Annotated in this window: 63 protein-coding genes and 3 pseudogenes (1 of these 66 only partly in view); 19 read left to right on the top strand and 47 right to left on the bottom strand. The window is 34.6% G+C overall.

What is annotated here, in order from left to right:
* Positions 1 to 101: 101 nt before the first annotated feature.
* Positions 102 to 500, bottom strand: a complete 399-nt coding sequence (locus tag DT250_RS20520) for a DUF3942 family protein (protein ID WP_002108594.1) — start codon at positions 498 to 500, stop codon at positions 102 to 104.
* Positions 501 to 990: 490 nt separating this feature from the next.
* Here DT250_RS20520 and DT250_RS20515 point away from each other — a divergent pair, with 490 nt between their 5' ends.
* On the top strand, positions 991 to 1,689 hold the full coding sequence (locus DT250_RS20515) for a peptidase E (protein WP_097889333.1): 699 nt from the start codon (positions 991 to 993) through the stop codon (positions 1,687 to 1,689).
* Positions 1,690 to 1,745: 56 nt separating this feature from the next.
* Here the strand turns inward: DT250_RS20515 and DT250_RS20510 are convergent, their stop codons facing one another.
* Together DT250_RS20510 and DT250_RS20505 are read right to left on the bottom strand one after the other, a co-directional pair.
* Entirely contained in the window at positions 1,746 to 3,155 is a 1,410-nt protein-coding gene (locus DT250_RS20510) for an MATE family efflux transporter (RefSeq protein ID WP_000804152.1), read from the bottom strand.
* Positions 3,156 to 3,254: 99 nt separating this feature from the next.
* Complete coding sequence (locus DT250_RS20505; protein WP_097889332.1) at positions 3,255 to 4,019, bottom strand: DUF2087 domain-containing protein; 765 nt, start codon at positions 4,017 to 4,019, stop codon at positions 3,255 to 3,257.
* 256 nt (positions 4,020 to 4,275) lie between these two features.
* On the opposite strand from DT250_RS20505, the pseudogene DT250_RS32335 reads away from it, so the two are divergent.
* Both DT250_RS32335 and DT250_RS20495 read left to right on the top strand, forming a co-directional pair.
* A pseudogene (locus DT250_RS32335) lies at positions 4,276 to 4,426 on the top strand (MBL fold metallo-hydrolase); the annotation flags it as partial.
* A 514-nt stretch (positions 4,427 to 4,940) separates the two neighbouring features.
* On the top strand, positions 4,941 to 5,363 hold the full coding sequence (locus DT250_RS20495; protein ID WP_149213640.1) for a PH domain-containing protein: 423 nt from the start codon (positions 4,941 to 4,943) through the stop codon (positions 5,361 to 5,363).
* A gap of 88 nt (positions 5,364 to 5,451) precedes the next feature.
* Here the strand turns inward: DT250_RS20495 and fumC are convergent, their stop codons facing one another.
* From fumC to DT250_RS20480, 3 genes are all read right to left on the bottom strand, one after another.
* Positions 5,452 to 6,840: a class II fumarate hydratase gene (gene fumC / locus DT250_RS20490; RefSeq protein WP_149213639.1), complete on the bottom strand. Its 1,389-nt coding sequence runs from the start codon at positions 6,838 to 6,840 to the stop codon at positions 5,452 to 5,454.
* 123 nt (positions 6,841 to 6,963) lie between these two features.
* The gene (nhaC, locus tag DT250_RS20485; RefSeq protein ID WP_149213638.1) at positions 6,964 to 8,367 is read right to left on the bottom strand and encodes a Na+/H+ antiporter NhaC; all 1,404 of its coding nucleotides are present in this window, start codon (positions 8,365 to 8,367) and stop codon (positions 6,964 to 6,966) included.
* 324 nt (positions 8,368 to 8,691) lie between these two features.
* Positions 8,692 to 9,351, bottom strand: coding sequence for a class I SAM-dependent methyltransferase (locus tag DT250_RS20480; protein ID WP_001104679.1), 660 nt, complete (start codon positions 9,349 to 9,351; stop codon positions 8,692 to 8,694).
* A gap of 255 nt (positions 9,352 to 9,606) precedes the next feature.
* Here DT250_RS20480 and DT250_RS20475 point away from each other — a divergent pair, with 255 nt between their 5' ends.
* Both DT250_RS20475 and DT250_RS20470 read left to right on the top strand, forming a co-directional pair.
* A complete protein-coding gene (locus tag DT250_RS20475) occupies positions 9,607 to 10,572 on the top strand; it encodes a DMT family transporter (RefSeq protein ID WP_149213637.1) in 966 nt (321 codons plus the stop codon).
* A 16-nt stretch (positions 10,573 to 10,588) separates the two neighbouring features.
* The gene (locus DT250_RS20470; protein WP_087983249.1) at positions 10,589 to 11,260 is read left to right on the top strand and encodes a GntR family transcriptional regulator; all 672 of its coding nucleotides are present in this window, start codon (positions 10,589 to 10,591) and stop codon (positions 11,258 to 11,260) included.
* A gap of 56 nt (positions 11,261 to 11,316) precedes the next feature.
* Here the strand turns inward: DT250_RS20470 and fbpA are convergent, their stop codons facing one another.
* Positions 11,317 to 11,487: a Fur-regulated basic protein FbpA gene (gene fbpA, locus DT250_RS20465; protein ID WP_087983147.1), complete on the bottom strand. Its 171-nt coding sequence runs from the start codon at positions 11,485 to 11,487 to the stop codon at positions 11,317 to 11,319.
* A gap of 193 nt (positions 11,488 to 11,680) precedes the next feature.
* Complete coding sequence (locus DT250_RS20460; protein WP_000510062.1) at positions 11,681 to 12,580, bottom strand: cation diffusion facilitator family transporter; 900 nt, start codon at positions 12,578 to 12,580, stop codon at positions 11,681 to 11,683.
* 212 nt (positions 12,581 to 12,792) lie between these two features.
* On the opposite strand from DT250_RS20460, the gene DT250_RS20455 reads away from it, so the two are divergent.
* Positions 12,793 to 13,866, top strand: coding sequence for a WD40/YVTN/BNR-like repeat-containing protein (locus tag DT250_RS20455; RefSeq protein WP_149213636.1), 1,074 nt, complete (start codon positions 12,793 to 12,795; stop codon positions 13,864 to 13,866).
* Between the two features lie 40 nt (positions 13,867 to 13,906).
* Here the strand turns inward: DT250_RS20455 and DT250_RS20450 are convergent, their stop codons facing one another.
* Positions 13,907 to 15,007, bottom strand: a complete 1,101-nt coding sequence (locus tag DT250_RS20450) for a DUF4179 domain-containing protein (RefSeq protein ID WP_149213635.1) — start codon at positions 15,005 to 15,007, stop codon at positions 13,907 to 13,909.
* Positions 15,004 to 15,570, bottom strand: a complete 567-nt coding sequence (locus tag DT250_RS20445) for a sigma-70 family RNA polymerase sigma factor (RefSeq protein WP_088062940.1) — start codon at positions 15,568 to 15,570, stop codon at positions 15,004 to 15,006. Before DT250_RS20445 ends, DT250_RS20450 begins: the two co-directional genes overlap by 4 nt.
* Positions 15,571 to 15,988: 418 nt before the next feature.
* Here DT250_RS20445 and asnB point away from each other — a divergent pair, with 418 nt between their 5' ends.
* Entirely contained in the window at positions 15,989 to 17,812 is a 1,824-nt protein-coding gene (gene asnB, locus DT250_RS20440; RefSeq protein ID WP_149213634.1) for an asparagine synthase (glutamine-hydrolyzing), read from the top strand.
* A 42-nt stretch (positions 17,813 to 17,854) separates the two neighbouring features.
* On the opposite strand, the gene DT250_RS20435 is transcribed toward asnB, so the two are convergent.
* Positions 17,855 to 18,682: a PP2C family serine/threonine-protein phosphatase gene (locus DT250_RS20435; RefSeq protein WP_088062938.1), complete on the bottom strand. Its 828-nt coding sequence runs from the start codon at positions 18,680 to 18,682 to the stop codon at positions 17,855 to 17,857.
* 124 nt (positions 18,683 to 18,806) lie between these two features.
* Here DT250_RS20435 and DT250_RS20430 point away from each other — a divergent pair, with 124 nt between their 5' ends.
* The 3 genes from DT250_RS20430 to DT250_RS20420 are packed head-to-tail and all read left to right on the top strand — an operon-like array spanning position 18,807 to position 20,427.
* Positions 18,807 to 19,217 (top strand): MarR family winged helix-turn-helix transcriptional regulator, encoded by a 411-nt coding sequence (locus DT250_RS20430; protein ID WP_000651933.1) that lies wholly within the window; start codon positions 18,807 to 18,809, stop codon positions 19,215 to 19,217.
* Positions 19,201 to 19,530: a DUF3147 family protein gene (locus tag DT250_RS20425; protein WP_000545644.1), complete on the top strand. Its 330-nt coding sequence runs from the start codon at positions 19,201 to 19,203 to the stop codon at positions 19,528 to 19,530. Before DT250_RS20430 ends, DT250_RS20425 begins: the two co-directional genes overlap by 17 nt.
* A gap of 36 nt (positions 19,531 to 19,566) precedes the next feature.
* Complete coding sequence (locus tag DT250_RS20420; protein ID WP_149213633.1) at positions 19,567 to 20,427, top strand: alpha/beta hydrolase; 861 nt, start codon at positions 19,567 to 19,569, stop codon at positions 20,425 to 20,427.
* 18 nt (positions 20,428 to 20,445) lie between these two features.
* On the opposite strand, the gene DT250_RS20415 is transcribed toward DT250_RS20420, so the two are convergent.
* From DT250_RS20415 to DT250_RS20385, 7 genes are all read right to left on the bottom strand, one after another.
* The gene (locus DT250_RS20415; RefSeq protein ID WP_046959012.1) at positions 20,446 to 20,817 is read right to left on the bottom strand and encodes a hypothetical protein; all 372 of its coding nucleotides are present in this window, start codon (positions 20,815 to 20,817) and stop codon (positions 20,446 to 20,448) included.
* A gap of 89 nt (positions 20,818 to 20,906) precedes the next feature.
* Positions 20,907 to 21,482 (bottom strand): histidine phosphatase family protein, encoded by a 576-nt coding sequence (locus DT250_RS20410; protein ID WP_149213632.1) that lies wholly within the window; start codon positions 21,480 to 21,482, stop codon positions 20,907 to 20,909.
* A gap of 157 nt (positions 21,483 to 21,639) precedes the next feature.
* On the bottom strand, positions 21,640 to 22,281 hold the full coding sequence (locus DT250_RS20405) for a DUF3885 domain-containing protein (protein WP_098222385.1): 642 nt from the start codon (positions 22,279 to 22,281) through the stop codon (positions 21,640 to 21,642).
* 50 nt (positions 22,282 to 22,331) lie between these two features.
* Positions 22,332 to 23,423, bottom strand: a complete 1,092-nt coding sequence (locus DT250_RS20400; RefSeq protein WP_149213631.1) for a serine hydrolase — start codon at positions 23,421 to 23,423, stop codon at positions 22,332 to 22,334.
* A 98-nt stretch (positions 23,424 to 23,521) separates the two neighbouring features.
* Positions 23,522 to 24,157 carry a cupin domain-containing protein gene (locus DT250_RS20395; protein WP_060489788.1) on the bottom strand — a complete coding sequence of 212 codons (636 nt, stop codon included), beginning with the start codon at positions 24,155 to 24,157 and terminating at the stop codon, positions 23,522 to 23,524.
* A gap of 161 nt (positions 24,158 to 24,318) precedes the next feature.
* Positions 24,319 to 24,480: a peptidase gene (locus DT250_RS20390; protein ID WP_087983163.1), complete on the bottom strand. Its 162-nt coding sequence runs from the start codon at positions 24,478 to 24,480 to the stop codon at positions 24,319 to 24,321.
* 65 nt (positions 24,481 to 24,545) lie between these two features.
* Positions 24,546 to 24,662 carry a hypothetical protein gene (locus DT250_RS20385; protein WP_002011946.1) on the bottom strand — a complete coding sequence of 39 codons (117 nt, stop codon included), beginning with the start codon at positions 24,660 to 24,662 and terminating at the stop codon, positions 24,546 to 24,548.
* 41 nt (positions 24,663 to 24,703) lie between these two features.
* On the opposite strand from DT250_RS20385, the gene DT250_RS20380 reads away from it, so the two are divergent.
* Positions 24,704 to 25,126, top strand: coding sequence for a YfmQ family protein (locus tag DT250_RS20380; RefSeq protein WP_073529983.1), 423 nt, complete (start codon positions 24,704 to 24,706; stop codon positions 25,124 to 25,126).
* A gap of 52 nt (positions 25,127 to 25,178) precedes the next feature.
* Here the strand turns inward: DT250_RS20380 and DT250_RS20375 are convergent, their stop codons facing one another.
* Genes DT250_RS20375 through DT250_RS20355 form a run of 5 tightly spaced genes read right to left on the bottom strand, consistent with a single transcriptional unit; the run spans position 25,179 to position 30,970 of the window.
* The gene (locus DT250_RS20375; RefSeq protein WP_000755323.1) at positions 25,179 to 26,012 is read right to left on the bottom strand and encodes a hypothetical protein; all 834 of its coding nucleotides are present in this window, start codon (positions 26,010 to 26,012) and stop codon (positions 25,179 to 25,181) included.
* A gap of 20 nt (positions 26,013 to 26,032) precedes the next feature.
* On the bottom strand, positions 26,033 to 27,295 hold the full coding sequence (locus DT250_RS20370) for an MBL fold metallo-hydrolase (RefSeq protein WP_142291710.1): 1,263 nt from the start codon (positions 27,293 to 27,295) through the stop codon (positions 26,033 to 26,035).
* Positions 27,292 to 28,962: an ABC transporter permease gene (locus DT250_RS20365; RefSeq protein WP_149213630.1), complete on the bottom strand. Its 1,671-nt coding sequence runs from the start codon at positions 28,960 to 28,962 to the stop codon at positions 27,292 to 27,294. The genes DT250_RS20370 and DT250_RS20365 overlap by 4 nt, the downstream gene beginning before the upstream one ends.
* A gap of 12 nt (positions 28,963 to 28,974) precedes the next feature.
* Positions 28,975 to 30,000: an ABC transporter substrate-binding protein gene (locus DT250_RS20360; protein WP_149213629.1), complete on the bottom strand. Its 1,026-nt coding sequence runs from the start codon at positions 29,998 to 30,000 to the stop codon at positions 28,975 to 28,977.
* Positions 29,978 to 30,970, bottom strand: a complete 993-nt coding sequence (locus tag DT250_RS20355) for an ABC transporter ATP-binding protein (RefSeq protein ID WP_149213628.1) — start codon at positions 30,968 to 30,970, stop codon at positions 29,978 to 29,980. The genes DT250_RS20360 and DT250_RS20355 overlap by 23 nt, the downstream gene beginning before the upstream one ends.
* A gap of 162 nt (positions 30,971 to 31,132) precedes the next feature.
* On the opposite strand from DT250_RS20355, the gene DT250_RS20350 reads away from it, so the two are divergent.
* The gene (locus DT250_RS20350) at positions 31,133 to 32,026 is read left to right on the top strand and encodes a LysR family transcriptional regulator (RefSeq protein ID WP_149213627.1); all 894 of its coding nucleotides are present in this window, start codon (positions 31,133 to 31,135) and stop codon (positions 32,024 to 32,026) included.
* A 40-nt stretch (positions 32,027 to 32,066) separates the two neighbouring features.
* Here the strand turns inward: DT250_RS20350 and DT250_RS20345 are convergent, their stop codons facing one another.
* Together DT250_RS20345 and DT250_RS20340 are read right to left on the bottom strand one after the other, a co-directional pair.
* Entirely contained in the window at positions 32,067 to 32,591 is a 525-nt protein-coding gene (locus DT250_RS20345; RefSeq protein ID WP_149213626.1) for a COG3014 family protein, read from the bottom strand.
* A 126-nt stretch (positions 32,592 to 32,717) separates the two neighbouring features.
* Positions 32,718 to 33,986, bottom strand: a complete 1,269-nt coding sequence (locus tag DT250_RS20340; RefSeq protein ID WP_088062926.1) for an MFS transporter — start codon at positions 33,984 to 33,986, stop codon at positions 32,718 to 32,720.
* A 118-nt stretch (positions 33,987 to 34,104) separates the two neighbouring features.
* Between DT250_RS20340 and DT250_RS20335 the strand changes: the two genes are divergently transcribed.
* From DT250_RS20335 to DT250_RS20315, 5 genes and pseudogenes are all read left to right on the top strand, one after another.
* The gene (locus DT250_RS20335) at positions 34,105 to 35,319 is read left to right on the top strand and encodes a helix-turn-helix domain-containing protein (RefSeq protein WP_088062925.1); all 1,215 of its coding nucleotides are present in this window, start codon (positions 34,105 to 34,107) and stop codon (positions 35,317 to 35,319) included.
* A 66-nt stretch (positions 35,320 to 35,385) separates the two neighbouring features.
* Complete coding sequence (locus DT250_RS20330) at positions 35,386 to 35,565, top strand: H-type small acid-soluble spore protein (protein WP_097889319.1); 180 nt, start codon at positions 35,386 to 35,388, stop codon at positions 35,563 to 35,565.
* Positions 35,566 to 35,741: 176 nt separating this feature from the next.
* Complete coding sequence (locus tag DT250_RS20325; protein ID WP_097889318.1) at positions 35,742 to 36,077, top strand: antibiotic biosynthesis monooxygenase family protein; 336 nt, start codon at positions 35,742 to 35,744, stop codon at positions 36,075 to 36,077.
* Positions 36,078 to 36,079: 2 nt separating this feature from the next.
* Positions 36,080 to 36,685 carry a dienelactone hydrolase family protein gene (locus DT250_RS20320; RefSeq protein ID WP_097889317.1) on the top strand — a complete coding sequence of 202 codons (606 nt, stop codon included), beginning with the start codon at positions 36,080 to 36,082 and terminating at the stop codon, positions 36,683 to 36,685.
* Positions 36,686 to 37,043: pseudogene (locus DT250_RS20315) on the top strand (hypothetical protein).
* Between the two features lie 27 nt (positions 37,044 to 37,070).
* Here DT250_RS20315 and DT250_RS20310 read toward each other — a convergent pair.
* The 19 genes and pseudogenes from DT250_RS20310 to DT250_RS20220 form a co-directional block, all read right to left on the bottom strand.
* Positions 37,071 to 37,469, bottom strand: coding sequence for a DUF5367 family protein (locus DT250_RS20310; RefSeq protein ID WP_141555527.1), 399 nt, complete (start codon positions 37,467 to 37,469; stop codon positions 37,071 to 37,073).
* Complete coding sequence (locus tag DT250_RS20305; protein ID WP_097889314.1) at positions 37,462 to 38,046, bottom strand: TetR/AcrR family transcriptional regulator; 585 nt, start codon at positions 38,044 to 38,046, stop codon at positions 37,462 to 37,464. Before DT250_RS20305 ends, DT250_RS20310 begins: the two co-directional genes overlap by 8 nt.
* Positions 38,047 to 38,133: 87 nt before the next feature.
* The gene (locus tag DT250_RS20300; RefSeq protein WP_060489754.1) at positions 38,134 to 38,304 is read right to left on the bottom strand and encodes a DUF3951 domain-containing protein; all 171 of its coding nucleotides are present in this window, start codon (positions 38,302 to 38,304) and stop codon (positions 38,134 to 38,136) included.
* A gap of 62 nt (positions 38,305 to 38,366) precedes the next feature.
* Positions 38,367 to 38,678 (bottom strand): AzlD domain-containing protein, encoded by a 312-nt coding sequence (locus DT250_RS20295; protein WP_000425942.1) that lies wholly within the window; start codon positions 38,676 to 38,678, stop codon positions 38,367 to 38,369.
* Positions 38,669 to 39,394: an AzlC family ABC transporter permease gene (locus DT250_RS20290; protein WP_075310279.1), complete on the bottom strand. Its 726-nt coding sequence runs from the start codon at positions 39,392 to 39,394 to the stop codon at positions 38,669 to 38,671. The genes DT250_RS20295 and DT250_RS20290 overlap by 10 nt, the downstream gene beginning before the upstream one ends.
* Positions 39,387 to 40,223, bottom strand: a complete 837-nt coding sequence (locus tag DT250_RS20285) for a TrmB family transcriptional regulator (RefSeq protein WP_149213625.1) — start codon at positions 40,221 to 40,223, stop codon at positions 39,387 to 39,389. Before DT250_RS20285 ends, DT250_RS20290 begins: the two co-directional genes overlap by 8 nt.
* Before the next feature lie 391 nt (positions 40,224 to 40,614).
* A pseudogene (locus DT250_RS20280) lies at positions 40,615 to 41,746 on the bottom strand (RNA-guided endonuclease InsQ/TnpB family protein).
* Positions 41,747 to 42,509: 763 nt separating this feature from the next.
* Positions 42,510 to 43,283, bottom strand: coding sequence for a flagellar basal-body rod protein FlgG (locus tag DT250_RS20275; protein WP_149213624.1), 774 nt, complete (start codon positions 43,281 to 43,283; stop codon positions 42,510 to 42,512).
* Positions 43,284 to 43,325: 42 nt separating this feature from the next.
* Entirely contained in the window at positions 43,326 to 44,645 is a 1,320-nt protein-coding gene (gene flhF / locus DT250_RS20270) for a flagellar biosynthesis GTPase FlhF (protein ID WP_149213623.1), read from the bottom strand.
* A 14-nt stretch (positions 44,646 to 44,659) separates the two neighbouring features.
* The gene (gene flhA / locus DT250_RS20265; RefSeq protein ID WP_064469660.1) at positions 44,660 to 46,726 is read right to left on the bottom strand and encodes a flagellar biosynthesis protein FlhA; all 2,067 of its coding nucleotides are present in this window, start codon (positions 46,724 to 46,726) and stop codon (positions 44,660 to 44,662) included.
* A gap of 24 nt (positions 46,727 to 46,750) precedes the next feature.
* Entirely contained in the window at positions 46,751 to 47,797 is a 1,047-nt protein-coding gene (flhB, locus tag DT250_RS20260; protein ID WP_098130836.1) for a flagellar type III secretion system protein FlhB, read from the bottom strand.
* Positions 47,798 to 47,807: 10 nt separating this feature from the next.
* Positions 47,808 to 48,569, bottom strand: coding sequence for a flagellar biosynthetic protein FliR (locus DT250_RS20255; RefSeq protein WP_149213622.1), 762 nt, complete (start codon positions 48,567 to 48,569; stop codon positions 47,808 to 47,810).
* A gap of 15 nt (positions 48,570 to 48,584) precedes the next feature.
* Positions 48,585 to 48,860, bottom strand: a complete 276-nt coding sequence (locus DT250_RS20250) for a flagellar biosynthetic protein FliQ (RefSeq protein ID WP_001098085.1) — start codon at positions 48,858 to 48,860, stop codon at positions 48,585 to 48,587.
* 33 nt (positions 48,861 to 48,893) lie between these two features.
* A complete protein-coding gene (locus DT250_RS20245; protein ID WP_001220582.1) occupies positions 48,894 to 49,652 on the bottom strand; it encodes a flagellar type III secretion system pore protein FliP in 759 nt (252 codons plus the stop codon).
* Complete coding sequence (locus tag DT250_RS20240) at positions 49,649 to 49,969, bottom strand: hypothetical protein (RefSeq protein WP_000121176.1); 321 nt, start codon at positions 49,967 to 49,969, stop codon at positions 49,649 to 49,651. Before DT250_RS20240 ends, DT250_RS20245 begins: the two co-directional genes overlap by 4 nt.
* Before the next feature lie 12 nt (positions 49,970 to 49,981).
* On the bottom strand, positions 49,982 to 50,341 hold the full coding sequence (gene fliN / locus DT250_RS20235; RefSeq protein WP_000680010.1) for a flagellar motor switch protein FliN: 360 nt from the start codon (positions 50,339 to 50,341) through the stop codon (positions 49,982 to 49,984).
* Positions 50,342 to 50,351: 10 nt separating this feature from the next.
* Entirely contained in the window at positions 50,352 to 51,338 is a 987-nt protein-coding gene (fliM, locus tag DT250_RS20230; protein WP_064459929.1) for a flagellar motor switch protein FliM, read from the bottom strand.
* Between the two features lie 14 nt (positions 51,339 to 51,352).
* On the bottom strand, positions 51,353 to 51,577 hold the full coding sequence (locus DT250_RS20225) for a flagellar motor switch protein FliN (RefSeq protein WP_000775712.1): 225 nt from the start codon (positions 51,575 to 51,577) through the stop codon (positions 51,353 to 51,355).
* Between the two features lie 62 nt (positions 51,578 to 51,639).
* Positions 51,640 to 52,425, bottom strand: a complete 786-nt coding sequence (locus DT250_RS20220; protein WP_149213621.1) for a lytic transglycosylase domain-containing protein — start codon at positions 52,423 to 52,425, stop codon at positions 51,640 to 51,642.
* 257 nt (positions 52,426 to 52,682) lie between these two features.
* Here DT250_RS20220 and DT250_RS20215 point away from each other — a divergent pair, with 257 nt between their 5' ends.
* Together DT250_RS20215 and DT250_RS20210 are read left to right on the top strand one after the other, a co-directional pair.
* Entirely contained in the window at positions 52,683 to 53,774 is a 1,092-nt protein-coding gene (locus DT250_RS20215; protein WP_088121775.1) for a flagellin N-terminal helical domain-containing protein, read from the top strand.
* A gap of 262 nt (positions 53,775 to 54,036) precedes the next feature.
* Complete coding sequence (locus DT250_RS20210; protein WP_149213620.1) at positions 54,037 to 54,837, top strand: flagellin N-terminal helical domain-containing protein; 801 nt, start codon at positions 54,037 to 54,039, stop codon at positions 54,835 to 54,837.
* 95 nt (positions 54,838 to 54,932) lie between these two features.
* On the opposite strand, the gene DT250_RS20205 is transcribed toward DT250_RS20210, so the two are convergent.
* From DT250_RS20205 to DT250_RS20195, 3 genes are all read right to left on the bottom strand, one after another.
* Entirely contained in the window at positions 54,933 to 55,880 is a 948-nt protein-coding gene (locus DT250_RS20205) for a DNA-binding domain-containing protein (RefSeq protein WP_149213662.1), read from the bottom strand.
* A gap of 637 nt (positions 55,881 to 56,517) precedes the next feature.
* Positions 56,518 to 57,426, bottom strand: a complete 909-nt coding sequence (locus tag DT250_RS20200) for a chemotaxis protein (protein ID WP_000075958.1) — start codon at positions 57,424 to 57,426, stop codon at positions 56,518 to 56,520.
* Positions 57,427 to 57,550: 124 nt separating this feature from the next.
* Positions 57,551 to 57,671: the final stretch of a LysR family transcriptional regulator gene (locus DT250_RS20195; protein WP_149213619.1), read on the bottom strand. 365 nt of this gene lie beyond the right edge of the window; only the last 121 of its 486 coding nucleotides appear in the window; its start codon lies beyond the right edge, outside the window — the gene reads right to left on this strand; it ends in the stop codon at positions 57,551 to 57,553.

Below are 57,671 nucleotides of genomic sequence, written 5' to 3'. Positions count from 1 at the left end.
GCTCCTTTCACACTACAAATTGTAGTACAAATTAAATGAAAGGTCAAACAAGAATGATATACACTAAAATTCACTACCTATAAATACGTAGGCCATTCCATTCATTTTAAACCTAATTTCTCTCCAAATGTCTCAAAGAGATACTGCTCTAATATTTGTACATTAAACTTCTCATTGCGCCCAAGTGCAAATAATTCCCGATCCTTTGCTACGATAGTATCTAAAGGAATAACGACATTATCCACTATTTTTGTAATTTCAATGATGTTACTTTTTACATTTACCTCTGTTTTAAATTCAACATTTTCTAATACGATATGTGAACGTCTTCCTGATGTAAAAAAAGTAAAATTAGGATTTTTCACAACGCCAATTTCAGCCTCTAACGCATATAAATAGTGAAAAATTATATCTCTATGTCCATCTTTTATTATTTTTTCATCCTTCTCATCATCTAAGTATTCTTTCACCTTCGCTGCAAACTCAAATCGAAAATCCACCTTTTTCACGCTCCCTCTTTGTATTTTTATATTAAATAAATATATTGAAATAATTTTACCATATTGTAATACAAGTTCCTATTAAAAGTAAAAAACGATTTGTGAAATCTCTATTATTTCCGATTCCTTTTTAAAATATAAACACTAATTCAATTTGAATTAATGCTTTGTTATATCCATTTAAACATATTGTTTCCATATTTTGAAACAATAGTATGAAATATTATATATCGATAAAGTGAAACTTTAATCAATGGGAGTTTCGTTCATCCCCCACTGATTATCAGCCCTCACCAATCAAGATTTTACGGGCAGCCCGCAAATAGCCGGTTAATTTGTTTCAAATTCATTTTTCTATATAGTTATCACTACCTTTACTATTTCGATATACTTAAACTATATTTTCTACTTATTCATTACATGAGAGAAGGAATGTTACTCTCTTCTATCGAATTTTTATATAACAAAAATGATTAGGTGGTGCTTTACTATGAAATTAGCTGTCATTGGTGGCGGTGATTTACAAGATTCAAATCACTCGCCTATTAATGAGCGACTTATAGAATTAACAAATAAACAGTATCCAAAAGTATTATTCATTCCTACAGCTAGTCATGATGATGAAAGCTATATAAAGCTATTTTTAGACACGTTCGAAAAACAATTACACTGTGAAGTACAAATTTTACGTACTATAGCTGATACACCTTCTAAATATGAAATAGACGAAATGATTCAGTCTGCTGATTTAATTTATCTCGGTGGCGGGAACTATATTCAAATGGTTACAGAATGGAAAGAACTTAGACTCGATGAAAAATTACTATTGGCTCTACAACAAGGAACGCTCATTGCGGGGTATAGCGCTGGTGCTATGTGTTGGTTCACATCTAGTATCCGATCAGATTATGAAGGTTCTGGTTATATAGAGTGTAACGGTTGGGGGATTGTTAACAAAAGGTTTTGTCCACATTATAATCAATTAAATAGAATGAACGCCTTCCATTCCTTTTTACAAAATCATCAAGGTAATATAGAAGGAATTGCACTAGAGGATAATTGCGCTTTATATATTACAGAAGAATCTTTTGAAATTATCGGTGAACCTGAAAAAGCGTGGGAGTTTTATATGAGCGATAACAAGCTCATTAGACAACATTTTGATATCACTTTAAAAAGCTATTTGTAAACATACACTTACAAAAAATGTCCCTAAGTATAATAGCTTAGGGACATTTGCATGATTTAACTCACTAGTCGTGTAATTCGTTTCTTCTGCCATGAAAGCTTATAATATGCATACTGTAATATTAAGCTGACAATAAATGCTGCTGGGTACCCAATCCATATCCCTTCTATGCCAAGACTTGTATGGTAAGAAAGGTAATACGCTACAGGTACTTCAACAAGCCAAATTGATACAACTCCGATAACAGTTGGCCATAATACTGTACCACTCGCTCGCATTGTCGCACTAATAATTTGCGCATGCCCGAAAATTAAATAACTCCATAACGTAATCATAACTAGGCTATGAGCAATTTCAATTGTAGTTTGACTCGTTAAAAATAGTGATAGAATGTCTCTTGAGAACAAGTAAATAAGAGATATTAGCACACCACCGATGACGTAGTTCATAATAATTCCAGCCTTCACAACTTTCTGCAATCTATCAAATTGATTCGCACCAATTGATTGTGCTGCAAAAATGGAAACTGTAATACCAAGGCTAACTGCTGGCATTTGTACATAACTTGCAACCTGGTTCACAACGCCATAAGCTGCTGTTGCATCCGAACCATAACGATTCACAAACGCGATTACCGCAATTTCAGATAATGAAACTAATATCATATTAATACTCGCTGGAATTCCGAGTCGTAACAATAGCTTCAATAACTCCCTATCCATGCGAAGATATTTCCTTACCGTACTATCTAATTGTAGTGGGTGATTTTTCTTCTTTAAATACACCAACATGACAATAAACGTAATAACTGTAGATATAACAGAAGCATAGGCTGCTCCATACACATCTAATTTCGGAGCTCCTAACCATCCAAAAATAAGAATCGGTAATAAGATCATATTTAGCGCTGTACTTACAATTAAAAAGTAAAATGGCGTTTTAGAATCTCCTGTACCTCTCATAAATGTTGTGTATGCAAAATATAAAAATAATACTGGCATCGATATAAATAAAATACGTGCATAATGAACACTTATATCAATAATATTTTCTGGTGTTCCCATTAGGCGCATAATATCCATCGCAAAAATACTACCTATTATCGCCAACACAACTCCAATAATAAATGTAAATGTCAGTGTCGTACCAACGATAGCTTTTAAACGATCTTCGTTTTTAGCACCAAACGCCTGACCAATTAAAATAGAACTCCCTGAACCAATACCAATTACAAATGAAACGAGTAAGAAAAATAGTGGAAAGAATGCTGATATAGCCGCTAAATCATTAACGCCAAGCCATCTTCCTACTACTACCATACCGAATAATTGTCCAATCGATTGTAATACATTACTTAATAGTAACGGTACTAAAAACATGGACATCGATTTCCAAATCGGTTTACTCTCACTTTCTAACTTATGTGACTCCGCACCTTCTTTATTATTATCTGTAGGTGGTTTCAAATTTCATTTCTCCTTTTATTAAAAATTTGTTTTTCAACTTCTATTTCTTTGTATAATTGTTATAATAATGTGCCTCTATTTATTTTCTTTTCCATATTATCATAACTTTACCCAATATTGGCTTCCATCTGCTGTTCTATCTAAAAACCCATATTCGATTAAATACCTTCTTAAAGTTACAAAATCCGGGTATACTCTTTCTATGATAGTATTTACTTCTTTTTCAGTGTACTTTTTATTACTATCAAACTTCGTCACTAAATGGCGTAATATAATTAATTTGCGCTTTTGCTTTTTCGGAAATGTAGAAAGTGGTCCATCTAATCCTTCTGTAAAATGCGCTTTTAATACTTCATCATTTTCTTCTTCCGTAATATTGTAGCGATCATCTACCATCGTTGCGGTTCTATGAATTGGTACAAATTTCGTTTGTACTTTTGATTTTTCTTCTGACAGTTCCATTAATGCTAAAAATACTTTCGCTTGCTTCATTTTCTCTCGAAGTGTAAATCGATGATTACGAATGGTTGATGTACTTCCGCCATCCATCTCTTTTACAATCTCTTTATCATTCAGCCCCATATGGAAAAACTGAACCATTTTCTTTTGCAAATCCGTTAAACCCGTATACTTTTTATCAAGGTTTAATAAATAATCAAACATAGACGTATGTTCATTTTGCACATGCAATTGCACAAACTTCTCTGCTTCATACAAAACTTGATTATCTTGATAAATAACCCCCTTAATAAACGCTTCTCCACAAGCTAAACAAATATACTCCTCTGCTTCCACTTCAAATACATACCCTTTCTTCAATTCTTCTACCGAAGCATCCCAAAACTTCTCTGAAATATCACTCATACTAAACACTCCTTTAAAATGTTTATCTAAAAACAGACGTTTCCCAATAACGTTTACTATCTCTTCATCATCTTAACATACAGTAAATAAACATTTCAACATTCCGTTTACCCATTTTACAAACTTTTATAAAAAACGTCTACTAAATAATTTTATAAAAAGAATTAAAGTAACAAAAAAGCGAATGTATTTAATACACTAATGAAGATAGGATGTGAAACAAAACATGACTATTCTGCAAGATCCTTGGTTTACTGTTAATCAAATTTACGGTTCACATCATACTCTTGGTCTCCCCTACTATACTGAAAGAACTAAAATACGCTATTCAATATTTGAGTGATAACAACCTCGTTCTACACGGAACTGGTATTCACTCATTCCAAAACTTCAGCATTCAATTTTAACTACAAAAAAGGTATTTCCATATATGGAAACACCTTTTATCCATTATATATTCTATTTATAACCTCGACTAAAGCCTTACTTACCTGTACAAATATATGCTTTCGATTTCCATCCTCAACAAATTTATTTGCACAACTACCCATGACCGTCATACAACTAATTATGAATAGCGCTAACTTTCTATTCTTGTAAGTCACTTCATACCTCTCCACTATTACAAAATTCCATTTAAATTTATCCCACTTTAATGGGCAGTAAGATCCCCACCTCAAAATTCAGCGAAAGCAAAGAAGTTAGGTGGGGGATCAACTGCCCATAAAAGTCCGATTGGTTTAACTAATAATCAGTGGGGGATGAAGAAAACCCCCCACTGATTAAAGTTTCACTTTATCCCATCAGGAAATTTTACATGAATAATAAAACGTGCGAATATGCAATTATGCATATATACACGTTTTATTACGATGTTGTGATTTAATTTAGTTAGAGTACACGTAAACCGAGGTGACTAACTTGAAATTCAAAGCGAAAAAGAATCCATTTCACGTCATTTTTATTACATTATTTATCACTATTTTTCTCGTTTCGCTATTCTTCCAAAATGAAAATTCTATTTTTTTCACTCTCATGATGCTGTTAAATATCGTGAATCTTTCTTCATTCTATTTCTCTCACTACGACGTAACGGAATCATCTCTTTTCGTAAAACATGGTTTCATACTGCGTACTGAAATTCCATTTGAAGATATTCGCCATATTACATACTCTGGCAAAACACTTCGCTCAGAAAAGTGGACTAGGCAGCAATTAGAAATCCATTACAATTTATTTGATTCTGTGACAACTTTCGTACCTCAAGAAGAAGAAAAGTTCATTTCACTCTTAAAAGAAAACTGTCCACAAATGAAAGTATTGAACATGCCTGCTAACAAATAATATATTTTGGCACTTGTAGTAATACAAATGGAAGTCATAAAAATAAATATCAAAAAAGCCAAGATTCTAAAGAATCTTGGCTTTTTTATTACTCTTTCGGAGCAATCATTTTTTTCGGATCGACAATTTCATTAAATTGTTCTTCTGTTAGTAGTCCAGATTGCAGTGCTGCTTCTTTTAACGTTAACCCTTCTTTATGAGCATGCTTCGCAATTTTCGCTGCATTTTCATATCCGATATGCGGGTTTAATGCTGTAACAAGCATTAATGAACGATTCACATTCTCTTTAATTACTTCTTCATCTGCTTCAATACCAACTGCACAATTATCATTAAATGAAACAATTGCATCCGCTAATAGATAAGCAGATTGTAAGAAGTTATATGCAATAACAGGTTTAAATACATTTAATTCAAAATTACCTTGGCTCGCTGCAAATCCGATTGTTGCGTCATTTCCCATTACTTGCGCTACAACCATCGTTAACGCTTCACTTTGCGTTGGATTTACTTTACCTGGCATAATAGAACTTCCTGGCTCATTTGCCGGAATAATAATTTCTCCTAGACCACTACGCGGACCACTTGCAAGCCAGCGCACATCGTTAGCGATTTTCATTAAATCAGCTGCTAATGCTTTTAATGCACCATGCGTATATACAACTTCATCATGACTTGTTAATGCGTGGAACTTATTTGGTGCAGTAATAAATTGCTTACCTGTAAATTGGCTAATTTCCTCTGACACCATCTCCCCAAACTTAGGATGAGCATTAATACCTGTTCCAACTGCAGTACCACCAATTGCAAGCTCTTTCATATATGTATTGCTCTCTGCAATCATACGCTCTGTTTTTTCAAGCATACGGTGCCATCCGCTAATTTCTTGCCCTAATGTTAACGGTGTTGCATCTTGTAAGTGTGTACGACCAATTTTTATAATATGTTCAAATGCAGTTACTTTTTCTGCTAGCGTTTCTTTTAATTTCGTAATTGCTGGTAATACGTGATTTTCCACTGCAATTACACATGCTACATGAAGCGCCGTTGGGAATGTATCATTTGAACTTTGAGACATGTTCACATCATCATTCGGATGAATATGCACGTCAGATCCCTTCTCTTTCAAAATTTGATTCCCACGATTTGCAATTACTTCATTCACATTCATATTTGACTGAGTACCGCTACCAGTTTGCCATACGACAAGTGGAAAATGTTCATTCCATTTCCCTGCGATTACTTCGTCAGCTGCTGCCACAATTGCTTCTGCTTTTTCTTCTGATAGCTTTCCTAATTTTTGATTACTAAGTGCTGCACTTTTCTTTAAAATGGCAAATGCTTTTACAATTTCAAGCGGCATTTGCTCTGTTCCAATCGGGAAGTTTTCTTTACTACGTTGTGTTTGTGCTGCCCATAATTTATCAGCTGGAACTTTTATTTCTCCTATTGTATCTTTTTCAATTCTGTACTCCATTTTTTCATCCCCTTGAAAATAAAATACCTACATTTCTCATTTTAACAGACTTTCACCCAAATGATAAGAATTCTCACTCTTATATATAAAAAAATACCTCCTGCCATCGCAGAAGGTATTTTTTTATGATGCTTGCTTTCCTTTTTCAACGTCATCTACATACCAAATGAATTTGCCTGTATATCCGTAAATAACTGCTAAAATTAACGATACGAAGCTTAACCACATAAACGGAACGTATGAAAACGTTGCTACACCTAAAATACCAGCCATAAAAATCCCATTATCAGACCATGGAACCATACCTGAAGTTAACGTTCCACCTACTTCTGAGTTACGTGCTAAAACACGGCGGTCTATTTTTAATTTATCATAGCTCTCTTCCATAATTTTCGGTGTTAAAATTAGTGATACGTACATCGCACAGCCAAATATATTCGCTAAGAATGCTACGATTAATGTAGACAATGTTACATTACCTGCAGAATTTAATTTCTTCTCAAATTTAGATACGATTACTTTTAAAACTCCTAGTTTTTCAAGTAATCCACCAAATCCTAAACCGAAAATAATAACGGCTACTGAGCCAAGCATACCGTTAATTCCACCACGGTTTAATAACTTGTCAACAAATTCAACACCAGATTGAATTGAGAATCCATTATACGCTGTTCCAATCGCCTCTCCAAAGTTCATTCCTTGGAAAAGAGTTGCCCAAATTGCACCAATTAAAGCTCCCATTGCAATTGTTGGCATAGACGGTTTCTTCATCGCTAATAGAGCGATAACAACGACCGCCGGAACAAGCATCCATATTTTAATATCAAATTCCTTTAATAAAGCTTCTTTTAAAAACTCTACTCGATTCAAATCTACATTATCGCCGCCATACATCCAACCAGCTACAGTAAACATAATGCTAGTAATAATATAAGCCGGAACATCTAATACGAGCATAGCTCGAACGTGAGCAATAACGTCTACTTTTGCCATAGACGCTGCAAGAACTGTACTATCAGAAAGTGGTGATAATTTATCGCCGAAATAAGCTCCTGAAAGAACTGCACCAGCAACAAGCGAAAGTGGTAAGCCAAGTCCTTCACCAATCGCCATCATAGCAATACCTGCTGTTCCTACTGTTCCCCATGATGTTCCTGTTGCGATAGAAGTAATTGAACAAATAATTAATGTTGCTAATAGGAATATGCTAGGGTGAATAAACTCTAATCCATAATAGATTAATGTTGGTACTACGCCACCAGCAATCCAAGTTCCAATTAAAGCACCTACCGCAACCAAAATCAGTATTGCTTCTAATCCGTTAGAAATCCCTTTCGTAATTGCATCTTGCAATTCTTGATAACGAAATCCTAATCTTAATCCAAGCGCAATTACTAAAAACCATGAAATAAATAGCGCTAATTGAATTGGGAGATCAAAAATCGTTTGGAAGGAAAAGACAACAGCAAGAAATAGTAATAAAAGAACTATGATTTCTAGCATCGATGGTAATCTTACACTTTTCATTTTTTTCTCTCCTTACAAGTCGATAACATGACGTATGTCGTCTTACATGTATGTAATATACAATTAGCGAAGACAAAACAAAATTTTCATATTATTTCGATTTATTTTTCCAGTATAATATAACACCTTTTCTATTGTAAAAGTAGATGTTACTTTTCGCAATGGAAAATATAAAAAATGTTACATTTTTATATAGAACAATCCAAAAATAACTTTTTTAATATTTGCCACAACAAAACTTTTTACTATTATCCTCCCCTTTTAAGGAATACCATTTTTCTCCACAAAAAAGCACACATCATTAAAATGATGCATGCTCCACTTTTATTTATACATATTTTGTATTTCTTCTTTATTTTTAAGTATTTCCACAAACTTCTCGCTACAACCTTTCGGAAATAACACTCCAAGCCCATATGAATGCTCAAACTGAAAATGAGGATACTTCGCTTTAACCTCATCCCAAAATTTATACACGCCGAAGTTTCGATCTTTCACCTCAATATCATGAAATAATACGATACCGTTATTCGCAAGTTTCGGTAACCATGTTTTATAGTCATGAGAAACTGCTTCATACGTATGATAGCCATCAATATGCAACAAATTTATCGTTCCATCTTGAAATTGATCAACAGCCTCATCAAAAGTAGATCGAATTAAATTACCTATATTTGGATAACTCATGTTTACCACTTTATCTACGATTTGGAAAACACCTTCTCCATATGGACCTGTATGCCCGTCTCCTGTCCAAGTATCTACAGCAAAACATTTTGTAGCTAATCCCCCATCCTTTACCCCTTGACAAAAACTGAAAAAAGAAGCGCCTAGATGTGTACCTAGCTCAACTAATATTTCGGGTTTTTCAAATCTTACTAAATCGTATGCGAACTCCAAATGCCCAAGCCACGCAGTATTCGCACGAATAAATGGACTAAAATTATCAAATTCAAATGTTGGTTTATGAGTAACCCAGTTCATCGCGTATCTCCTTCTACACATATTTTTAACAAACCAAATTACTCTTATCTTTATTTTTTTATCCTCTTGATTATGATTTATTTTTATAATTTTATCTCACTTTATTTCACCTCCTCACTTGTATCGTAAACATAACTGGAACTACTAAAATTCCCACCTTATAACACAGAAATTTCAGTTTATTTTTTATTCATTTCGTGATATATTGCATATTGTATCCGAAACGAATTTGTAGAAAAGGAGAATAAAAACTATATGGATCCAAATCGTTTAAAAGGAATCATTATGGTTGTAATTGGTGCTTGTTTATGGGGATTGTCCGGAACAGCTGCACAACAACTTTTTCAATATGAAAATGTTTCTACTGAATGGTTAGTTACAATTCGATTGCTTATATCTGGCGTTATCTTGCTCCTTATTTCATCATTCGGAACGAGAAAAAAAGAAATATTCGGCATATGGAAACAAAAATCTGATGCTACTAAAATGATATTGTTTGGCCTATTCGGTATGCTTGCTGTACAGTACACGTACTTCGCTTCTATTAAAGAAGGGAACGCTGCCGTCGCAACATTATTGCAATATTTAGCTCCTATATTTATTACTGCATACTTACTTTTCAAATGGAACGTTCGGCCATCAAAAATTGATTTCATTTCCATTACCCTTTCATTAGTAGGCACTTTTCTCTTACTAACAAATGGGTCTGTTCATAACTTGGCTGTTTCTACACCGGCTATTATTTGGGGTATTTTATCTGGGTTATCTCTTGCTTTTTATAGTTTATATTCCAAGGAATTACTAGAAAGCTGGTCTTCCTCTGTTATCGTTGGATGGGGCATGATTATTGGGGGTATTGGCGTTACGATTCTACACTTTATTTCTACAAACGAATTCATTTTATTATCGACTATGAAATATGTAAAACTAAGTACCCTACCGCTCATCACATTTGTCGTCATTTTCGGAACACTGATTGCATTTTATTTATACTTAGACAGCATACGATACCTGACTCCGAAAGAAACGACATTATTCGGTTGTACTGAACCACTCGCAGCTATTATTTCTTCTGTACTTATATTACACGTACCCTTTCAATCTTTTCAGTTATTAGGGGCTTTTTGTGTCATTGTAATGGTGCTCATCTTAAGCCAAAAACCGGATGAAGGGAAACAAGAATTAAAGTTTGTTCATGAGAAAAAAGAAAATATACAATGAAAGGATTGAATTCACTATGCCTATCCCTCAAAATTATAAAAAACAAGGAAGAGTTTCGGCAAAATCACTCGTTTTAAATCAACTACAAGATTGGATTATTGAAGGTGTACTGCAGCCTGATGAAAAAATTAATGATGGGGAGTTGGCTGAAGCACTAGGAGTAAGCAGAACACCTGTAAGAGAAGCACTTCAAATATTGGAACTTTCTGGATTAGTGGAAATGGTACCTGGGCAAAAAACAAAAATTGCTCCTATTAAGTTAGACGACATTCCTATCATTTATGAAACGATGGCTGGTCTTCACTCTATTATAGGAAAGCAAGCACTTCAAAACATTACAGACGCTGATCTGAAACTACTTTCTGAAATAAATGCTGATTTTCAGCGCTCTATAGAGAAGAAAAACGCAAAACAAGCTTTAAAACTAGATATACAATTTCACAATACAATTTCTTCTATTGCTAAAAACCAATATATTGAACCCTTTCTAGAAAATATGCAACTTCACGTTTTACGCCTTGAATATTTGTTTTTCCAAAACTTTGTTCCAGCAAGTCAATCTATTGAAGAACATCACTCTATCATTCAAGCATTGCAAAAGCAGGACGAAAAACAAATAGAACAAATGATGTCTCAAAACTGGCTCCGTCCAATGAAAGAAATATCAAAAATAATTTCTACGAAATAATAATAGAGCTGGTTACACAAACTCGTAACCAGCTCACCTTTTACTAATCTATATAGTTATGCCTGAATATCCGCATATTTTTCCATATCTTCGTACTCTTTTTCCAATTCCTCTAAAGACAGCTCGTATAATTGTCGGTCGCGAATTTTAAACACACCTGCTCCAATTAACTCATCAATTAAATGCCTCTTACGATTTTCAACAGCAAAACGGAGTTGACTACTCATCTTTTAAAAAACTCCTTTCTACGATCATTGAAAATGATAATCTTTATCAATTACCACTTTTGATTATAAAAGATGACTCTTTATAAGTAAAGTAATTTCATGAAATATTTACCTTACAAAGTATTTGTGGCCACATTATATATATGTATGCCGTGCGAAAAATGTTATGACACATTTTCTTATCCTTTTTCTTTCATACTTTGCAAGTTGTCTCACTATGATTAAATTCACCATCTATTTCTACTTGAATGGTGACATGTTCTACATGAAACTTCTCCTTTAATACATCCGTAGCCTCTTTTAATACATTTTGCGTTTCATCACCTTTAATAATCAAATGGCAAGTTAATACTTGAAAATCAGATGTGACAGACCATATGTGCAAATCATGAACTTCTTTTACAACCGTAATATTTAATAATGTACTTTTTACCTCTTCAACATTTATGTGCTGGGGTGCACCTTCCATTAATATATGGACCGTATCACGTGTTACACGCCATCCACTAATAATGACTAAAATAGACACAAGAATACTAGCAATCGCATCCGCAACAGTCCATCCGAAAAATTTAATAAGTAGCGCAGCAATAATCGCTCCAACTGATCCTAATAGATCGCCTAATACGTGTAAGAAAGCACTTCTTAAATTCAAATTCCCCTTCACATCTCCGCCTCTCATTAATATCCAAGCTGATAAAATATTAATAAGCAGACCAAGTACAGCAATAATGAGCATCCCATTACTAGCAATCTCAACTGGCTCTTTAAAACGGCGAATTGCTTCAATAAAAATGTATACTGAAATGACAATAAGAACGACACCGTTACATAATGCCGCTAACATTTCGACTCGCTTATACCCATATGTTTTCGCAGTTGTTGCTGTTTTTTCTCCGAGCTTGAACGCAAGTAAACTTAACGCTAAGGATACTGCATCACTTAACATATGCCCCGCGTCAGATAATAGTGCTAAGCTATTTGTTACAAATCCCCCAATAACTTCAGCAATCATAAAACTTGTCGTTAATACGAAAGCGATTAGTAACGCTTTTTTATTGTTAGAATGACCGTGATCATGTGAATGTCCCATACGAATGCTCCTTTAAGTGCAATATCTGTATGTTAGTATGAAACAAACTCCCCCTCTTTATCCCCCATTAACTGCCCATAAACGTCCGCTTCCTCTACCTACACACTTCGCTATTTTTCAAACAAGTCCTTTTTCTCAACAAAAAATAAGACTACTTCTTTTTCAGCTTCATATTGTTTACTAATGAAAGAATTTTTAAGGAGGTTACTAAAATGAAACGTTTATTTCTCTGTATGGAGCGAGAACTTGTTGTAGTGAAAGAACAATATGGTCACTTTGAAACAGCGTATCACTTACAAAATATGCAACCTACCTGTATCGCTGTTGATCCATTTCAAAAGAATCGTGTATACTGCGGAACATTTGGACGAGGTTTATGGTTAAGCGACGATGGCGGGGATTCGTGGAAACCGATTGGAGATTCATATCGTTACTTTGATTTCCCTAAAGAAGATGGTATTTTACACTCTTCGATAACTTCCATTACGATAAGTCCTAATGAACAAGTTAACGGCTATGGCGTCGTTTATGTCGGCTCAGAACCGAGCGCTTTATTCCGTTCTGAAAATGGTGGTGAAACGTGGACTGAACTTAAAAATATGAAATCATTATTATCTTCTTATACGTGGGCTTTTCCGCCTAGACCTTTCACCCATCATGTACGCTGGATTACAGTTGATCCAAACAATCCAAATACAATCCATGTTTCAATTGAAGCTGGTGCTGTTATTCAAAGTAATGATAGAGGGCATACTTGGATTGATAAAAAATTCGGTGCTCCTATCGATGCGCATCAATTGCTTATGCACCCTGAAGCTCCAAATCGCCTTTATGCATCATGTGGTGATGGTTTTATGGGCGGACCTGATCGCGCATACCTTGAAAGTTATAACAGTGGAAACAGCTGGATCTCATGCAGTGAAGGACTTGAACACCATTATTTATACAGCATGGCTATTGATCCAGCTGATTGCAATACAATTCTCGTTTCTGCCGCACCAAGCGCTGACCTCGCCCATCACCATATTCCTTATGAATCTTATATTTATCGTAAAACGAAAGATACTCCTTTCGAGCAAGTGCAACAAGGTCTACCATCTGCAATTGGTACAGTCATTTCAATGTTTGCTACAAATCCAGCAGAACCACATACGTTTTACACTTTAAATAACAATGGCGCCTTTCAATCCAAAGATAGCGGCGAATCGTGGGAACAATTAAACATTCCGTGGAAAGATGAGTATAAAACGCAGCATCCACATGCATTACTCGTTACTAGTTCTTAACGAAAAAAAGACTGCCTAATGGTTTTAGGCAGTCTCTTTTTTATTTCTTTAAATCAATTACGATATCATCTAGAACAATATCTTTACTCTTCGCTTCTTTTTTCGGCACTTCAATTTTCTTCTCTTTTCCATTCACATATTCCACTCCACCATGATTTTCAGGTGTATGAACTCGTAAGTGCACACGAGGTGTAACGATAAGCTTTGTTACATTTTCGTTTAACTTTTGGAATGTAGCACTCCATCGAATATTGTAAGGATCGTTTCCACTTCCCCCATTTCCTTCACCCGAATAATCATTCCCTAAATCATCCTTAACCGTCAATTCAACATCTACACTATCCCATTCTTTCCTCGCACCCTTAGAAACTTCTTGATTGTAATAAAGAATAAATGAAACCGGCGATATTGCGACCTTTTCCATATTTGCTTTTATACCTTCTTTTTCCGAACTTCCACCAATTGTTCTCTCTTTACTATCCATTGATTTTACAGTTAATGCGAAATTCCAATTACCTTGTATTGATTTTTTCCTATCTGGCATCTCTATTCCCTCTATATTCCATCTAAAGTTTACTTTGTCCTTTTTATTAATATCATGGTGCGTCGTTGTTACCATACCTACATACTTTTTTTCAGTAACTTTAGTCATTTTCCCACTTCCTGAACTACCATGAGCGTCCATTATATCCAATCCGCCTAATATAATAGGATCATCCCCTAAGTCTTGCTCACTTTCCAGTGAATACGTTATAGATAATGTTCTGCCATCAGAAATTACATCATTAATTGTAACCTTAACCCCATTACTCTCCCTCGTCATATTCAATTCAGTCGAAAACTCTTTATAATTTTCATATAACCCTGTTCTACCATTATCTAAAAATCGGAATATGTCACCTACAATTGGCAATCCCCCGGCATATGTAGGAAACCCGATACCAAGCGTTGCAACTGATAACCCTACTAAAATAGATGCAGCAGCAACACCTTTTTTCCAACTTTTCATCTTTTTCTTCGTACGTATCGATTGTTTTACATTACGTTTCACTTTTTCTTTTTCAATTTCAGAAGCCTCAATTTCCTCAATTTCTTTTTCATCTATATCAATATCATTTAATAGTTCATAAATGTCTTTCATATTGCACTACCTCCAAAACTAATTTTCGTAGCATTTTGTTGTAGTTTCTTTTTTCCACGGTACACACGATTATCGATCGCTGCCCGAGTTAACCCTAACTTATCTCCTATTTCTTCTGTCTTCATACCGAGAAGATATTTCATAATGAACACCTTTTGATCTAACGGTTCTAATTGATTAATAAGCTTCAATAACTCTTCCCTATCTTCCATAACGATTAATTCATCTTCCGCTGACTTTTCCGTACTAATATGAAACTCATCTGAAATAATTTCTACTTTTCTAGTCGCTTTCCGGTAATAATCAATCGCTTTAAATTTCGCAATCGCCGCTATCCATTTTTTAAAGTCACTCGGCTCTCCATGAAATTTATTTGCGTTATTCCAAATGGAAAGAAATATATCGTTTACACATTCCTCTATTAATCCATCATTTTGAACCGGAAGAAGGATTTTATGCGTTATTCCTTTTATAAGTGGTAAATATGTATCGACAACGAATTCTAGCGCATCTTCTTTTTGCCGTTGTAATCTTTTTATAAAATTTTTCTCATTTGATTTCATGTAGCGATTCCCCTTATTTTTTTGTAAAAGCTTTTACACCCTATATAACGTCTTACAAAATATTTTCTCTCATCTTTTTTATTTTTTGTATGTTATGGAATACTTTCCCTACGCCATTGTCTCACATAACTATGTATTACAAGAAAATTTTCTCAAGTCTGCAATTTAATTCATGTAGTACACTATTTATATAGTCATTCTTTAACTTGGTGTACATTTTACTCCGCATTAACGGGCAATAAATCCCACCTCAAAATTGGGCGAGTGCGAGGAAGTTAGGTGGGAGATAACTGTCCGTAAAAGCCCGATTGGTTCAACTAATAATCAGTGGGGGATGGAAAAAACCCCCACTGATTAAAGTTTCACTTTATTTCATTAATCTACTTTTCAACATTTTAAACTAGGAGATGAGATGTGTATGTGTGGAATTACAGGCTGGGTAAATTGGAATAAGGATCTTTCCAATGAACATGTTATTTTAGAAAAGATGGCAAATAGTATCCAGCATCGCGGTCCGGATGCTGAAGGATTTTGGTTTTCACCTCGTGCGACCTTTGCACACCGTCGGTTAATCGTAATTGATCCAGAAGGCGGGACACAACCAAAAACATTTCGTGCTGGTGATTATACGTATGCTCTTACTTATAATGGAGAAATTTATAATTTCCGTGAACTGAGAGAGCAACTTCAACAATGTGGTCATGCATTTGAAACGCATTCAGATACAGAAGTATTACTACATGCTTATTTAGAATGGAAAGAAGATTGCGTACAACATTTAAATGGTATTTTTGCCTTTGCAATATGGGATGATCAAAAGCAACAATTATTTTTAGCACGTGATCATTTAGGCGTAAAGCCACTCTTTTATACAGAAAGAAATGACAGTATTATTTTCGGATCCGAAATAAAAGCGCTATTAGCCCATCCATCTGTCCCTGCTGAAATTGATGCAGATGGCATAAACGAAATATTTGGATTAGGATTATTTCGAACTCCAGGATGTGGCGTCTTTAAACATATTCAAGAAGTACGTGCTGGACATTCTATAACGTTTACACGTGATAAAAAAGTAGTTAAGAAATATTGGAATTTAGAAAGTAAAGTTCATACAGACTCTACTGCAGATACATCATCACATATTTTATCTATTTTACAAGATACAGTAAAAAGACAATTAATTGCCGATGTTCCTCTCGTTTGTATGTTATCAGGCGGATTAGATTCTAGTGGTATTACTGCACTAGCGGGTAAAGAGTTTGCAGCGGAAAATAAAACACTTCATACGTATTCCGTTGACTTTGTAAATAGTGCAAAAGATTTCGAGCTAACATTTGCTCGCACTGGTTTAGACGCTCCTTGGGTAAAACGTGTTTCCGAACATGTAGGGACATCTCATCATGACATTATTGTGAATGCTGAAGAATTAGCAAATCACTTATTCGTCCCTCTCCGTGCAAAAGATTTACCGAGTGCTGGCGAAATGGAAACTTCACTATATTTACTATTTTGCGAAATGAAAAAAGATGCAACTGTAGCTTTATCCGGCGAATCTGCTGATGAAGTATTCGGCGGGTATCCTTGGTTTCATCAAGAGGATTTACTATTTGTCGATAAATTTCCTTGGCTAACAAATTGGAAAAACACTTCCCCTCTTCTACTAAATGAAGTAAATAACCAATGCAACTTAGAAAACTATATTGATACACGCTTCCAAGAAGCGATTCTTGAAGTACCTACTCTTGAAGGGGAAAGTAAAAAATCCGCGAAACAACGCCAAATGTTTTATTTATTTTTAACGAGATTTCTCCCGTTCTTACTTGATCGTAAAGATCGTATGAGTATGGCTGTAGGCTTTGAAGTACGTGTACCGTTTTGCGATTATAGATTAGTTGAATATTTATGGAACGTTCCTTTCAATATAAAAAGCATTGATAATATTGAAAAAGGCATTTTACGTAGAGCACTGCAACCTGCTTTACCTGACGATGTACGCAATAGAAGAAAAAGTGCTTATCCAACTTCACAAGATCCACATTATTTACAAACAATCCGTCATTTATCACTCGACTTGTGCAGTAATAAAAACAATCCTATTTTCTCACTTATTAATCATTCCACATTACTTGCCATTGCCGATGAAAGCAATAAAGAAATTAACAATTTTGAAGCAAGAAGTGCTATGGAATATATGCTACAAGTAAATGAATGGTTGAAAACGTATCATATTCATATTGCTTAACAAAAAGGAGTTCAAGGATAAAAACCTTGAACTCCTTTTATATTAATTAGCGCATTTTTTATTTTCAGTATCAATGGACCATCCAATAATTGTGGCACAATCTCTACCTTTCCACTGCAGTACATTTGTTAATACTGGCTCAATCTGTAAGCAACTTCCGTCGTGCAATATTTCTACTAAAGATTGATCATCATCAAATTTTCGTTTATCACACTCTAAAATACCGTCCGTTGCCATTACAATGTGATTCATTCCTTTTTCTAATCCTCTGACACCTGATGTAAAGCAAGGTGTATTTGCAGCAAAAATATTTTTCCTACCAATATATTCGTAATTCTTCCGTTTATTTAACCGCCCTTTACCATTCTTCGTTTTTTCAGAATGGAATAAATATGCGAAGCAATCACCAACTGATAGCCAATATAAAAATTCGCCTTTTCGCAAACAAATTAAGCATGCAAGTTCCTCATCATCTTGATCACATTTTTCAATAAACAATTCATCTGTAAATAACGCTAATAAGTACATATGCGTATGATGAAAAGCTAAATGTATCGGGTAAGAAAATAACTCTTTTAGTTTCTCTTTTCTTGCTGAAATTGCTTCTATTATATAATCAATATTTTTTGTTTTGTGGTGTGTATCAAAAATCATAACAAATTCAAATTGTAATTCAGGATCCCACCAAGCAAGTACCGCATCTCCTCGTTCATATGCATCACTCTCTTGATTTCCCCCATATACGCCGACTGAAAGAGGACCACATTTTTCAACATGTATTTCATCTACATACATCTGTTCATGACTCATCCATTTGAATGTATTCACAGCTATCATCCTCTCTCTTGCTAAATGTATACCTTTACACATAGATTACCTTATATTTCAATAAAAATAAACTTTTTCAACATTTTTTATCCAAATAAAAGGATTTTATTTCTACGTTCACGAATATATCTTACTATACGATATAAAAACAGGGGGATTTATCATTATGAAAGACATCAATCAACATTGGGAGAGCATTTATTATCACTTACGATATGAGTATGAGGATAACCTTTCTCACCAAGCCATTCGTATTTTACAACTCATTTCTCGTGAGAAAGATATAACAATTGGAAAAGTCGCTACTGAGCTTAGTCTCTCTCATAACACAGCATCAGAACATGTAAAGCGCCTCATTCAAAAAGGATTTATTATAAAAGAAAGAAACAAACAAGATGAAAGGGTCGTAAACCTTACTTTAACGAAAGAAGGCATTGAAATATTAGAAAAGCATACTTTACTAGATAAAGAAAAGATAAAAATATTAGAATCACAGTTATCAAAAGAAGAACAACAATTAATTGAAAAAGCCTTTTCGTTATTAGCGAAGGAGGCAAAATATGCATTTCCTCGTTAAAGTAATCGTTTCTGCACTTATTATTGGCGTTATTACTGAAGTCGCTAAACATTATAGTACGATAGGCGGCTTTATTGCTGCCCTTCCTCTTGTAAGTTTACTAAGCCTATTTTGGATTTCTTTAGAAGGCGGGAACAAACAAGAATTAAGTCAATTTGCTATAGGCGTATTATATGGATTTCCTGCATCCGCACTACTACTATTTATCGTCTATATTGGTCTAAAAAACTCATTTTCACTTAGTACATCTGTCCTGTTTGGTATAGGTGTTTGGTGTATCGTTTTTGCTTGTCAAAAATTATTTCAAGCTTAGTTAGGAGGGTTTATTATTTATAAATTTGTAGAGGTATTGGAGCAAACTATAGAAGTATATACAAAAGGAAGTAGTAAACAAACGGTAGTTATTCAGACCGGAATGGGTTGCTCATTTTATGATTGGCTCCCTATTATAGAAAAACTTTCACAACATTTTACAGTCATTTCATACCATCGCCCAGGTTACGGAAAAAGTGAACTAGGAAATTATTCGCGTACTACAAGACAAGCGACAAACGAACTTCATATGTTACTACATGAACTTGCTATTCACGAGCCTATCATTTTAATCGGTCATTCCTATGGAGGCTTATGTGCACAACATTTTGCGATGTTACATGAAGATAAGTTGCAAGCACTTATTTTAGTTGATTCTACTTCCATGAACTTACACCGACTAGATGAACTTTATTTACCAATTTCTGATCAAACGGATTCGGATGATATGTGGCTTCAAAAATATAATACATACTCCAAAATGGATATAGACATGCTTAATAATGAACTAAAACCTATACTCGTTGATCAATCAAGACAGTACATTGAATTTTCTACCTCCCCTCTATTATATAAAGCGACAGCTTCTGAACTATGTGCGTGGAAAAATTGTGCTCGCTTAATAAAAGAGTTATATAAAACATTAGAAACACCTTTAATCGTTATTGGTAGGGACCCTCAATATTCTATTACTCAGTTGACTGAGGATGGCATGCCAAAAGAGGAAGCAACACAACTAGAAACAATGTGGCAAGAACTGATTCATGAACAATTACAACTCTCAATAAATAGCCAATATATACTTGCCGAACATGCTGGTCACGGAATTGAAAATACTCGACCAGATATTATTATTGAAGCAATTCACTCCTTGCAAATAAAAAAAGGAAGCAACTAACGCTGCTTCCTTACTTATCTATTCATAATCTTCTTCATCATCGATTTCTTCATAATACGAATTCCCATTACTTACATATATAGGGCCATTCGCAACGTCAATACGTAATACCCATGCCCATGGCACAGCTAAACGCTTATGTATTGCTCGCCAAAAGCTCATTGATTTTCTTTCGTACTCCTGGAACTCCTGAAGTAACTCTTTGTAGGAGGAACCGTCTAACTGAATATTTGCTTCTAACAAACGAGAATGGGCATAGTACTGCAGCTCTAGTTCAGCAGCAATTTCCATTTCTTCTTCCGTTGCCATACCAATAATTGCTCCATCTGCTGGTACAATTTCAAATACGTTCTGAACTTCAATAAGCCCTTCTTTCTCTTTCTCAAACATGTAAACAGCCTCCTTTAACACATATTTTTTATGTTACAAAGTCATACTTCTACAATAACTTCTCCCTTTCCTCTTTTTTTGATAAACTTTTACAAATTATTTATCTGATAATCTGTAGACTGTATTCTTTCAGCAGAACTGAAACAATTATTATCAAAAGTTAATTTATACACGTCAGGCATATGAAGGGTTTTCCAAAACTGAAAATCATATTTCGAATCAAAATAATTCATTAGTAATACCATAATATTCCCATGAGTACCTATTACAATATTCTTACCTTTATATTTTTTTAATATACTTTGCATACATATTACAGCACGTCTTTGCGCTACATCATTTGATTCTCCGCCTTCGTATGCAAAAGTCCAGTCTTCCCATACCTTCTGAAGAGCATCATTAAAATCCTGTACTGGTTCTTTACTTAATAGCCTTTCCCGTAAATCTTCTTCCAGTTGTATTGATAAATTATATGTATTCGCAATTCCTTGCACAGTTTGCATTGCCCTTTTGTACGGACTAGAAATCACAACATCAATATGTTTATCTTTTAATAAGCGTGTTACATGCTGCGTATCTAACAAACCTTTTTCAGATGAAGGCCTTTCCCGTTCTTCTTTTGTATATGTAGAGTGGGCATGGCGAACAAAATATATTGTCGTCATTCATTCATCCCCCTTTTCTGTTTCTATCCAAATTCAATACATTACCATCAAATCCCTTTACCTTTATAATAAGTGCTGTCAAATTTGAATGTTGATTTTCATATTAACAAAAGGGAAACACCTCTATGGTATTTCCCTCATTTAAAATAGACTACATTCAATTAAATACTTTATCAATTTTATTTCTGTCGTATTCTAATATCCAATCATTATATGTATGATAAATATCTCTAATTGTATTAGGAGAGGTAGCTAATACATCACAACCCCTATCATCATAAACGTGAAATATAGTATTCTTGTTAATATTTATGAAATACACCCTATGAAAAATACGCGGTTTTATTCCCATATCTTGATTACAAATTGCTTTTAGCATAGGAATGTATTTCAAGTCTGAAACTTTACATTTCAAAGTATATCTATGAGTTTTATATACCCCGTCTTCATCGTCTTCTGGAAAAATATAAGGGATTGTATTTTTCTGTAACTTAAACAAATCGGACTTCTCTTTTACATACTTAGAAAAGATATTCAATTTGTGTTTGAAAATTTCACCGTCTGCATAGTCATTTACATCCACTACGATATAAATATCATCTTCTGTTGCATGTAAAGACTGAAATAAAGTAATCGCTCTATTATAAACGCCTTCTAAATATGGGCAGTTTTCATAAATGTTATTGCAATCATAGTTCACACCTAATCTAAAGCGAATACCAATATCCCCATTATAAAATAGAGGTGGTCTAAGTTCTAAATTTGGAAACGTTTCAAGCATATACTCATTCAACCTCATCTCAACACCTACCTTTAATAGCACCTTGTTTACATAATAAAATTATTCTATTATAATTTATTTTTGAATTCCTCACTTGTTATAATGTCTCGAATAAAATAATCTACATTATTTCTCAGCTTTTGATATGCAACTTGATCTTCTATATCGTTAAACATAATGACAACTTCTACTTTATTCCCTTTCTTATCTGTAGTATACAAGCTTTTTGTCAATACGAATGCGGTAGAACCACCTTTTTGACCAGCATATTCGAACTTACTATTTTTAACTGTTCCTTTGAAAATGTTCTCGATTTCTTCTTGCATTGATTTTGGAAAATAATTTCTACTATTTATTTTTTCCATTATACTCATATAATCTTTAGCGTTTGCACTCACTAATCGATCTGACCAAATTCGCTGAAATTCCATATCTACCTTTAATGGAATATCCCGTTTTTTCCATTCTTCTTCATCTTTCATCCATTCATGAATTTGTAATACATGTTTATTATACTCATCCTTTGACATGTTACGTATCATTTCTAATGATTGATTTTCTGGCTCATGAAGCTCTTTTTCTACATACCCTCTCATATATAGTGAAGCAGTATACGCAGAGAATTTGTCATGACTAGTAAGCTCTAATTCTTTTATACTTTCATTTACCCTTTCTATTCCAAGCTTATCTAACAAATATGTTGTATTTGCATTAGAACTATAATGAATCATCCCTTTAGCGACTTCTTCTAAAGCGATCTGTCCATTTTTCACTAACTCTCTCGCTTTGGCATCTTCTAACCAGTCAGGATGCGCTCCACCATCAGTGTTTTTAACGTAATATTTTTCTAACTCCTGCAATGAAATTTGTTCATCCCGACTTATTTTTCCTTCTGACACTTGCTTAGCAAATTCAACTGCTATTACAATTTTGGCCATACTCGCTAATGGCAATTTTACATCTTCATTTATAGATGTTAATACTTCCCCATTTTTTCTAATTAGTAATGAACATGTTTTATCACCTTTATGCTCTTTTATGTACTGTAATACGTAATTAGGATCTTCTTTTGACAAATAGTACTTCATAATAAAAAAGAAAGCTATAGCGGCTACTATAATAATTCCTGCAACAATTCCTATAATCTTTAATATGTTCACAATATGCCCCCCTTTACTAAGTTCCCTACTATATAATTATAACGAATTGAATTACAAAATTATACAAAACAGAGTAACTCTTCCTAAAAAAGAAAGAGTTACTCTATTTCACATGATGTTATTTGTCCATTTAACGTAACAACTATATTTGAGTCGCCACTTTCTTTAGCACCTTTTAATCGATTGGAGTTAGGAGGACCAATGACAACTGACTCCTTAATTTGTGAAAGGTCCTTCCCTAATTTTTCCGCACTTACACCGTATGCAGCTTGAAATACTTCTGGCGGTGTTAATCTAAGTATGTCTGATCCTTCTGCTGTTTCAAACTGATCGTTATTGAAGAACAAATGTAATTGTACTTCTTCTGTTACCGCTGTGATCCAATGCCACCATCCCATTGGAATAAAGACGGTTTGCCCCGCTTTTACATGATAATTTTGCAATTGATTCGTTTCCGGATTTAAGATAGATGTAATCGCTTCTCCTGATACAACAACATCTAATTCCCACGCATTCGGATGCCAATGTGGTTCCCGCATGTGCCCTTTTGTCATAAATAAATCGACAAACGCTCCACCGATCATTGCTGGTAACTGCGTTGACGTAACTTCATAAGCAACGTTTTTCTCATCTCTTTTAAAAAAGATGTTTTTTCTCGAATCAAAGAAAAGGTTTGGAGTTCCTGAACTTTTCTTTAAATTTTTATTATCTGGAACATAACCTGAACTACTCATTTTATCCCTCTTTTCCACTCCGAACATTTCTAGTTTCACACTGTATCGTATGGAAAAAATGTATGAATGTGCCTATCATTCACATAACAAAAAAACATGCCTTCATAAGGAGAGCATGTTTTGTGATATTCTTCACATTATTTAGTTAAAAAATAAATTTTTTACTTACCATGATGTAACATTAAATCACTAAGTTCTTCTTCAATGTGATTTAATTTCGCAACGCCTTCTTTCCATTTATGAATATAACGTGAAACCCCAACGATAAATAAAATGATAATTGTGGAAAGAATAATACCATACACGATTGTTACAGTACTCATAGTTACACTTCCTTATAATTAGTAATGTGGTTATTAGTTATATTTTTATTATAAACCTTTTTCTCTTAAAATACTTCGATTTCAACTTTTTGTAACAAAATTGATTTTTCTAATATTTCATTCGTAAAAATGGCATATTTTTCACAAATTATACAAAACTTCACCATATGTACTATTACCATATGAGTTATATTATTTAATAGGAAAAAGGGGATGATATACTATGACGACTTGGTTTATTGTTATGTTAGTTGTATTTGGGGCATTTAAAATTATCGTTTCGAGCCTTCCTAACACTGTTATTGAATCCATTATTAGCAAGTACGAAACACATCCGCAACTTGAAGAAGAGAATGCGACTGTTACAATCAATGGAAATAACTTAGAAGGCGAACAAAAATCCAAAATTATTCATGATTTTAACGAAGGTTTATTTTTAGATCGCTATTATGCACCGCCACATAATGAGGGTACGCCTTTAATAATCAATGCAAAACGTGGCAAAAAAGATTTTACATTTTATATTTATAGTCATGAAGAGCATGTTGATGTTGTAAAGCAACATAAAAAGAAAGTAGTTGCTTATAGTTTACGCTCTAAAAACCTTCAAAATAATGATATGTTCGTGTCAGCTGATTTAGCTTAATACTCATATATTAGAAAAAGGAATCCATGGAATATGGATTCCTTTTTACTATTCACTGAAAAATAAGCTCTGTCTTCAAACTATCTTTCGGTAACAACCATCCTTTTTGTTCTAAACTCTTCATTAATAATTCTCTTTGTTTTGTTGCAATACTTTCCTCTTTTGTTTTAAACGATACTTCTATTACGAAATCATCTTCTATTTTCCCTGTATTACTTAGTGGCCAAACTTCAATATTCGTTTTAATATTTTCAAATTCAGCTGTATACCGTTTCATTAATACAGGACCGTAAATACGAGAATTGTTGAGCATTTCTTCTCCCCAATTCGTATACAACCATTTGTTCATTTTCCCTGGCAACTTTTCTATTAACATGTTTTGAGCATCTCGTTCGTTTGGTAAATCAAGTACTCCATACCCTTTAGCACTGTAGCTTTTCTTATTTGAAATACTTAACGTTTTCTTCTCAAATCCCCAATCTATTTCTGCCTCATAGTTATCAGTTTTACTATCAAATCCATCCTTTTTAGCCACTTCTAGTGCATCTTGAATTACACCATTTTGAATGGGATATCTTTTTTTATATGTTAGCTCAAAATCTTTACTAAATTCTTTCTTTCGAATTCTCGCAAACCAACCTTCATTACTTAAATTTTTATTTGCCGTATCTAAAAATTGCACTTGTATTCTTTCATAATTTGTACCAGCCTTGAAATATTCTAGTACCTCTTGATTTATCTCTTTGTTATAACCTAATACTTGTTCTGGTTTTAATAATAATTTCACTTCAAAACTAGGTGTCATCGGACTGGCAGCAAACCCTTCCTTAACGTTATAAAGGAAACAACAAAAGAAAATGCTTACGAATACAAATACTTTTTTCATATACCTATCCCCTTTACATTTCAAATGACTTCTATACGTTCCATAGTAAGTGAATGTACATTTTCATACCCTGCCGTGCTAAGCTTTTTCTGTAATCGATCCGTATCCTCTTTCAAAGCGTGTACTAACACCGTATGTTCTGGTAATAGTGTATTTAACATTGCCTTAACGTCACTTATACTTTGATGAACTTTATAAGGAACTCGCTTCACCCTACATTCTTTATTTACACGTTCTTTCATAACCTTTTCTGCAAAACTCCCTTTAGCAATATGTCCTGTAAATATAATGGAATTTCGTTCTTCATATCGCAGTTGTTCATAATATAACTGCGCTCGTTTCGTTTGCATATTCGCATCACTCATTACAACTATTCCATAACTATTTTGCGTACCGATGTCATGATCCATAGCGATTATGTTTCTTTTTAAACTCTCCATAAGCCCTTCAAGTTCTTCATTATTTTTGAGCCAATCTTTATATGCGAACATCTCCTCAAATCCATGCAAAATTTCTTGATCTACTATAATGGGAAGTTCTTTATATTTTTTATACAAATACAATACGATATCTTGCGCCCTACCAAGCGGTGGCAACGGTAGTAATGCTATTCCTTTCTTTTGCGCAACTCCCTCAATTTCTGTACATAGTTCGTTTACTCGTTCATGTTGCGAAACATCATCAGTATGATAAGCTGCATCAACAATTGCGACTTTTATATCAGCGCGCAAATTCTCAGGTAAATTAGCTCGTAGTATGTTAGACTCTGCTGAGTAATCGCCAGAATAAAATACATATGTATGACTCATGTCCACTAAAAACCAAACAGCCCCCAATACATGCCCACTATACCCCCATTGAAAACGCAATGTAGGTGTAATCTGTATCCATTCATTCGGATTACTAATTTCATCAATATATACATAATTTAAATCTTTAACATTTTGGTCGTTATAAGGTACATTCCATCCTTGCGTCAAATTATAGTTTCTCCATTTTTCATAATAAACGGGAAGTTGCTCCTTCGTATAACGAGTCGTCCAAATTTTTTTCTTATATCCATACTTCGCTAATAAAGGTAAGCCCATCGTATGATCTTCATGAATATGTGATAAAAATACTGCATCTAAAAACGGTACAACTTCCCTCTCTATTTTTGGATAACTATCCTCATATGATCGATTAATACCACAATCAAATACTATTTTCGTCTCTTTATTTTTTACGAAGTAGCAAGAACGACCGTATTCTCCCGCTCCTCCCCATACTTCTATTCTCATCATGCTACCCCTTTTCGTTTTTGCTCCACATGTTGCAGAAGTAATAAACATATTGTTGTAAGTCCAACTGAAACGACAGCCATTGCCATGCCAATAGATACTTCTCCTTGTTCAAATTGAGCAAAAATAAATGTTGCTGAAGTTTCTACTGATGGAGGCAGTACGAGAAGGGATGCTACTAACTCTCTTATCGAGATTGTAAATGTCATCGCCCACCCAGCAAGAACTCCCGGGATAATAAGAGGTAATATTATTTTTCTAAAAATATAAATATAATTCCCAGAAAAAATACTTCCTGCCTGTACTAGAGAATCATCAATTTGCACGAGCGATGCTTTTACATATTGCACCGTATAAGGTAAAAAAAGAACAACGTACGTTACGATAACCATGACTGGCGTATTGTAAATTGACATGGGCATATAGGGTGAATTCCAAAATAAAATAAGCCCTACAACCATCACGATTCCTGGTACCATATTCGGTAACATACCGCACATATCAAGCCATTTTTCAGAAGAGTTTTTCCCCTTTCGAATCATAAGCGCCAAAAACACTCCAATAGTAGCAGCAATAATCGCTGTTATAAGTGAAAAAAGAAAACTGTTCCATAAAGCTTCTAATCCTGGAGATCCAATTGTAAATAATGCTTCATAATGGCTTGTTGTAAAGTTATTTAACTGTAGACCTCCGCCTCTTAATTTTGATAATGAAGCAATCAGTATAGAAAAATACGGGATTCCAATTGATACGATTAATAAACCAATTACATAGCCCCATGCTACAATGCGTGTAAATATAGACAAAGTATACCTTTTAGACTTCACACCTTTTCCACTAACCATTGCATATGAATACTTTCGGTTCAATACATTTTGCATATACCAAATGAGCATACACGCACTAAGTAATAAAGAAGATAATGCTGTTGCACTACTAAAATCAATCGGCCAACTCGAAATAAATTTATGAATCTCTGATGTTAACACATGAAATCCTATTCTTCGTCCGAATGTAGCCGGTGTTCCAAATTCAGCGATCGTCTTTACGAAAATGAGTAAAGCACCCATTACATAACTTGATACTAATAGCGGCAATATTATTTTTCGTAAACGATAGAAAAAGTTTCCACCATGAACCGCTGCAGCCTCTTCTTTACTACTTCCAATTTGAAGTAACGTGTTTTTCAACATAAAGTAAAGAAATGGGAATAAATGCAGACTCATAATTAATACCATACCTCCTAAACTAAAAAACGAAGATGAAATCGTCTTTAGCATCGGGAAAAACTGTTCGAAATAGCCGTTCGGTTGCATGAACAAAATCCAGCCCATCGATCCAATATACGGCGGAGTCATAAATGGAATCATAAAAATAATATCCAATTTACTATACTTTCCAACATCTGTTTTGCTCATAATGAACGCCAATGGAAATGCAAATACGGTTGCTCCTATTACTACGAGTACACCTAGAAGCATCGAGTTTAGAAAAATTCCAGCTAATCCACCACTCTGCATCACTTCAAAAGGCTTTAAAAAATTCCAACTACTATTTTCATATACGCTAGAAAATAAAATGAGGAAAAGCGGAATGACGATTAACATCGCCACAAGTAATAACGCTACCGTCATTCCAACTTGTCTTACTGATACGAATCGATTTACCATGTAATCACCATCTTATTGAAATACTTTCTTAAATTGTTTTCCTATTTCATCTTGTTCTTTCTCAACTGTTTTCCAATCAATATTTAATACGGGAATCTCTTCTACATTCGGTCTATTTTCTGCTTTTATATCTGTTCTGCCTGGTAATAAATACGCTTTAGAAACTTGTTTTTGCACATCATCTGATAATAAATAATCAATAAACTCTTTTGCACCCTCTACATTTTTACTATCCTTCATAATACCTGCTGCACGTGGGCTAATAACTGTTCCGCTTTTGGGATAGACAATATCGACCGGTTCACCCTTTGCTTTAGCATTGTACGTCATATAATCAACACCCGCAATGACCATATCTTTTGCACCTGTTACAACTGGATCTAACGCTTCTTGATTTGCCCCCGCAACTGTAACTTCATTTTTCTTAAGCTGTTCAAATAAATTCCATCCATCTTTCCCATTCTTTTTCACATATCCTGTTACAAAGTCTAATGCTGAGCCTGATAGTGCTGGATCTGGAAGATTCACTTTTCCTTTCCATTCCCCTTTTGTTATATCGCTCCAATCTTCAGGCGCTGTCTTCACATTTTTTGTGTTATACACAATTCCTAATGCTGAAGCACTATATCCAAAATAATGTCCTTTATCATCCGACCATTCAGAACGAAGCTTATCAGCTTGTTTCGCTTCTTTATAAGCTAACGTTTGCCCATCCTTTTTTAATCCTTCCATCGCTGGTAAAGATGCAAGTACGACTACGTCAACGACTGGATTTTTCTTTTCAGCTTCCATTCTCGCTAAAATCTTACCTGTTGTTCCTTGAAACATTTCTACTTTTATACCTGTTTTCTTTTCAAAGTCCTTTTGTATTTTTTCTGCTAATCCTTTTGGCCCCGCACTATATACAACAATTTTCTTTTCATTCGCATTTTTATTTTTGGCATCTGCACTACCTGTCTTTGAACTACACCCTGTTACTACAGCAGAAAATAATAACGTACATACAAATAAAGACTTAAGCGAACTGAATTTCTTCATACGATTCTCCCCCTATATGATGAATACATTTTTTTGGCACATATAACGATACTGGTTTACCGATGCTTAATTTACTACTGTGATAAGCTGTCCATATTCCAAGTGCACCCATGTTTACTTTCATTTCATACCGTTCTCCTACATATGTAACGTGCTGGATTTCACCTGTATACATTTCGCACACTTCATTTTTCGTCCAGCTCACATGCTCTGGACGAATCATTTGTTTACCCTCTACAAGCCAATTTGCCTTACCAACAAATTTTGCAACAAATTCATGCGATGGCTTCACATAAATGTCTTCTGGTGTTCCTTTTTGTAATACTTCTCCTTGTTTCATGACAATAATTTCGTCTGACATTGACATAGCTTCTGTTTGATCGTGAGTGACATACAATGCCGTTAAACCAATCGAATGAACGATATCCATAAGCTCTAATCGCATTTCTTCTCGCAAAATTGCATCGAGTGCACTCAGCGGTTCATCAAACAAAATAAAATGCGGTTTTGTTACAATCGCTCTAGCAAATGCGACACGTTGCTGCTGTCCACCAGAGAGTTCATGTGGATATCTTTTCTCCATCCCTTGCAAGCGAACTCGCTTTATTGCATCTTCTACTTTTTCCCGTAATTGATTCGTTTGCTTTGTAGCCCTTAAACCAAATGCAACATTTTCAAATACTGTCATATGCGGCCATAAAGCAAAATCTTGAAATACCATACCGATATTACGTTCATGAGGAGATGTTTTTATTTTTTTCGCACCAGAATACATGCACTTATCTCCAAAATATATTTCACCTTTATCTGGCTCTTCAAGTCCTGCAATCATTCTAAGTAAAGTCGTTTTTCCGCATCCCGAAGGTCCTAAAAGTGTAGTGAATTCACCTTGTTTCATGACAATTTGTAATGGTTTCAACGCCTGTGTTTTTCCAAACTTCTTTTCTAATCCATAAATTTTAATATCCATCGTTTCACCTCTTTCCCCTCACTCTTAACCTGCTTTCATTCTATCTGGAAGATTTATACTGAATGTTAATGTACTGTAAAGATTAAATTAAAAAACTTCTAATAAACTATTTATTTCTATAGATTTTTTCTATAGTTAAAATAAAAAAGGCGGCAACTCATAATGAATCTCTTAAAATTAGAAATTGTAGTGCTTATTAAGAAATATAAAAAACTTACGATAGTTGCAGAAAAACTTGGTGTTAAACAACCTACTATTACATTCCATATAAAAAGCTTAGAAGAGGAACTCGGTGTGCCTTTATTTGAATTACGTTCTGGAAGATATTTCTTAACAGAGGCTGGTGAGGCACTGCATCATTATGCTTGTAAAATAGATGCACTTATGAAAGAAGCTAGGCGGGTCACGCAAGAGTTTAAAGATTTTCATAAAGGTGCTATAACAATTGGCGCTAGTTATGTACCAGCGACTTATCTTTTACCAGAAATTATTCACCAATTTCAATGCAAATTCCCCAATATAAAAATAACAATTATGGTAAAAACAGCTCCTGAAATTCGAGTAATGCTACAAAATCATGAAATTGATCTCGGGGTAATTTCTGCGGCACCGTTTGATGAATCACTTTTAAAAGAAACAAAAATAATACCTGATACACTTGTTCTTGCTTTCTCCAAAGAACATCATTTTTCAAAAAAAGAAAATGTATCATTACAAGATATTGAAAAAGAACGTATACTATTGCATCGTAACCCATCTACAACGAGAGATTTACTTACGCAATGGACGTTAGCTCATAACATTACGTTCCAATCTGAAATTGAATTAGATTCATTAGAAACGATGAAACAAATTTTAAAATACGGTAATGGAGTTGCTTTTATTTCTAAACTCGCTATTGAACAAGAAGTACACCGAAATGAACTATGCTACATACCCATCCCTGGATTTGAATTTCAACGTAACATTTATACGATTCATCATGAGGACAGGTGGAATTCTAAAATTATTTCTTTTTTACTACATAGCATCACTTCTTATGCAGCAAAAAATTAAAAGGCTGTCGTTATACACGACAGCCTTTTAAACAATTACTCTATTTATTTTTCTTTGCTTCAATTTTTTCTTGTGCCTCTTCAGCCTTATCTAATGCTTCTGAAACTTTCTTTTCTTTTTCTTTTACATCATCTATACTGTCGACAGCTTTAATGAGTTTATCGATTCCTTCTTCTTCTACTTTTCTCCGTTTTGCCACCCTTTCATTTACTTTCTTTTCCACATCTTTTGCTTTTTGAAGCATATCCTCTGCATTTGATGTTACAGCTTTTTCAAGTGCATCGTCTTTTTTCTTTTGTAGCACTTCATTTGCAATATCTTTCGTTTCTAAATACTTACCATCTTTTAATGATGTAGCTCCGCGCTCCAATAACTGAGCGACTTCTTTATATGCTTTCGCTTCATTTCCTGTTTTCTCTTTTTCCGCTTTTTCAAACCACATAATCGCATCACTATATTTTTCATTTTTCAATGATTGCATACCTGTTTCAATATACGTGTCATAATTACTGCATCCAGCCATTACGACTAATAGAAAAAGCATAACAAAACTTAATTTTTTCATGATGTTTTCTCCTTTTCTTTGCCTGCTCACTATACTGTAACATACATGAAAAAGAGTTTCAAAAACTAAAATACTAATTTGGTCATTTTTATAATGATAAGTCAATTTTTTATTATTTTCTTATTTTTAAGCAGACATATCTACTTGTTTTTTCGCCATATGTTGCTTTACTCCAACTAATACAACTAACAATAAACCTCCGCCTATCGTCATCATAACAATGCTAGTTGGCAACATATCTAATAATAATCCATATACAATCATACCGAGTGGTGCGATTGCAGTAGCAATTGTTTCAAGTAGGCCAAATACACGCCCTAAGTAGCTCGGATCTGTCGTTTTTTGCATATGTACTTGCATCGGAATATTTACAATCATAATTGCTATACCCGTTAACATCATAAAAGCAATATAGTAAATAAAACTTGCCCCTTTTGAAATGGTAACTACCAATGGGAAGACTGTACATAAACTTAAACCCGCAAACAAAAACAGCCCAGTATAAATAGAACGAAACGGATTATTCACTTCTTTACGCACCGATAAAGCAATCGCACCCATTAGCATCCCGACTGCTAACATTCCCTCTACAGTACCGAGTTGCTTTGAAGATAGATGCAATGTATGGACGATAATATATGGAAGTGCTACGGTTAGCCCACACGCAAAAAAGTTTACCCACAATGCTATTTTCATTAAACCATATATTTCATGCTGTCGTTTTACATATGAAAATCCTTCTTTTATACTCGTCAAGAAACGCTCTTTACTCTCAGCCACTTCTTTTTTGTATAAATCAAATACAATAAATAATTGCAAAATAACTGCTAAAAAGAACGTAATACTATTTAACAAAAAGAACGACTTAATGGAAAAGAAACCAAATACAACTCCACCAATAATCGGACCTAAAATATTTGATAAAGAAGCTGCCGTTTGATTTAAAGCACTCGCTTTTTGAATACGCCCCGCATCTACTAAATTAGGAATAGACGAAGTTAATGCAACAGAATAAAAACTTGCACAAATTGATAATAATGCCGCTGAAATATAGATAAAAAGAAGTGACGGTCCAAATATAGTAGCAAGAATAAACATAATAAGCATCGTTAAACTACTTAATAAATCAGTGCCAATGACAAGCCATTTTCGATTCACACGATCAGCTACAGCACCTGCAATCGGACCACAGATCATCCTTGGTAGTGATCCGCAAACGAGCGTAATAGCAAACCCCATCCCTGAACCAGTTGTCTTTAATACGTATAACCCCATTGCGAATGTATAAATACCTGCCCCTAATAAAGACGTCATCTTTCCAATCATCATCAAAATAATATTTCTCGTTGCAACTTTCATTCTTGAATCATTTTCTCCTATACTTATATCTCCCATAATGACTTTCTCCCCTTAAAAGTTAAATTGTGTTAAACTTATTATATAATCAACTTTCCAATTTTTACAACAAAAAGTTAAATACAATTTAACTTTTTAATTATAAAGGAGCAATAATATGGCAACTCTCGGTGAAAAAATTAAAGCGTTACGTAAAGAAAAAAAACTTACACAAACAGAACTGGCAGGTTCGGAACTTACAAAAAGTATGCTTAGTCAAATTGAAAATGGAAAAGCTACCCCTTCCATGAAAACATTACAATACATCGCTGAAAAGCTTGAATGTGAAGCGAGTTTTTTATTAGAAGATGATGATGGAGAAATTGTGGAACTCATTACAAAAATGGAGCAACTCATAAAGAAAAACAAATGTGATGAAGTGTACGAGACTTTACTACCTATCGTTCAAAAAGAGCTCCCTTCTACTTTAAATACGGCTCGTATATACAAACAATTCGTAACTGCTGCGGTGATTATGAAAGATTACAACATTGAATCTTACGTAGAAAAAGCTGTTTCTATTTTCGAAAAATATAAGTTATACCGAGACAGTACGGAAACAAAATTAAAATTATCTTTTGCGATATTCACACGTAAAAAGTATGCAGAATGTTTACAACTTATATCTAATATTAGAAATGATTATGAAGAGAAACATTTAGAAATGGATCTTATTATACATATTGATTTATGTTTATATGAAGCCATCATATTACTGGCATGTGGCGATTATGAAAAATGTGAAGAAACGATATTAGAGACACTCACATTTTCAAAAAAACATCAAGTGTATTATAAAACAGATGTATTTTACCGGATTTTATCTTATCAAAAAGTCATTACAGTTGATAAAGAGCGTTATTTATATTACATAAAGAAATCTGAGCAATTTGCCATTTTTACAGAAGATACTCTATCCATTGCGATGACTAATATTTTAAAAGCCTATTACTACAACACGATTACTAATGAATATACAATCGCATTAAAACATCTAGAACAATATCGAGAAAAACTAAAAGATCAGCCCATTTTTCAAGACGACGGATTGTATTATCTTGAAAAAGGAAAATCTTTATACGGATTAAAACGTTACGAAGAAGCTTTAGAAGCATTACAACGTGGCATTATACCGGATTATATGAACCATCCATTGGATCAATCGTGGCTTACAACAGCAGGTGCATATCGTGCACTTTGTTACGTTAAACTGAATGATAAAAAAAGAGCTCTTGAAGAAGCAACAAAAGCAAATGAAATGATACAATCGTATCCGGATTCTATTTTCTCTTCATTTATTAAAGAAACATTACAAATAATACAAAAACTTTAAGAATGTCTCGAAATGGTATATTATTCCTCTTTTTTAGCAAAGATAATAATGATGGGAGGAATATAAATGAATATTCAACGTGCAAAAGAGCTTTCTGTTTCATCTGAACAAGCAAATGTCAGTTTTCAAGGCATGCCTGTTACAATTCAACACGTCGATGAAAACAACGAAACCGCCCGCATATATGAAGTTAAAAATCCAGACCGCGAATTAACGGTCCCCGTTAATAGCTTAGAGGAAATATAAAAAATGCCGCTTCGATTTTGAAGTGGCATTTTTCTTACTTTCATATAAATTCTCTATACCCCCTTGTTTTACAACAACTAAAAAAATAAGAATCTTCTACTTCTTTTCTTTTTTTAACCTGCTAAAATACAAACTATAAATGAATTATTCGCACTATATATTAAGGGGGAAAGATAATGAAATCTGCTTTAGAAAAAAACAATCATTATTATGCAGTTATATTCACTTCTCATTTATCAAATGATACGACAGATTATAGTACCGCCTCTGAAAAAATGGAGGAACTTGCAAAGCAGCAACCTGGATTTTTAGGTGTAGAAAGTGCACGAAATCATTCGGGACTCGGAATCACAATTTCTTATTGGGAATCACTTGCGGCAATTGACAATTGGAAACAGAACGCCTTACATAAAGAAGCGAAAAAAAGAGGTCGTGAGCAATGGTATGAAAACTTCCACCTGCGTATCTGCCTTGTTGAAAAAGAATTTAAGTTTCATAGAGGTACTTTATAACTATGAAGAAAAAATTAGCTCTCGTTATTGTTCATGAAATATATGGTGTGAACGACCATATGCATCACGTTACCCAACACTTCACTTCATCTCATATAGATGTATTCTGTCCTAATCTTCTACAATCGCAACATGCATTTCATTATAGTGATGAAGAAAAAGCATATCAACATTTTGTAAATAATATTGGATTTGATGATGGAAAAGAACAAATTAAAGAATTCATCAATACTCTTTCAAGTAATTATACACATATTGGACTTATCGGATTTAGTGTTGGCGCTACCATCTCCTGGCTATGCAGTAACAATCCGAAAATAGATTTTATTATCGGATGTTACGGTTCCCGTATACGTGACTATATTCATATAAAACCAACATGTGCTACCTTACTTATTTTCCCTGAAAAAGAAGCTAGTTTTTCAGTATCCTCTTTCATTCAATCGTTGCAGCAACAAAAAAATCCTTTATTAGAAATAAAACAACTACACGGTGAACATGGATTTCTAAATCCGTACACAGAAAAATATAACGAGCACTCTACAAAGCAAGCATACAATGTAATAGATGCATTTCTTGTAAAAAACACTTTTATAAAGGAGCTATAAATGACGCTTACATTATTCTTACTTATTTTCATATTCATTGCCTTTTTCTCAGCACTAACTATCATTATTGTAACTATAAAAAAGGGGGAGTTTTCCAACCGCCCCTACTTACAATCTATTATCGTTTTCATTTTTTTTCACAAATTGGATTTTATATGTAACATCTTTTTATTCGTTACTCCCAGAGAAAGTTAGCAAGTTTATATTCTTGCCGATTTGGTTTTCCCTTTGTATGTTAGGGCTTATCGTTTTCTGGCGCGAATGGAGAAATAATCGTGTGTTCTCGATATGTATCGGTTTTCTTTCCTTTATTAGTTTTTTATTTGGGTTATTGTTGTTACTTCTGTCGGGGATGTAATTGTTGTAAAGAGGATAACATACCTCTTTACAACAACTTTTTTCGTTCCATGGCGAAAGGGATTAGTAAATATAAAGCATAAGCAATAACCATCCAAATGGTAAATGATATAATTTGCTGTGAGGAGAATTGTGAGAATAGATTAGAAGAATTATATAAAATGTAAGTATCTAAAATTAAACCGATTGCTGTACCGCATATACCTAACTTAATAACTGCATATTTTGTAGTATCTAGTTTTTTGTATAACCACATTACAAAGTATAAAGCTATAGCCGTTCCTAATTCAAGAAACGTCAATTGTAGAAAAAATCTATTTGAAGTATATTCTAATAAAACGGAAGAACCAAAAATAATGAAAAATGCTGAAGCAAAAAACCAAACGCCAATCGAAAATAAAATGGTGAGCCAAAGTCTATTATCCACTGACATTACCTCCCTTTTGTAGCACTGTAAGCTTTTCCAAGAGCATATACAAATCACCATATACTTTGTCTGTAGAAAAAGATGGATTGAATAATGCTTGCAATGCCAATCCGTCAATTAATGCATTACATAAAACGCTCCATGTTTCCGTTGAAATTTGAGATGTCATTGTATCTCCTATTTTTTTATTTAACACGCCTTTTAATTTTTGATTTTCATAATGTAACAATCCACCAATTTTATCTTTCATCGCATCATTTTGTAATCCACTTGCTACTAATTGAAAGAACAAATGATGATACATTGAATCTTTCACACATCTACTTTCCGCGGACTTTAAAGCCTTCTCTAACTGTACATCCTTTCCTATTTGTTCCCATGATGCTTTACAAAACGATTCAGTTACTTCAAGTAATAATTGATCCTTCGTTTTAAAATGATAATATACGGTACCTTGTGTAACTTGAGCACTTTCTGCAACTGCTTTTAATGTCAACTTTTCCATCCCTTGCTCTGCAATAATTGCTTTTGCTGCTTCTAATAACTTCTCTTTATTAACAACATTCGGTTTTGCCACTTCTACGACCTCCTTTTAAGTTAGTTGTATAACTAACTTAAATTATACAGAAAAATCAGATAAAATAAAAGGAAGAAAAGCCAACATTCAACTTTTCTTCCTTTTATTTTTACCTTTATCTTTCACTGTCACTGATTCACAAGGTGTATAATATATTTGAGGTGTCGCCTTATCAACAAACATCATAAACGTAATAAAGCCGATAATAAAGAAAATAAACAACGTTAACAAAATTGCTCCTATCGTTAAAAGTATCATAACACCACCCCTATATTTTTCATGTTATTACACTTTTCGCTATTATATGAGTGTAATCCTTTTTAGAAAAAGAAACGTAACAAAATAATCACAATCACTCCCGTTAATACTGTACCTAATAAACTACGAGTATATATTGCAACAAGAAATGTTGGGATTGCTGCGATAAGGTAATCCCACTGCATCGTCTCATGCATAAATAGTACTTGGGCTAAAAGTGCTGCTAATATCGCAATTGGTATGTAATTTAGCCATTTTAAACCCCAGTCTGGAATTTGTAGTTTGCTAAATACGAGTAGAGGTAAAATACGTGGCACGAGTGTGACAGCTCCAGCTGCTAGTAAAAGTAATAGTACGTCTAATCTCATTTCCATTTTTCAATCACAACTCCAATCGTCGCAGCTAGTAATGTTGCGATAATAACCGCTATACTATCTGGCATAAATAAGTGTGAAACGTATGCGATCATAATCGCTACAATTGCAACAGTAAGATGAATTGCTAGTTTCGGTTTACTACTTATGAGCTGAAGTACAAATAATCCGATAAACATTGCTGGTAATGCATAATCCATCCCGTACGTATGTGGATCTGGTATCCACTCACCAAACAGCCCGCCAATAATAGTAGCAAGAATCCAATTTAAATATGCTGTTACATTTAAGCCCATCATCCACCTGTCGCCTACATATCCTTTTTGCGCTGCATGCTGCACTGCAACGCCGAACGTTTCATCTGTAATTTGAGAACCGATAAATACGTTTTTTAATAGCGGAAGTTTCGTAAAGTATGGTGCAAGGGCAGCACTCATTAGAAGGTGGCGTAAATTAACAAAAAAGACGGTGAAAATGATTGCTGAAGCAGGAGCACCGGCTGCATACATACCAGCTAATATAAATTGGGCAGAACCTGCATAAATTAAAGTGGACATAAATGCAATTTCAATGATGGAGAAACCTGCTGTTTTTGCAATTACACCAGCTGCTATACCGATGCTTAAATAACCAAATACAGTTGGTAAACAATCTTTTACTCCTTGCTGAAATGTATCATCGCTCTGCAAAGCTACATGTGCCTGAGCCTTACTCATCCATATCATCCTCCATTCTTTCCATCGTTCTTTTTCCTGTTACGACATGAACTAAATCTATATTTTCACGCCACAACGTATCTAACTTATCAGCCCCAAATTCCTTCGTAATTTCTTCGACCATAATATCGTGCCGCACATACTCTGTAGCAACGAGCACTAAAGCTGGGTCATACGTTGTTACGGCCCATGAGGTACTATCATTTGAAAAGTTCGCAATTAATACTTCCTCTCCATCACGAGCAATAACAGTTAAATGACCACCCATTCTCTTTTCAACAACGTGGGGCGTCATATAATTATGGTGAAACGTCGCGCCTATTTTTGTATTTGGAGCGCCAAATAAGATTGAAAATATATGTACACCTTCCTCTTCCTTTTGACGAATATATGGCTCAATTTCATGCACTTGATCTTCCCATACAGAAATCCATAACTCGTCCTTTGCCCTATTAATTATATTGCATATTTCTTTTACAACACGATCATTGGAGCGAATATGCGAAATTACATCTATTTGTCTCTCTTGTTCTAAACAATTTAATTTCCGGTCTAAAAATTCAAAGGACTTTTCAAAATCTTTTCGCATTCGATCCATTAGCTCCGTAGCTGGTACTGGTACATATTTCACTGGTTCAGTAGGAACGATATGCACTGCTCCTTTATCCATCAATTTACCGAGCACTTCATAAATCATCGAACGAGGTACTCCTGTCTGTTTACTCACTTCATACCCAGTTACTGGGGAATGTTTTAATAATCCAATATACGCTTTACATTCGTACTGGGAAAAACCTAACTTTTGTAATTCCTTTATTATTTCATCCAACGGTAATCCCTCACATTCTATATAACTCTCATCTCAAAACGATACATATATATTAGTAGTTATTAGTATACCTACTAATATAAAAAAACAGACCTACAAAGTCAATTGATAATTCTGAAATTTAACCCAAAAATAAAAAGCCTTTCATCAGAAGGCTTTTTCTACATACTATTTCACTTATTTTAGTTGCAACGTATTTGATAGATTCTCCTCCAAATGCTCCCGTAAAGTAGAACCTGTATACTCTTCCGATACGATAAACTTAACTAAATCTATACAATTCAATCAAATTTATACAAATTAGTGCTTCATCGTGTTCTCGCAACCCCGAGGGGACGAGGGGTATAACACTCCACACGAGGCAGTATCGTTACCTCCTATTATCAAGCATTTATTTTACCCATCTTGATAAATTTATCGAAGCATTTACATCCCTATCGTGATGGCTATTGCACCCAACACAACACCACTCACGTATTTTTAAACTCCACTGTCCTTCTGGTTGAACTGAATGGTCGTATTTTACTCCGCAACATGAGCAAATCTTGCTTGAGGCGAACCATTTATCAGCTTTTACATACTCAATGCCATACTTCTCGCACTTGTATGATAAACATTGAAAGAAGAAGTTTAATTTTTGAAATGAAAATGCTTTCGATAGTTTTTTGTTTTTTAACAGGTTTGAGATAGATAAGTCTTCCACAACAATCCTCATTGGTTTGGTTTTCACCAATTTAGCTGTTGCTTGATGGATATGGTTATTTCGGATATTCATAATTTTCCTAGATAACCGCAGGTGCTCAGTTTTGGCTTTTTCATATCCGGCAGATTGAATTTTTACACCTTTTTTAAATCTCCTAGACATATCTCTTTGCGCTGACTTTTTCCTTTTCAAAAGTTTTTTAACCTTAGCATCTTTGTTTATATTTCGTTCTTTCGTACCATTAGAAGCTACAAACAGCTCTTTTAAACCAACATCCACACCAATCGACTCATTGGTTAGTTCTTGTGATGCAAAGTCTTCTTGGAACCCTACACTAATTCACCAGTGACGACCATCAAAGGTAACTCTTGGATTTGATGGCTTTTTTGTTTCTTGGTAGTTGTTGGCTTGTTTTCACTTCTCCAACGGACTGAATATGAACTACTTTCTTTCCTATAATCAGTCTTTCATAATTAGCATAAAATCCTTGGATTAAATCTTTTTTGGATTTATAAGAAGTGTGAGAACCATTTTTGTACTTTTTGAACGAATGTTTCCTCGCCTTATCAAAATCTTTTGAAGCCTGTTTGGGAACTTGTGCGTTGATGTCATTTAACCACTCATATCTCTTTCGCTTCTTGATCTTTGTAAATCGTTTCTGTAAAGCTAACTGTGAAACAGATTTTCCAAATAGCTTATAGTATCTATCACTCATTCTTTTACAATAGTTATAAGCGAATCTTGCAGCACCAGCATGGTTTCTAAGCACTTTTTCTTGTTCAGGCGTTGGAATCAGTCTGACTTTCTTCGCCAATATCATCAGAAGCCTACTCCTTTACTGTGCGATTATTCGGGCACTCACCTTTCAGATAATGAAAGATTTATTCTTCTGAATAGTAGCGTACTCCACCAGCATTCTCCTAAGACTACTAGGATACAAACCTGTTAATTCCGATACTTGACTAACTCGTGAAAATTTCATTATTATTCTCACCTCATTGAATCCACCATAGCACATACGTTCTATATATTCAATGAAGTTTGATAGATTCAATAAAATTTATCTCGTTCAACTAAGGGCGCAATTCCTTAGCCAGTTCTCTTATGAACTTCTCATGTTTTCACATGAGCGCAGACTATATGTTTATCTCTTTAGAGATAGAGGATTTTCCACCACCATAGGCTTGTGGTGTACTCTCGTCAGTTATACGAGATAGTCGTTGAACATTCATCTTATCCATTTTGACTTAGATGATTCGAGGCGGAAGACCCATTATTCTAATGTTTAGGATTTAACCTTGCACCATCTGATTGATTTTTTCTGCTTTCGCGACATTCACACTCGCTATTTCTAGCCACGTTGTAGTTCAATCAGCTTTAGGGATTGCCCGCAGTTAACCCTCACTACTAGCCAATCACTTGACTAGCAGGGCTTGCTGATATATTTAATTCACTTAGTTAAATAAACATTGCTATCATTATGAAGTTCTATCCTCACAATAACAATGTTGATAATCATTATCACTTTAAGATGTATCTGTAATAAAAGCAATAAAAAAAAGACTTCCGCTAACGGAAGTCTCTTATCTCAATATTTCATTCGCTTCTTTTTCATAAATTTTATCAAATGAAGTCATAACGCGTTGTGACGCTGAAATCATTTTTTGATCCGTCATAAGATCAGCCATCTCTTTCGTCATATCTACATTTGAATTTTCTAGCATATGGTTTTTTACTAAGCCTGCTCCGTTCGGTAAATCAGCAATGTTTCCTTCTGCTAGTGTAAAGCTTTTGTTCTCTCTTTGTACGAGACGATTATTCGCTTCTGCACCTACTGTTTTTGTTTGCAGGCGGGCAATATTATTTTGTGTTACTGCATCATATAACGTACCGTCTGCTTGTACAGCTACTTTTGCTCCTTCTGGAATACGAATACGTTCATTATTCTCTCCCATTACGAAAGCGCCTGAAGTTGTTTGTAAATAACGATCACTATTTAATGTAAAACTACCGTCTCTCGTTAAAAACGTTTCATTATTTTTAGATGTAACAAAAAACGAAGCTGTGCCGGCCGTACCGTCATCTAAAAAGAAATCTGTATCACTATTTGTCATTTGTATATTTCCTTGTACTAAGTTCACATGCGTTGCGGCTGGTACTACAGCGTAATCAGTCGAACCGATATTTGTCACAGCCCCATCTCCGCGGCGATATGTGTCTTGTACATCAAATACTTTAGAAGTCATATTTTCTGCTTTAAATCCTGTCGTTTGAGCATTTGCAACGTTATTCGAATGAACATTAATGCGCTGCATGTAATTCATCATACCCATAGAACCTATATAAAGACCGTTCATAATCGTTTGAATAAGGCAGTTGCCTTATCCTTCACCTCTCTTCTATGATGTTTGCAACATTTGTTTCGCTAAATGTTCAGCTGTAGCGATATGTATATGTTGCTTCACGTCTTGTCCGTCTGTCATTAATACAATTGGAGCTGATGATACTGCTGGAATTTTCAATAATTCACCACTACTTGCTGTTTCATCAAATTTCGTAAATACGATACCATCAATATGAATATCTTTAAAATTCGTAATGATTTCAATCATATCTTTACTTTTCATCGAAGCTGATAACGTTAAACAAATATAATCTGGCTCTACTTGTCCCATCGTTTCAATCATTTCTTCTACTGTTTCTGACGCACGATAATTTTTTCCGGCGGTATCAATTAAAATATAATCGACGCGCGCTTCTTCTTTAAAATACGTAAGCGCTCTTGTCATCGCAGCTTCATCACGTACAGCGATTACTTCAAATCCAATTGTCTTAACGTAATCTTGCAGTTGCTGTACTGTTCCAATGCGTGAATGATCTGTCGTAATAAAACCGACCGTTTTGTTCTTATCGTGAAACTGCCATGCCATTTTCGCAAGTGTCGTCGTTTTTCCAACTCCAGTTGGACCGATTAATGCAATTGTTTGCACTTCTTTTTCAAAAACGTTTTCCGTGTTGAAATGGGATCTCATATCTTCCAATATATATCCGATCACTTCTTCTTCTGTAATTATCGTTGCATTCTCAAACTTCACTTTTAACTTCTCAGCATATGCATGAATGAAGTATTGTTCTACATCGTTTTGCTCTAGCATGCGAATTACTTTTTGAATAATAAACGGTACAGATTCTTGGTTTTCTTTTTTTACAACCACTTCTTCTTTCTTGACCGGAACAACTTTTTTCACAGTTTTTTGCTTTTTTGTTACTTTCGCTACTTTCGTTTCTTCCGTCTGTTTCACAACGACGATACCTTTTTCAAACAGCTTTAATAGTTTCTCTTTCTTTCTTGTCCATTCTTCACTATTTCCTGTTTGCATCGCCGCATATGACATAGAAGTCGTCACGTTTTCTAAATTGTGCAGTACCGATTGAATTCCGTTCGCCTTCACAATTTGTTCTGAAGAATCATTTACAACATCCATTAATTGTTCATGAAATTGAGCTGTGCCTTCATTCACTTCTTCCTGTTTATCCTCTGGAAAAGCAACTAACATTTCATAATTCTTTTTCCAAAAAAACGGGATATTTCGTTTTACACTTTCATCGACAACGTAATAATAATCTGTACCATATTGGTCAAATAACTTTCGATACAATTCATTTTTCGAAGCTGCTTTTATTCGCATTAACGCTTCTTTCTTTTCTGTACTTTCCATTACTTCACCCCCTACTATTCAATATAGGCAATTTGATCTACAACAATTTCCGGTGCTAATTCGCTAATACAAAGTACTTGCGCTTCTACTTGATAACGCTCAAGAAGTCTTACAATCGCAAATCTGAAATCTTTTCTACGCGTTAATAATACTGGTTCTCTTCCCATTAAACGAGCTTGTTTAAATACGCGTTGCACTTGTTCAACAACACGTGTTTCTAAATCTAAATCCCAGTTTAATAAGTAACCTTGGTATGAATTATTTACAACATCCGCATCTAACTCGATTGAATCTGAGAAGAGCGCCGCATAAATTTTACCGTCAGGATTTTTCGCATTTTCACAAATAACTTTTGAAATACATTCACGGACGAATGACGTTACACCGTCTACATGGTTTTGATAAATTTCTTTTCCGTCAATAATACCTTCAATAATGGTTGGTAAATCACGAATAGAAATACCTTCTTTTAGAAGTTGTTTAATAACATTTTGAACGAGTGATAAGTCGATTTCTTTCTTCTTAATCTCCTCTAGTAAAACGCCGTTATCATTTTCAAGCGAGTTAATTAAGTCTTTTACATGTTGACGCTGAATTAACTCATGAAGATTACGTCTAACGATAACATCTAAATGTGTAATTAATATGCTAAGTGGCTCTAATACTTGATAGCCTTTCATTTGTGCATCTTGTACCATATGTTCTAAAATCCAATAGCCATCTTCACCAAAAATCGGATCTTTCGCTGGTTCTGCATCTAAATCGGCCATTACATTCGGTGTTTTCAGTGCTAATAAGTAACCTGATTTTAAAACACCTTCAGCTGCCTTCGCACCTTTAATACGAATAATGTAACGTCCGCGTGGTCTAAAACTCGTATTATCTTTAAAGTTAATGCCAGGAACGTTAATACCAAGGTCGGTAATAATCGACTTCCTCATTAAAACAACTTTATCACGAGCTGTTTCCCCGTTAATCTTCTGCTTTACAAGTGCTGCTAAATCTAAACCGAGTTCTACAATAATTGGATATTTATCTGTAAATACTCCGAATGAATCTTCGACTTGTTGCAGTTGCTCATCTTCGCCTTGAATCATTTCTAATTCTTTTTGAAGCTCGTCTTCTTTTTCTTTCTTTATTCGGTTTTTATTACGAATTCCTAAGAAGATAATTGTTCCACCAACGAGTGCGAATGGTAGAAATGGTAGCGGAGTAAAAATACCCATTGCTATAAATAAACCACCAAGCGCATATACAACGACTTCATGTGCTAATAACTCTTTAAAGATACCTTCTGTTACTGTATCAGATGAACCATCAAATACACGCGTTACGATAATACCAGTTGAAATCGCAAGCATTAACGAACCAATTTGGTTTACAATTCCGTCACCGACAGTTAACTGTGTATAGTGAATAGCTGCTTCAGCAAAGCTCATTCCTTGCTGCATCATGCCGACAATTAAACCGAAAATAATGTTTACGAATAAAATGACAATCCCGAAAATAACGTCCCCTTTAATGAACTTCCCGGCACCATCCATCGCTCCGTAAAACTCTGTTTCCATATTTAATTTCTTTCGTTTTGCCTGTGCATCTTTTTCAGTAATAATACGCTGGTTTAAATCCGCATCGATTGACATTTGTTTCCCGGGTAAAGAATCAAGTGTAAAACGAGCCGCAACTTCAGCTGTACGTGACGCACCGTTTGCAACGATAAACTGGAATATGATTAATACTATGAAAATAACGATACCAATTAATAAGTTCCCGCCAATAACAAACTGACCGAACTCTTCAATAACATGCCCCGCATTTCCGTCTGTCAAAATCGCTCGCGTCGTCGATACGTTAATCGATACGCGGAAAATCCCGATTAATAACAGCATCGTCGGAAATGACTTTAATTCATCCCACTCGTTAATACTTGTTGCTCGCATATAAATAAGCACTGACATACTTAGTAAAAAAACGATAACGATATCAAGTATAAATGGTGGAAGTGGAATTAAGAGCGCCACTACGAATGACGCTGCTAAAAAGATAGAAAAATAGGTTCTTGCAGAATCTATCTTAAACACAAGAGATCTCCTCCAACCGCGCTATTATACTTCAAGTTCATTCGTTTGAATTAAATAGCGCATAACTTCAATTACAGCTACGTATAAATCTTCTGGAATCGTCTCATCTTCCTCGACTTGATAATATAAAGAACGAGCAAGCGGACGGTTTTCCACCATTGGTATTTCTTGTTCGCGGGCAAGCGTTCGTATATATAATGCGAGCTCATCTTCCCCTTTTGCAACGACAATTGGCGCCGCATCAACCTGTTTATTGTACCGAAGTACGACCGAAATATGAGTCGGGTTGTTTACAATAAATGTTGCACCATCCATCTTCTTCGCAATTGTCCCTTGCAAGATGGCATGCATAAAGTTTTTTCGCTTTCCCTTTACTTGCGGGTCCCCTTCATTATCTTTATGCTCCCTTTTTACTTCTTCTTTTTTCATCTTAATATCTTGTTCGTACTCCCATTTTTGATAAATAAAATCAATAATAGAAAGAACAATTAATATAATTAAAATAGCTAAAAAGATAAATTTAATTTGCCTAATAATTTCAGTAAGTGACGCAGTCCAGTTAAATCCAATCATACTAACAATCTTCTCTAAATTCTTTTTAAAGAGAATGTAAGCGACGTAACCGATTAATCCCATATAAAATAGTGATTTCAAAATATCTACTAAACTTTTACGACTAAACAATCTCGTAAAATAGTTTTTTGGGTTAATACGCGACGCTTTCGGCTTAATGACTTTAGAAGAAAATAAGAAACCGACTTGAATCATATAATTGAATAAATGAAAAGCGTATACGAGTATTAATATCGGAGCTGATACTTTTAGTAATAAAATACCCATTAAATAAAAATACTCGGTCGAATCTGTATTTTTTCCAATTTGCTCAAACAGTACCGCGACAGAATTTGCAATCTCATAACCGAGCCAATCTCCGAAAAAATAAACGACAACTGCTAATACAAGTATGGAAAATAAATTATTTAAATCTTTACTCCGGGCAATATTCCCTTCTTCACGCGATTTCTTACGCTTCTGCGGGGTGGCCTTTTCTGTTTTATTATCCTTTGCCATGCGCGTCCCCCTACTTCGTTAAGAAAAAGTTAAATAGTTTCGTATATTCTTCAAGCAATACATCTGTCATATTTTTAAACACATAACCGAGCATCGGTACACTCATCGCAATAAACAAAATACCACATGTAATTTTAATTACGAATGCATTCATAAAAATATTTAATTGCGGTGCATTTTTTGCGATTAAAATTAAAACAAAGTTAATGATGAATAAACTTCCCATAAGCGGAAGAGCAATTTCAACCGCTGATGTAATCGCAAATAATAACGTTGCGAGTAGACTATCTAGAAAACTAGTCGTCAGCAATTTTGAAATCGCCTCTGTATATTGAAACGACTTTAAAATCGTGGCAACGAAATAATTAATGCCGCCAAGTGAAATAAAAATAATGAGGAAAAATATATCAAAAATGGTTGATAGTAAAGTAGACTGTGAGCCTGCATTTACATCAAACAAACTTGCCTGTGATAAACCGATATCAAAATCTAAAATATGCCCTGCCATTTTGGGAATGTTCCACAGCATTTCTACAATTTTTGAAAGCGATAATCCGATTACAATTTGCGTTCCTGCATAAGCTGCAACGTCCCAAGTTGTCTTTATGTGAGAAACATCAACTTGATCGGCAACTGTAATCGAAAGAGCAAGTCCAACTACAACCTTTGCCATCGCTGGAATGGATCGACCTGAGAAAAACGGTAAAAAATATAAAAATGAAGTAATGCGGCAAAACGCAAAAAACGTCGCCGCCCATAATTCCATATTCATTTCAGTTCACCCATCTTAGTACGAACGCAATAGCGATGGGATTTTATCAAATAAATCTAAAATAAGCGTCGTTAACTCTTGAAACATCCACGGACCTAAAATGATAATAACGAGTACAATACTCGCCATTTTCGGTAAAAACGTCAGCGTTTGCTCTTGAATTTGCATCATCGCCATAATGACAGCGATGATAATAACGACAATCATACTTACGCCGGCAACCGGCATTAAAATCATAACCCCTTTATAAAAAAAGGTTTGAAAAATATCTATAATTGGTGACGTATTCATTTATATGACTCCTATCACATAGCATCAAACGCTTCAGGCGACCGTTTTAAACATAATGTCGACGATTTTTGTATATCCACCTAAATATACGAAAACAAGTATTTTAAACGGTAAACTTAAAATCATCGGCGGTACCATCATCATCCCGAGGTACATTAAAAGTGTACTAATAATCAAATCTATAAATACAAACGCTAAATAAATGAACATCCCCGTTAATAATCCCTTTTGAATTTGCGTTAACGTAAAGGATGGTACGAGCGTAAATAAGGAAAGATCTTTCAAATCTTTCGGCAACTCTTCTCCGCGCACTTTCAGCATCATTTTTAAATCATGCTTATACGTATGCTTTGACATATACTCTTTCATAATCGGAGCTGTCGTCTCCGCAGCTTGACTTACTGTTATTTTCTCTTTCGTCATCGGATCCCACACATCGCTCTTTAGCTGCCCAAGTACAGGCTGCATCGTAAAGAGTGATAAAAATAATGCAAGTCCAACAAGTACTTGGTTCGGTGGTAAATTCATTACCCCAAGTCCTTGACGTGTAATCCCAAGAACGATCATAAAATAAGTAAAATGTGTAAATAATAGAACGATAGAAGAAGATAATGATAAAAGGGTAACGAGCGCAAATAATTGTACACTTGAATTACTCGTAAACTCTTTTCCATTTTCGAAATTAATAAAACCGTTCGGGGCCGCATACGCTGGATTTACAAAAATAATTGAAAAAACGATAGAAAATACGAAAATAACGGCTAATAATGATAACTGTTTCTTTATTCTCATGATGGATCCTCTACTTTTTTCGTTTCACTCTTCACCGCGTCTTCTAGCGCTTGTTGAAACTGATTTCCTGTTCCTGTTAATTGCACAGATTGTACACCGTTATTACTAATAACAGTGAACACTTGCTTGCCATCCACTTCAAATAAAAAGGCACTCGTTTGATGATTTAAATACACGCCGTCTTTTACTTGAATATGGCCATTTTCACCTTGTTTAAAAAACTGCTGCTTGCGCGTCTTTTTCGTCATATAATATGCACCGTAGCCGAGCGCACCAAACAGTAAAACGACTTGAAATAAGGTCGTCATATACGACATATGACTCCTCCTCTACTCTTTATCTTGCATTTGACTTTGCGCTTTCATAAGCGCAGCTTGCTTCTTATCGGCTTCAATTTCAGAAATGATAATACCGAACTTCTCGTCCATTACGATCGCTTCCCCAATGCCGACTTTCATATTACTTAAATACACATCTACTTTATGTCCTAGGTTTTTCTCTACTTCCAGAACATCGCCAACTTTTAACTGTTTCACATCACCAAGCGTAATAGATGACTTCCCAAGCTTTACACCAAGTTCAATCGAAATATCTGAAACGGTATCAATATGTGCTTTACCCGCTTCATTTCGCTTTCCTGCAAAATCTTCTAATCCCATTAATGACACAGGAGATACTTCATGCTTCATATGGATCCTCCTACTCTACAAAACTTTTAAATAAGAGCGCCTTACGCGTTCCATCTTTCCCAATAAAACAATTAAATTTATGCTTTCCATCTACATAACCAAGTAATTCATCCGAAACTTTCGTATGAAGCGGAATAATATCGCCTTCTTCAATTTGTTCAATCTCACCCATTGTCATCTTTTGCTCGCCAATTGCAACGTGAACAGGTTTATACACTTGATTTACTTTCACTTCCACTTCAGACGTATACTTCTTACGTTTATCCGAAGAATGTTCGACAATATTTTCAGACGTTAACTTATCCATAATTTCTTCAACAGATAAGAACGGAATACCGATACGCACCGTCGTATTCCAAAAATCTGTTTTCATATTTACGTTCAGTAATGAAATGATATCACTCGCTGTCGTAATCTTTAATGCATTCGGATCTGTCTCCGTCGTTACAAATTTCGGTTCAATCGCCACAACACTTTCAAATGATTGCTCTAAATTTTTGCAAAGAAGCATAAAAATATTATCCAGTGTTAAAAACTCAAATGCGGTAAGTGGTCTGCGCATCGTAAAGTTACGCTTACTATCTCCACCAAGCCAACATTCATGAATATAAATAACGAACGCTAAATCAATCTCAATAACAATTTCTCCAAGCTCCGGAAGGCCAAGATCAATAACGCAATATAAATAATAATCTTTCGGCATTTTCTCCACATACTCACTCGTAAACGGAACTTGCTCAACCGTTGAAGGCTCAAGCTCAATTGGAATACGCATACGCGCTGCCAACGTCTGTGACGTCTGTTTACCAAATGTAGAAGCAATCGCTTGCAAGCTACGTAAATGCTCAACACCGAACTTCTCCGGTCTATTAAAATCATACTCTTGAAATTTCTCTTGCTTCCCTGCTTCTTGTGCGAAAGCTGGCATTTCCTCGCCTTCATTTACCGCCTTCAGCAGGGCATCAATTTGCTCTTGGCTTAATTTTTCGCCACTCATGACAATCCCCTTCCCTACCTTTTCAATTCAACGATTTCAACGTACATCTTCCCGTTTTTCGTCAAAATCTTTCCGGTTCCAATCTCTTCATTCTCAAGCATAAGACGCACCGTATTTTTCGTTGAATTTTCAAGACGATACAATGTACCTTTCGTAATATGAAGCAAATCTTCAATTTTCTTTTTCGTATTTCCGATTTCAAAATAAATTGTTAACGGAATATCATCTTGTAATTTCAAATCTAGCCAACTCCCATATCATGTTCACGAAAATTTCATGTTCTCTCTATATATGAAATTTCTTATTTTGAAACGTCGATATTTAATATTTTTTTAATATATCCTTGCGTTTCTTTAAATGGCGGTACGCCTCCGTACTTTCTCACATTACCAGGACCTGCATTATAAGATGCAAGCGCTAGTACGAGATCGCCGTTATTTTTCTTCAAATAACCGCTTAACTCTTTCACGCCGCCCTCAATACTTTCAGCTGGTGAAAATGGATTTTTTATACCCATCTCTTTCACATTCGCTGGCATAAGCTGCATAAGACCCATCGCACCGGCATGTGACACCGTTTTCGGATTAAAATTAGACTCTACTTCAATCATTTTTTGAATTAACGTTTTCGGAATTCCGTATGTACGACTTACTCGATCAATAATATCCTCATACTTCCCCTCATTGGAAGAACGTATTTTTTGAATATTATACTTCTTCGTTAATTCCCACGTATCAGCAGCCTCATTTTTCGTTTCTGGGAAACGTCGTTCAAACTCTTTTTGTGCGACTTGCACTTCATCTACGTTCTTCGTTTCAGTCTTTTCTTCAGGCTTACTCGCTTCCTCTACTTTATTAATAGATTGTTCCGGTTTATTTACGACCGTTTCTATTTTTGTAGATTGTACCGGCTGACTCATATCTTCTACCTTTGCCGGCTGCGTAGTACCCTTCGTCTCCCTCGCAGGTTCACTCTGCAACTTCTCTTGAAAACGACTACTAACGAATGCTTGTGGACTACTTAGCTTTTGCTGAATTTGTCCTTTCTTATATGCAAGCACTTCTTTTACTATATTTCCAACTATCATAATATCACCTTTTCGGTAAACAAAGATAATCTAATATTAGAGTTTTTTTTTAAAGTTTGCAATAATCCTTTTAATAATATTTTAATAAAAAAATGAATATATTGTTAAACTGTTATTTTTTTATATTTATTAATTCGAATTTTTAGTTGACACCCGCTATGACAGGGATTACAATAAATCTCGAAATTGATTTTTTCGCATATTACCGTTTTTCAATTTGCAGAAAAGTCAATATAAAAAAATGGGGGTTCTTAATTATGAGAATTAATACAAACATTAACAGTTTACGCACGCAAGAATACATGCGTCAAAACCAATCAAAAATGAGCAATTCTATGGACCGTTTATCAAGCGGTAAACGTATCAACAACGCTTCTGACGATGCAGCAGGTCTTGCAATCGCAACTCGTATGCGTGCACGTGAAAGTGGTCTAAACGTAGCAGCTAACAACACACAAGACGGTATGTCATTAATCCGTACAGCTGACTCAGCAATGAACTCAGTATCTAACATCTTACTTCGTATGCGTGACATCGCTAACCAATCAGCCAACGGTACGAACACTGATTCAAACAAATCTGCACTACAAAAAGAATTTGTTGAATTACAAAAACAAATTACTTATATTGCAGACAATACTCAATTTAACGATAAGAACTTATTAAAAGAAGATAGCGCAGTTAAGATTCAAACACTTGATTCAAGTAGTGCTGCTCAACAAATTGGTATTGATTTAAAAGGTGTTACTCTAGACAAATTAGGAATTGATAAAATTTCTATTGGTGGTGCTGCTACTACTGCAATTGAACAAACAGACATTGACGCTGTTACTAATGGAATTGGTGCCTTAACAAAAGATTCTACAGTAGCTACTGATATTAAGGCTATTAAGGATAGTTTTGATAAAATCAAAGCAGGCATGGATGCTAAAGATGTTACAGCAATTGAAACTGCTCTTAATGGATTCAAAGATGGTGAAGCAACACCAGCAGCTGCAGGTGTTGACGCTATTCAAGCTGCTTTAGCAGGTGCTAAACTTCCTACAGCAACAGCTGCAGCTGACAAAGTAGATGCTTTAGCAGCTGTCGAAGCAATTGATAAAGCTCTAACAACAGTTGCTGACAACCGCGCAACTCTAGGTGCTACATTAAACCGCTTAGACTTTAACGTAAACAACCTTAAGAGCCAATCTTCTTCTATGGCTTCAGCTGCTTCTCAAATCGAAGACGCTGACATGGCGAAAGAAATGTCTGAAATGACTAAGTTCAAAATCTTGAACGAAGCTGGAATCAGCATGCTTTCTCAAGCAAACCAAACTCCACAAATGGTTTCTAAATTATTACAATAAGCCATTTAAGTTAGTTTCCTGAATAAACCTCTCCGCTTGCGGAGAGGTTTATTTTTTCTATATAGATGAATTATTTGTAAGATCTTTCTTTTTTAGGTAGGAGAGAGCATCCGCGTTGCCTAGCAATGATTATTAACCTATCTCTATCCCCTCTCTCGTTAAAACACAACTAGAAGATAAGCATAAGTCCTTTTTTCTTTTCATAGCTGTTTATCGTCTTTAAAACTATATATATGAATTTATAAAATGAGGAGTGTATATTATGCGTATTGGTACGAATGTTTTGAGTATGAATGCTAGGCAATCACTATATGAGAATGAAAAACGTATGAATGTTGCGATGGAGCATTTGGCGACTGGTAAGAAGTTAAACCATGCTTCTGATAATCCAGCTAATGTTGCAATTGTGACTCGTATGCATGCACGAGCGAGTGGTATGCGTGTGGCGATTCGTAATAATGAGAATGCGCTATCAATGCTTCGGACAGCGGAAGCTGCTCTTCAAACTGTGACGAATATTTTACAGCGCATGCGTGATTTAGCTATTCAATCTGCAAATGATACAAATTCAAATACAAACCGTAATTCACTGAATAAAGAGTTTCAATCTTTAACAGAACAAATCAGCTATATTGGCGAGACGACTGAATTTAATGATTTATCTGTATTTTACGGCCAAAACCGTCCTGTTACGTTAGATGATATTGGTCATACAGTAAATGTAACGAAACATATTCCCCCTTCCCCTACACAACATGACATCAAGATTTCAACAGAACAAGAAGCAAGAGCGGCAATTCTTAAAATTGAAGAGGCTTTACAAAATGTATCACTTCATCGTGCTGATTTTGGGGCTATGATGAATCGTTTACAGTTTAATATTGAAAATTTAAATAGCCAAAGTATGGCCCTAACAGATGCTTCATCTCGAATTGAAGATGCAGATATGGCGCAGGAAATGAGCGATTTTTTAAAGTTTAAATTGTTAGCTGAAGCTGCACTTAGTATGGTTTCACAAGCAAATCAAATACCACAAATGGTTTCCAAGTTGCTACAATCTTAAAAAATCATCTTCCTTCTTTGAAACGATTCCATACAAAACAAAAGGGAAATACATATACACTATGTATCTCCCTTTTATTTTGTACCCAAATTTTATTACTGCGTTACAGTCATAACCTGTCCACTACGATCAACCATAATTTTCATTTTACCGTCTTGTGCGTTATATAACCCTAATTTATGCAAATCTTGTTTACATTCTTTTACGAAGAAAGGTAATGTGCGAATTTGATCGATATCAGAGCTCGTAATGAAATGAATTAAATGATGCGTCATTTCTTTTATATCATGAACAAGCTCTTCCTTTTCTCGCTTTAACCTTTCATTTTCAACCCGTAATACATGTAATTCGCCCTCAAGACCACGAACACTCTTTTCACCTTTTGAACGCTCTGCAGCCATGCTAGAAAGCTTATAGATTCCTTCCATGAACTGATGTAGTTCATGCTCTTTTCTTTCACTACACTGGCTAATGGTTTCAAAATTATCAACAATACCAGATATAACTGTTACAAGGCTTTTTTCGTTCTCTGTATTTGGAACTTCATTTCTTAATTCTTGCTTGTTTTCTTTTTTTATTTCAACAATTGGTTCTTTTACAGGCATATATTTTCGCTTTCGTCCTGGTTTTTGTTTTTCAATATTTTCAAACGGTATTTCACATTTTTTTAATTTGTAATACGTATTTTGTAATTGACTTGCTGTTTTTGGAAAAAGATTTAGTTCTTTTTTACTAATGTATTTTGAAATATTAATAATGTTTAAACCGTGACGTTGGGAAAATTGATACACTTCATACAGTAACTCTAGCTCAGACTTTAGCCATGTAATTGTTGATTTTCCATACGCCCGCATCCCACCATTTCTTTCTATATCTATTTGAAATAATACCATCCTATTATGTAAATCAACTAGTTCTTCATAATTTACTTGGAATAGTTTTTCTATTTTTTTAAATTCCTCTTCTAGTTGCACATCGTTCACTTTATTATTTGACATGTTTTGTAAAAGATTTAATACATTGATTGCTGTGTGGTGATACATAATCTGTGTCACTCCCCCTCATCCTTTCACAATTCTCATCTGACTCCCATGTCTTCTCAGAAAATAGCAATTTTTACATATCCATATTATAACATTTCGAAATTATCTGTCAAATAATAAACATACAAAAATGTATAGAAAGTATAGAAATAGAAAAATTATTTTTAACTAATATGTATAATTTCATATTAATTATATTATATGGTATTTTGGATATATTTTCACCGAAAAAGTTTGCGTTACTACGCAACCTTACTAGCATATTCAAAAAATACGCTCTCTTATATTTTCAAATAAACAAACTCGCTATTTATTCATTAAACGAATTGAAAATCTCGAAGTAGAGACTATTCATACAGCCACAAACACTCCAGAAATGTTTAATCTTCCTACCTGTACAGCAGAGCATAGAATGCAAAAAAGGAACTAGCCATTACTACTTACACGTGGCTAGTTCCCTCCTCCCTACTAAAAAAATAGAGTTATATATCAGTTCTTCAAACCCTCAATCAAAGGCTCTTTTCTTCTACTGACCTAAAACCACTCCATATATCTGGTCTCACATCGCATGGGGCTCTATTAGGCACGACCGCCACCACGCATGGCTAGCTTCTCTATTCCAGCTAAAAAGAAGCTTTTAAAGCACTAACTTATCTACTAAACCAATTAACTCTTGAATATCTGGCTTACTTACTTGAGCATTTGCTCCTACAGCTTCGCCTTTATGGAATAATTCATTTGTAATTAATGAAGAGAAAATAATGACCGGTAAACGATTCATTACTTCACTATCCTTAACCACTTTTGTTAAATGATGTCCATCCATTTTCGGCATTTCAATATCAGTAATTAGCAGGTGAATATGTTCAAACATTTTTTCACCTTGCTCTTTCGCTAGCTTTTCAATTTGTGCTAATGCTTCTGCACCATTGCTGAAGAAATTCATTTTCGTATATCCAGCTGATGATAATGTTTCTTCTAATATTTGACGAAGCATTGCTGAATCTTCTGCAATATAAATCACTTTTTCAGCTCGATCTGTTTTCTGTTCTAACCCTGCAAGTGATTTATTGTCATAACCAGTACCGCTAATTTCGCATACAATTTTCTCATAATCTAATAGTAAAATGATTTGTCCATCTAGTTTTACAATACCAGATGTCGTTTCTTCTAGTCCCATAGACAATGAAGCTGGTTCATCAATTTGTTCCCACGAAATACGTTGAATTCGATGCACTTCATCAACACGGAAAATAACTTTCATTTGATTTAATTCTGAAATAATAAATTTCGTTTGATCAAGTGGCTTTGTCGATTTTAAATTAAGAGCCGTTGCTAAGTTAATAACAGGTAAAATTTCACCACGTACTTGAACAACACCTTCAACTGCATGATGAGATTCTGGCACTGTTGTAACAGGGAATGGATTAATGATTTCACGTACTTTCATTACATTAATACTAAATAAGTTTTCACCAACAGTATATGTTACAATCTCTAATTCATTTGTTCCGCTTTCTAATAAAATACTTTGTGCTTGTGACATAAAGGTGTCGCTCCCCTTCCATTAATTCCGTATATCTAATTATTAAGCTTTATTAAACCGAAAAAGTCAACTACCTATATGAAAAATATAGATAGTTGAACGTTTCACTTATCTAAAAAGACGCTTAATCTTGTAAAAATGAAGCAATTACCTCTAATAAAACTTCTTGTGCTCCTGCAATTTCTGTCGGCAGTGCTTCCCATTTTTTCGAAAGTTCCGTTTCTACTCTTATTCTTAGCTCCGGA

This window comes from Bacillus sp. AR2-1, from assembly GCF_008368755.1.
Taxonomy (GTDB): Bacteria; Bacillota; Bacilli; order Bacillales; family Bacillaceae_G; genus Bacillus_A; species Bacillus_A wiedmannii.
Note: the sequence above shows the minus strand (reverse complement) of the source record. Positions and strands in the feature narration are given on the sequence as shown.

What these genes read in the sequence shown, in the direction of transcription:
- DT250_RS20365 (WP_149213630.1), bottom strand. Translation starts at nt 28,962, where the DNA reads ATGGTAAATCGATTCGTATCAGTAAGACAAGTTGGAATGACGGTAGCG.
- DT250_RS20515 (WP_097889333.1), top strand. Translation starts at nt 991, where the DNA reads ATGAAATTAGCTGTCATTGGTGGCGGTGATTTACAAGATTCAAATCAC.
- DT250_RS20300 (WP_060489754.1), bottom strand. Translation starts at nt 38,304, where the DNA reads ATGATACTTTTAACGATAGGAGCAATTTTGTTAACGTTGTTTATTTTC.
- DT250_RS20435 (WP_088062938.1), bottom strand. Translation starts at nt 18,682, where the DNA reads ATGTGTAAAGGTATACATTTAGCAAGAGAGAGGATGATAGCTGTGAAT.
- DT250_RS20205 (WP_149213662.1), bottom strand. Translation starts at nt 55,880, where the DNA reads ATGTATCACCACACAGCAATCAATGTATTAAATCTTTTACAAAACATG.
- DT250_RS20330 (WP_097889319.1), top strand. Translation starts at nt 35,386, where the DNA reads ATGAATATTCAACGTGCAAAAGAGCTTTCTGTTTCATCTGAACAAGCA.
- DT250_RS20370 (WP_142291710.1), bottom strand. Translation starts at nt 27,295, where the DNA reads ATGATGAGAATAGAAGTATGGGGAGGAGCGGGAGAATACGGTCGTTCT.
- DT250_RS20335 (WP_088062925.1), top strand. Translation starts at nt 34,105, where the DNA reads ATGGCAACTCTCGGTGAAAAAATTAAAGCGTTACGTAAAGAAAAAAAA.
- DT250_RS20445 (WP_088062940.1), bottom strand. Translation starts at nt 15,570, where the DNA reads ATGAAATCAAATGAGAAAAATTTTATAAAAAGATTACAACGGCAAAAA.
- DT250_RS20455 (WP_149213636.1), top strand. Translation starts at nt 12,793, where the DNA reads ATGAAACGTTTATTTCTCTGTATGGAGCGAGAACTTGTTGTAGTGAAA.
- fbpA (WP_087983147.1), bottom strand. Translation starts at nt 11,487, where the DNA reads ATGAGTAGTCAACTCCGTTTTGCTGTTGAAAATCGTAAGAGGCATTTA.
- fliN (WP_000680010.1), bottom strand. Translation starts at nt 50,341, where the DNA reads ATGAAGCATGAAGTATCTCCTGTGTCATTAATGGGATTAGAAGATTTT.
- DT250_RS20210 (WP_149213620.1), top strand. Translation starts at nt 54,037, where the DNA reads ATGCGTATTGGTACGAATGTTTTGAGTATGAATGCTAGGCAATCACTA.
- DT250_RS20390 (WP_087983163.1), bottom strand. Translation starts at nt 24,480, where the DNA reads ATGAGTACTGTAACAATCGTGTATGGTATTATTCTTTCCACAATTATC.
- DT250_RS20360 (WP_149213629.1), bottom strand. Translation starts at nt 30,000, where the DNA reads ATGAAGAAATTCAGTTCGCTTAAGTCTTTATTTGTATGTACGTTATTA.
- DT250_RS20415 (WP_046959012.1), bottom strand. Translation starts at nt 20,817, where the DNA reads ATGTTTGAGAAAGAGAAAGAAGGGCTTATTGAAGTTCAGAACGTATTT.
- asnB (WP_149213634.1), top strand. Translation starts at nt 15,989, where the DNA reads ATGTGTGGAATTACAGGCTGGGTAAATTGGAATAAGGATCTTTCCAAT.
- fliM (WP_064459929.1), bottom strand. Translation starts at nt 51,338, where the DNA reads ATGAGTGGCGAAAAATTAAGCCAAGAGCAAATTGATGCCCTGCTGAAG.
- DT250_RS20375 (WP_000755323.1), bottom strand. Translation starts at nt 26,012, where the DNA reads ATGAAAAAAGTATTTGTATTCGTAAGCATTTTCTTTTGTTGTTTCCTT.
- flhF (WP_149213623.1), bottom strand. Translation starts at nt 44,645, where the DNA reads ATGGAAAGTACAGAAAAGAAAGAAGCGTTAATGCGAATAAAAGCAGCT.
- DT250_RS20215 (WP_088121775.1), top strand. Translation starts at nt 52,683, where the DNA reads ATGAGAATTAATACAAACATTAACAGTTTACGCACGCAAGAATACATG.
- DT250_RS20345 (WP_149213626.1), bottom strand. Translation starts at nt 32,591, where the DNA reads ATGAAAAAATTAAGTTTTGTTATGCTTTTTCTATTAGTCGTAATGGCT.
- DT250_RS20245 (WP_001220582.1), bottom strand. Translation starts at nt 49,652, where the DNA reads ATGAGAATAAAGAAACAGTTATCATTATTAGCCGTTATTTTCGTATTT.
- DT250_RS20200 (WP_000075958.1), bottom strand. Translation starts at nt 57,426, where the DNA reads ATGTCACAAGCACAAAGTATTTTATTAGAAAGCGGAACAAATGAATTA.
- DT250_RS20255 (WP_149213622.1), bottom strand. Translation starts at nt 48,569, where the DNA reads ATGAATATGGAATTATGGGCGGCGACGTTTTTTGCGTTTTGCCGCATT.
- DT250_RS20395 (WP_060489788.1), bottom strand. Translation starts at nt 24,157, where the DNA reads ATGAGTAGTTCAGGTTATGTTCCAGATAATAAAAATTTAAAGAAAAGT.
- DT250_RS20380 (WP_073529983.1), top strand. Translation starts at nt 24,704, where the DNA reads ATGACGACTTGGTTTATTGTTATGTTAGTTGTATTTGGGGCATTTAAA.
- DT250_RS20405 (WP_098222385.1), bottom strand. Translation starts at nt 22,281, where the DNA reads ATGAGGTTGAATGAGTATATGCTTGAAACGTTTCCAAATTTAGAACTT.
- DT250_RS20385 (WP_002011946.1), bottom strand. Translation starts at nt 24,662, where the DNA reads ATGGTAATAGTACATATGGTGAAGTTTTGTATAATTTGTGAAAAATAT.
- DT250_RS20350 (WP_149213627.1), top strand. Translation starts at nt 31,133, where the DNA reads ATGAATCTCTTAAAATTAGAAATTGTAGTGCTTATTAAGAAATATAAA.
- DT250_RS20325 (WP_097889318.1), top strand. Translation starts at nt 35,742, where the DNA reads ATGAAATCTGCTTTAGAAAAAAACAATCATTATTATGCAGTTATATTC.
- DT250_RS20275 (WP_149213624.1), bottom strand. Translation starts at nt 43,283, where the DNA reads ATGAACGGTCTTTATATAGGTTCTATGGGTATGATGAATTACATGCAG.
- DT250_RS20475 (WP_149213637.1), top strand. Translation starts at nt 9,607, where the DNA reads ATGGATCCAAATCGTTTAAAAGGAATCATTATGGTTGTAATTGGTGCT.
- DT250_RS20410 (WP_149213632.1), bottom strand. Translation starts at nt 21,482, where the DNA reads ATGACGACAATATATTTTGTTCGCCATGCCCACTCTACATATACAAAA.
- DT250_RS20220 (WP_149213621.1), bottom strand. Translation starts at nt 52,425, where the DNA reads ATGATAGTTGGAAATATAGTAAAAGAAGTGCTTGCATATAAGAAAGGA.
- DT250_RS20355 (WP_149213628.1), bottom strand. Translation starts at nt 30,970, where the DNA reads ATGGATATTAAAATTTATGGATTAGAAAAGAAGTTTGGAAAAACACAG.
- DT250_RS20320 (WP_097889317.1), top strand. Translation starts at nt 36,080, where the DNA reads ATGAAGAAAAAATTAGCTCTCGTTATTGTTCATGAAATATATGGTGTG.
- DT250_RS20250 (WP_001098085.1), bottom strand. Translation starts at nt 48,860, where the DNA reads ATGAATACGTCACCAATTATAGATATTTTTCAAACCTTTTTTTATAAA.
- DT250_RS20450 (WP_149213635.1), bottom strand. Translation starts at nt 15,007, where the DNA reads ATGAAAGACATTTATGAACTATTAAATGATATTGATATAGATGAAAAA.
- DT250_RS20425 (WP_000545644.1), top strand. Translation starts at nt 19,201, where the DNA reads ATGCATTTCCTCGTTAAAGTAATCGTTTCTGCACTTATTATTGGCGTT.
- DT250_RS20340 (WP_088062926.1), bottom strand. Translation starts at nt 33,986, where the DNA reads ATGGGAGATATAAGTATAGGAGAAAATGATTCAAGAATGAAAGTTGCA.
- DT250_RS20470 (WP_087983249.1), top strand. Translation starts at nt 10,589, where the DNA reads ATGCCTATCCCTCAAAATTATAAAAAACAAGGAAGAGTTTCGGCAAAA.
- DT250_RS20290 (WP_075310279.1), bottom strand. Translation starts at nt 39,394, where the DNA reads ATGAGTAAGGCTCAGGCACATGTAGCTTTGCAGAGCGATGATACATTT.
- DT250_RS20460 (WP_000510062.1), bottom strand. Translation starts at nt 12,580, where the DNA reads ATGGGACATTCACATGATCACGGTCATTCTAACAATAAAAAAGCGTTA.
- DT250_RS20480 (WP_001104679.1), bottom strand. Translation starts at nt 9,351, where the DNA reads ATGAACTGGGTTACTCATAAACCAACATTTGAATTTGATAATTTTAGT.
- nhaC (WP_149213638.1), bottom strand. Translation starts at nt 8,367, where the DNA reads ATGAAAAGTGTAAGATTACCATCGATGCTAGAAATCATAGTTCTTTTA.
- fumC (WP_149213639.1), bottom strand. Translation starts at nt 6,840, where the DNA reads ATGGAGTACAGAATTGAAAAAGATACAATAGGAGAAATAAAAGTTCCA.
- DT250_RS20505 (WP_097889332.1), bottom strand. Translation starts at nt 4,019, where the DNA reads ATGAGTGATATTTCAGAGAAGTTTTGGGATGCTTCGGTAGAAGAATTG.
- flhB (WP_098130836.1), bottom strand. Translation starts at nt 47,797, where the DNA reads ATGGCAAAGGATAATAAAACAGAAAAGGCCACCCCGCAGAAGCGTAAG.
- DT250_RS20430 (WP_000651933.1), top strand. Translation starts at nt 18,807, where the DNA reads ATGAAAGACATCAATCAACATTGGGAGAGCATTTATTATCACTTACGA.
- DT250_RS20295 (WP_000425942.1), bottom strand. Translation starts at nt 38,678, where the DNA reads ATGGAAATGAGATTAGACGTACTATTACTTTTACTAGCAGCTGGAGCT.
- DT250_RS20240 (WP_000121176.1), bottom strand. Translation starts at nt 49,969, where the DNA reads ATGTCGTATATGACGACCTTATTTCAAGTCGTTTTACTGTTTGGTGCG.